Annotated in this window: 47 protein-coding genes and 1 pseudogene; 13 read left to right on the forward strand and 35 right to left on the reverse strand. The window is 64.7% G+C overall.

Annotation, left to right across the window (positions count from 1 at the left end):
- Nucleotides 1-348 precede the first annotated feature (348 nt).
- The 4 genes from RM463_RS14695 to RM463_RS14710 form a co-directional block, all read right to left on the reverse strand.
- The gene (locus RM463_RS14695; protein WP_195688112.1) at nucleotides 349-951 is read right to left on the reverse strand and encodes a helix-turn-helix domain-containing protein; all 603 of its coding nucleotides are present in this window, start codon (nucleotides 949-951) and stop codon (nucleotides 349-351) included.
- A gap of 148 nt (nucleotides 952-1,099) precedes the next feature.
- Nucleotides 1,100-1,486, reverse strand: coding sequence for a nuclear transport factor 2 family protein (locus tag RM463_RS14700; protein ID WP_195688113.1), 387 nt, complete (start codon nucleotides 1,484-1,486; stop codon nucleotides 1,100-1,102).
- Nucleotides 1,487-1,545: 59 nt separating this feature from the next.
- Nucleotides 1,546-2,922, reverse strand: coding sequence for an FAD-binding oxidoreductase (locus RM463_RS14705; RefSeq protein WP_195688114.1), 1,377 nt, complete (start codon nucleotides 2,920-2,922; stop codon nucleotides 1,546-1,548).
- A gap of 109 nt (nucleotides 2,923-3,031) precedes the next feature.
- Nucleotides 3,032-4,669, reverse strand: coding sequence for a BCCT family transporter (locus RM463_RS14710; RefSeq protein ID WP_311430422.1), 1,638 nt, complete (start codon nucleotides 4,667-4,669; stop codon nucleotides 3,032-3,034).
- Between the two features lie 625 nt (nucleotides 4,670-5,294).
- Between RM463_RS14710 and RM463_RS14715 the strand changes: the two are divergent.
- Nucleotides 5,295-5,477, forward strand: a pseudogene (locus RM463_RS14715) (IS630 family transposase); the annotation flags it as partial.
- 368 nt (nucleotides 5,478-5,845) lie between these two features.
- On the opposite strand, the gene RM463_RS14720 reads toward RM463_RS14715, so the two are convergent.
- The 3 genes from RM463_RS14720 to RM463_RS14730 form a co-directional block, all read right to left on the reverse strand.
- Nucleotides 5,846-6,424 carry a hypothetical protein gene (locus RM463_RS14720; RefSeq protein WP_195688116.1) on the reverse strand — a complete coding sequence of 193 codons (579 nt, stop codon included), beginning with the start codon at nucleotides 6,422-6,424 and terminating at the stop codon, nucleotides 5,846-5,848.
- 74 nt (nucleotides 6,425-6,498) lie between these two features.
- Nucleotides 6,499-6,825: a hypothetical protein gene (locus RM463_RS14725; RefSeq protein WP_195688117.1), complete on the reverse strand. Its 327-nt coding sequence runs from the start codon at nucleotides 6,823-6,825 to the stop codon at nucleotides 6,499-6,501.
- A 111-nt stretch (nucleotides 6,826-6,936) separates the two neighbouring features.
- On the reverse strand, nucleotides 6,937-9,288 hold the full coding sequence (locus RM463_RS14730) for a hypothetical protein (RefSeq protein ID WP_311430423.1): 2,352 nt from the start codon (nucleotides 9,286-9,288) through the stop codon (nucleotides 6,937-6,939).
- A gap of 255 nt (nucleotides 9,289-9,543) precedes the next feature.
- Here RM463_RS14730 and RM463_RS14735 point away from each other — a divergent pair, with 255 nt between their 5' ends.
- Complete coding sequence (locus RM463_RS14735; RefSeq protein WP_195688119.1) at nucleotides 9,544-10,500, forward strand: sulfurtransferase; 957 nt, start codon at nucleotides 9,544-9,546, stop codon at nucleotides 10,498-10,500.
- 83 nt (nucleotides 10,501-10,583) lie between these two features.
- On the opposite strand, the gene RM463_RS14740 is transcribed toward RM463_RS14735, so the two are convergent.
- From RM463_RS14740 to doeA, 10 genes are all read right to left on the reverse strand, one after another.
- Entirely contained in the window at nucleotides 10,584-11,267 is a 684-nt protein-coding gene (locus tag RM463_RS14740; protein WP_195688120.1) for a haloacid dehalogenase type II, read from the reverse strand.
- 159 nt (nucleotides 11,268-11,426) lie between these two features.
- A complete protein-coding gene (locus tag RM463_RS14745) occupies nucleotides 11,427-12,854 on the reverse strand; it encodes an aspartate aminotransferase family protein (RefSeq protein ID WP_195688121.1) in 1,428 nt (475 codons plus the stop codon).
- A gap of 274 nt (nucleotides 12,855-13,128) precedes the next feature.
- Nucleotides 13,129-14,628, reverse strand: coding sequence for an NAD-dependent succinate-semialdehyde dehydrogenase (locus tag RM463_RS14750; protein WP_195688122.1), 1,500 nt, complete (start codon nucleotides 14,626-14,628; stop codon nucleotides 13,129-13,131).
- A 297-nt stretch (nucleotides 14,629-14,925) separates the two neighbouring features.
- Nucleotides 14,926-17,709, reverse strand: coding sequence for an aminotransferase class I/II-fold pyridoxal phosphate-dependent enzyme (locus RM463_RS14755; protein ID WP_195688123.1), 2,784 nt, complete (start codon nucleotides 17,707-17,709; stop codon nucleotides 14,926-14,928).
- 72 nt (nucleotides 17,710-17,781) lie between these two features.
- Complete coding sequence (locus RM463_RS14760) at nucleotides 17,782-18,780, reverse strand: C45 family autoproteolytic acyltransferase/hydolase (protein WP_229332979.1); 999 nt, start codon at nucleotides 18,778-18,780, stop codon at nucleotides 17,782-17,784.
- Between the two features lie 47 nt (nucleotides 18,781-18,827).
- Nucleotides 18,828-20,300 carry a biotin carboxylase gene (locus tag RM463_RS14765; protein WP_195688124.1) on the reverse strand — a complete coding sequence of 491 codons (1,473 nt, stop codon included), beginning with the start codon at nucleotides 20,298-20,300 and terminating at the stop codon, nucleotides 18,828-18,830.
- A 37-nt stretch (nucleotides 20,301-20,337) separates the two neighbouring features.
- Complete coding sequence (locus RM463_RS14770; RefSeq protein WP_195688125.1) at nucleotides 20,338-21,207, reverse strand: carbon-nitrogen hydrolase family protein; 870 nt, start codon at nucleotides 21,205-21,207, stop codon at nucleotides 20,338-20,340.
- Nucleotides 21,208-21,378: 171 nt separating this feature from the next.
- The gene (locus RM463_RS14775; protein ID WP_195688126.1) at nucleotides 21,379-21,852 is read right to left on the reverse strand and encodes an Lrp/AsnC family transcriptional regulator; all 474 of its coding nucleotides are present in this window, start codon (nucleotides 21,850-21,852) and stop codon (nucleotides 21,379-21,381) included.
- Between the two features lie 16 nt (nucleotides 21,853-21,868).
- Complete coding sequence (gene doeB, locus RM463_RS14780) at nucleotides 21,869-22,882, reverse strand: N(2)-acetyl-L-2,4-diaminobutanoate deacetylase DoeB (protein ID WP_311430424.1); 1,014 nt, start codon at nucleotides 22,880-22,882, stop codon at nucleotides 21,869-21,871.
- A gap of 175 nt (nucleotides 22,883-23,057) precedes the next feature.
- A complete protein-coding gene (gene doeA, locus RM463_RS14785) occupies nucleotides 23,058-24,257 on the reverse strand; it encodes an ectoine hydrolase DoeA (RefSeq protein WP_195688128.1) in 1,200 nt (399 codons plus the stop codon).
- Between the two features lie 269 nt (nucleotides 24,258-24,526).
- Here doeA and RM463_RS14790 point away from each other — a divergent pair, with 269 nt between their 5' ends.
- The 7 genes from RM463_RS14790 to RM463_RS14820 all read left to right on the forward strand — a co-directional run bounded on the left by RM463_RS14790 (nucleotide 24,527) and on the right by RM463_RS14820 (nucleotide 31,255).
- Nucleotides 24,527-25,462, forward strand: coding sequence for a glyoxylate/hydroxypyruvate reductase A (locus RM463_RS14790; protein WP_195688129.1), 936 nt, complete (start codon nucleotides 24,527-24,529; stop codon nucleotides 25,460-25,462).
- Nucleotides 25,463-25,567: 105 nt separating this feature from the next.
- Nucleotides 25,568-26,317: a hypothetical protein gene (locus RM463_RS14795; protein WP_195688130.1), complete on the forward strand. Its 750-nt coding sequence runs from the start codon at nucleotides 25,568-25,570 to the stop codon at nucleotides 26,315-26,317.
- Between the two features lie 96 nt (nucleotides 26,318-26,413).
- Complete coding sequence (locus tag RM463_RS14800) at nucleotides 26,414-27,340, forward strand: lysine exporter LysO family protein (RefSeq protein ID WP_195688131.1); 927 nt, start codon at nucleotides 26,414-26,416, stop codon at nucleotides 27,338-27,340.
- A gap of 128 nt (nucleotides 27,341-27,468) precedes the next feature.
- Nucleotides 27,469-28,905, forward strand: coding sequence for an ATP-binding protein (locus RM463_RS14805; RefSeq protein ID WP_195688132.1), 1,437 nt, complete (start codon nucleotides 27,469-27,471; stop codon nucleotides 28,903-28,905).
- On the forward strand, nucleotides 28,902-29,615 hold the full coding sequence (locus tag RM463_RS14810) for a response regulator (protein ID WP_195688133.1): 714 nt from the start codon (nucleotides 28,902-28,904) through the stop codon (nucleotides 29,613-29,615). The genes RM463_RS14805 and RM463_RS14810 overlap by 4 nt, the downstream gene beginning before the upstream one ends.
- Nucleotides 29,616-29,707: 92 nt before the next feature.
- The gene (locus tag RM463_RS14815) at nucleotides 29,708-30,388 is read left to right on the forward strand and encodes a hypothetical protein (protein ID WP_195688134.1); all 681 of its coding nucleotides are present in this window, start codon (nucleotides 29,708-29,710) and stop codon (nucleotides 30,386-30,388) included.
- A 105-nt stretch (nucleotides 30,389-30,493) separates the two neighbouring features.
- Entirely contained in the window at nucleotides 30,494-31,255 is a 762-nt protein-coding gene (locus RM463_RS14820) for a DUF1499 domain-containing protein (protein WP_311430425.1), read from the forward strand.
- 59 nt (nucleotides 31,256-31,314) lie between these two features.
- Here RM463_RS14820 and RM463_RS14825 read toward each other — a convergent pair whose 3' ends face one another.
- On the reverse strand, nucleotides 31,315-31,767 hold the full coding sequence (locus RM463_RS14825; RefSeq protein WP_229332980.1) for a hypothetical protein: 453 nt from the start codon (nucleotides 31,765-31,767) through the stop codon (nucleotides 31,315-31,317).
- A gap of 249 nt (nucleotides 31,768-32,016) precedes the next feature.
- Between RM463_RS14825 and dauA the strand changes: the two genes are divergently transcribed.
- From dauA to RM463_RS14840, 3 genes are all read left to right on the forward strand, one after another.
- Entirely contained in the window at nucleotides 32,017-33,759 is a 1,743-nt protein-coding gene (gene dauA, locus RM463_RS14830; protein ID WP_195688136.1) for a C4-dicarboxylic acid transporter DauA, read from the forward strand.
- Between the two features lie 93 nt (nucleotides 33,760-33,852).
- Nucleotides 33,853-34,368, forward strand: a complete 516-nt coding sequence (locus tag RM463_RS14835; protein ID WP_195688137.1) for a TlpA disulfide reductase family protein — start codon at nucleotides 33,853-33,855, stop codon at nucleotides 34,366-34,368.
- Between the two features lie 51 nt (nucleotides 34,369-34,419).
- Nucleotides 34,420-34,908, forward strand: coding sequence for a CreA family protein (locus RM463_RS14840; protein WP_195688138.1), 489 nt, complete (start codon nucleotides 34,420-34,422; stop codon nucleotides 34,906-34,908).
- Between the two features lie 77 nt (nucleotides 34,909-34,985).
- On the opposite strand, the gene RM463_RS14845 is transcribed toward RM463_RS14840, so the two are convergent.
- From RM463_RS14845 to RM463_RS14880, 8 genes are all read right to left on the reverse strand, one after another.
- The gene (locus RM463_RS14845; protein ID WP_311430426.1) at nucleotides 34,986-36,506 is read right to left on the reverse strand and encodes an aldehyde dehydrogenase family protein; all 1,521 of its coding nucleotides are present in this window, start codon (nucleotides 36,504-36,506) and stop codon (nucleotides 34,986-34,988) included.
- A gap of 137 nt (nucleotides 36,507-36,643) precedes the next feature.
- Nucleotides 36,644-38,818: an ATP-binding protein gene (locus RM463_RS14850; RefSeq protein WP_195688563.1), complete on the reverse strand. Its 2,175-nt coding sequence runs from the start codon at nucleotides 38,816-38,818 to the stop codon at nucleotides 36,644-36,646.
- 42 nt (nucleotides 38,819-38,860) lie between these two features.
- Nucleotides 38,861-39,367, reverse strand: a complete 507-nt coding sequence (locus tag RM463_RS14855) for an oxidoreductase (RefSeq protein WP_311430427.1) — start codon at nucleotides 39,365-39,367, stop codon at nucleotides 38,861-38,863.
- 128 nt (nucleotides 39,368-39,495) lie between these two features.
- Nucleotides 39,496-40,323 (reverse strand): DUF2189 domain-containing protein, encoded by an 828-nt coding sequence (locus RM463_RS14860; protein WP_195688561.1) that lies wholly within the window; start codon nucleotides 40,321-40,323, stop codon nucleotides 39,496-39,498.
- A 259-nt stretch (nucleotides 40,324-40,582) separates the two neighbouring features.
- Nucleotides 40,583-41,011 (reverse strand): universal stress protein, encoded by a 429-nt coding sequence (locus RM463_RS14865; RefSeq protein ID WP_195688560.1) that lies wholly within the window; start codon nucleotides 41,009-41,011, stop codon nucleotides 40,583-40,585.
- 11 nt (nucleotides 41,012-41,022) lie between these two features.
- Nucleotides 41,023-43,617: a TRAP transporter permease gene (locus tag RM463_RS14870; RefSeq protein ID WP_195688559.1), complete on the reverse strand. Its 2,595-nt coding sequence runs from the start codon at nucleotides 43,615-43,617 to the stop codon at nucleotides 41,023-41,025.
- Nucleotides 43,618-43,750: 133 nt separating this feature from the next.
- On the reverse strand, nucleotides 43,751-44,731 hold the full coding sequence (locus RM463_RS14875; protein WP_195688558.1) for a TAXI family TRAP transporter solute-binding subunit: 981 nt from the start codon (nucleotides 44,729-44,731) through the stop codon (nucleotides 43,751-43,753).
- Between the two features lie 236 nt (nucleotides 44,732-44,967).
- Entirely contained in the window at nucleotides 44,968-45,207 is a 240-nt protein-coding gene (locus tag RM463_RS14880; RefSeq protein ID WP_195688557.1) for a DUF2798 domain-containing protein, read from the reverse strand.
- A gap of 96 nt (nucleotides 45,208-45,303) precedes the next feature.
- Between RM463_RS14880 and RM463_RS14885 the strand changes: the two genes are divergently transcribed.
- Nucleotides 45,304-45,828 carry a macro domain-containing protein gene (locus RM463_RS14885; protein WP_195688556.1) on the forward strand — a complete coding sequence of 175 codons (525 nt, stop codon included), beginning with the start codon at nucleotides 45,304-45,306 and terminating at the stop codon, nucleotides 45,826-45,828.
- Here RM463_RS14885 and RM463_RS14890 read toward each other — a convergent pair.
- The 9 genes from RM463_RS14890 to RM463_RS14930 all read right to left on the reverse strand — a co-directional run.
- Nucleotides 45,813-47,120: a TRAP transporter large permease gene (locus RM463_RS14890; protein WP_195688555.1), complete on the reverse strand. Its 1,308-nt coding sequence runs from the start codon at nucleotides 47,118-47,120 to the stop codon at nucleotides 45,813-45,815. The two genes, RM463_RS14885 and RM463_RS14890, sit on opposite strands and share 16 nt — an antisense overlap.
- Nucleotides 47,110-47,589: a TRAP transporter small permease gene (locus RM463_RS14895; protein ID WP_195688554.1), complete on the reverse strand. Its 480-nt coding sequence runs from the start codon at nucleotides 47,587-47,589 to the stop codon at nucleotides 47,110-47,112. Before RM463_RS14895 ends, RM463_RS14890 begins: the two co-directional genes overlap by 11 nt.
- A gap of 66 nt (nucleotides 47,590-47,655) precedes the next feature.
- Entirely contained in the window at nucleotides 47,656-48,666 is a 1,011-nt protein-coding gene (locus tag RM463_RS14900; protein WP_195688553.1) for a DctP family TRAP transporter solute-binding subunit, read from the reverse strand.
- A 164-nt stretch (nucleotides 48,667-48,830) separates the two neighbouring features.
- Entirely contained in the window at nucleotides 48,831-49,325 is a 495-nt protein-coding gene (locus RM463_RS14905) for a DUF192 domain-containing protein (RefSeq protein WP_195688552.1), read from the reverse strand.
- Nucleotides 49,322-50,467 carry an ABC transporter ATP-binding protein gene (locus tag RM463_RS14910; RefSeq protein WP_311430428.1) on the reverse strand — a complete coding sequence of 382 codons (1,146 nt, stop codon included), beginning with the start codon at nucleotides 50,465-50,467 and terminating at the stop codon, nucleotides 49,322-49,324. Before RM463_RS14910 ends, RM463_RS14905 begins: the two co-directional genes overlap by 4 nt.
- Nucleotides 50,460-51,128, reverse strand: a complete 669-nt coding sequence (gene modB, locus RM463_RS14915; protein WP_195688550.1) for a molybdate ABC transporter permease subunit — start codon at nucleotides 51,126-51,128, stop codon at nucleotides 50,460-50,462. Before modB ends, RM463_RS14910 begins: the two co-directional genes overlap by 8 nt.
- Complete coding sequence (modA, locus tag RM463_RS14920) at nucleotides 51,128-51,961, reverse strand: molybdate ABC transporter substrate-binding protein (protein ID WP_195688549.1); 834 nt, start codon at nucleotides 51,959-51,961, stop codon at nucleotides 51,128-51,130. The genes modB and modA overlap by 1 nt, the downstream gene beginning before the upstream one ends.
- 213 nt (nucleotides 51,962-52,174) lie before the next feature.
- On the reverse strand, nucleotides 52,175-52,906 hold the full coding sequence (locus tag RM463_RS14925; RefSeq protein WP_195688548.1) for a GntR family transcriptional regulator: 732 nt from the start codon (nucleotides 52,904-52,906) through the stop codon (nucleotides 52,175-52,177).
- Nucleotides 52,907-53,027: 121 nt separating this feature from the next.
- Nucleotides 53,028-53,920, reverse strand: an 893-nt coding sequence (locus RM463_RS14930; protein ID WP_311430429.1) for a pyruvate kinase, incomplete at its 5' end; no start/stop codon positions are given.

Below are 53,920 nucleotides of genomic sequence, written 5' to 3' on the forward strand. Positions count from 1 at the left end.
CCATTCCAGAGCCATGCTCGAAATAGGTAACGTATTGGGCAGTGTAACGCCGATCTTTGGTTTGTCCTTAGGCTCTGCCCGAAATCTTTCTGCGCTCGGCTATACGGCGTTAACAATCGAATCAAAGCGCTCACTTACCCTCCGTAAACTCGTGCGCGAGCCCGGTCCGTCTTTTCGCCGACTTTTCCTTGTCTAACCTTCGCTCGCCGACTTTTCAGACAAAGCCTGGATGCGGATTATCGTGAGACGGGTTCGGACTTATCGAGCGTAATAGTGCTGGCGTTAGATATTCTTTTCTCCACATAATAATATATAAGCCTGAGGAGTATCATCGTGCAGCCTAAAGCGTCAGTATTCGACACCTGTCATTATCCAAATCACCCGAGTTTCGGTGTCACCCGGATTATAAATCCAGTGAGGGGCGTCACCGGTCAGCGAAAAACTGTCGCCAGTCTCAAGCACGAACGTCTGCTCACCGATGGTCAATTCCAGGGTGCCAGCCTCGACGTACCCCGCCTCTTCCCCGTTGCGCTGCCGCGGGACTTCCCCACCACCGCCGCCTGGCTCGAGCCTCGTCATGATCAGCAACAGCTGGCCGCTCAGGCGCGGAGACAACAGCTCTTCCCGCGCACCGATGCCGGAAAATGCCATGGCACGCCGGTGGTCAGCACGCACGATATAGTCATGCTCGCCGTTCTCGGCTCCGCCCTCGGGCTGAAAGAACCAGCTGACCCGCACGCCCAGAGCATTGCTGATGGCTTGCAAGACGCCGATGGGCAATGACGACACACCCCGCTCGACCTGACTCAAGTAGCCGACAGACTTGTTGACCTCCTTGGCCAGACTGGCCAGCGTGATGCGCTTGGCCTTTCGCAGGTCACGAATCTGACGCCCGAGGCGCAGGTCATCGGGATCAGCATTGGCCGCCTTATTCACGCTTTCGTCAGGCATCTCGGGTACTCGGATGGCAAAGAATCACACCGAAAAAGAATAACAGAACGCGGGATACCGAAACACCGCCTGATGGCATCACCCCATCGGCCGCCTGTTGTGCCATGACAGGCGCCCCGGTCGAGCGACGCGTCCGGGGCGCATCGCATCAGGCGGGATCGAAGGGCGGGCGCTGCTTGCGAAACGCCTGCTTGCGCACGACCTTGCCATCGCGAACCGTGAACAGGTCTACGCTATCGGCTTCAATAAGCTTACCGTCGGGCTGTGTGGCGACAAAGGTCGATTCCGACACCACACGATTATCGGCAAAGTAATGGGTGCCATTTAGCCATTGAACATCCGGCTGGGTGCCCCAGGTGTTCTCGAACGCGGCCCGGACGGCATCACGACCCTCGATACGGGTGCCATGCGCCTCGGATCCCGAGACGGTATCGAACACGATGTCATCCGCGAAGTATGACATGACCGCATCAATGTCGTGACGGTTGAAGGCGTCGAACATGGCGTTCAGGGTGTCATTGCTCATGCCGTTCATAGTGCTACTCCTCTTGCCAATCGGGTTAGGTGATTGCCTGCCTGGCAGGCCACATGCCATCAACGCACGGTATCCAGCATCTGGAAATACTTGTACAGCGCCCTCTGCCCCATGCGTCGAATCGGCCTCAAGGGGTGCGCAGGAAGGGGCGAGCTGAAGATGGGAAGATCGGACTCAGGGATCTTGCCGCCGGCGATCAGCGTCGCCAGTTTCTTCGAGGCATAGGCAGAGAAAGCAACGCCATTGCCGCTGTATCCCTGGGCATAGAAGATCTGCTGAGACGCATCGGGCTGCACGATACGCGGCATCATGTCGTGGGAGATATCCATCCACCCATGGGAGAACCAGGGCGTCTCGATGCCTGCCAGGGCCGGGAACTTGCGCGCGATGGCCTCATGGACAACCTTCAGGTGCTTGGGATTCTGCGCATCGGCGCCGCTGATGGCGCTACGGGTGCCGATCTGAAGCCGTTTCTCGGGCAAGAAGCGGTAGTAGTACCGCAACTTCCGCGTATCGGTGACGATCATGGTGGAGCGGAAACCGCACGCCTCGATCTCCTCGTCCGTCAGGGTTCTCGTCCAGACCGAATTAGCCATGATGGGCATGTTGCGGTAGGCCGTGAGCTTGTGCAGGCTCGGACTGGTATAGCCGGCGGTGGCAATGCCAACTGCCCGCGTCCGCACCACGCCGCCCGGGGTCTGCAAGTGATGGATCCCCCCTTCCGTCGTCCAGTTCTGTACCGGGCTTGCCGTGTGAATCCTGGCCCCCAGCTTGCGGGCGAGTCGGGCATAGCCATAGGCAAGCTTCAACGGCTGGACGGCGATCCCCACCGGCTCCAGAAAGGCACCGAAACTCTCCTGGTCGCCGATATACTCATTCAGCACCGTGTCGCGATCCAGCACATGCGTCTTGTAGCCGAGCACGTCATGACAGAGCCGAGACTCTGCCTGCAACTCCTTCAGTGCCTGAGGACTGTGGGCGACGAGCAGGTTGCCGTGATTCTGGGGCTCGCAGTCGATTTCTGGATCCTCGGCCATGGACTGAAAGACCTCGAAGCCCTCCAGGGTGTTGGCGTGCAAGCGGCGCGCGGTATCCGCGCCCCATTTCTTGACCCACTGTCTCCGGCTCAGGCGCCCCCAGGCCAGGTGCCCCTGCCCTCCATTGCGACTGGTGCACCCCCAGCCAATCTGATTGGCCTCCAGAACGGTCGCCTTGATGCCGTACTCACGAGCGAGAAACAGCGCAGTGGCCAGGCCCGTAAAGCCCCCGCCAATCAAGACTACATCCACGTCCATATCGGCGCTGACGGCACCGTCATCCTCGGGTGGCTCTCCGGCATGGTGGCGCCAGTAGCTCGGCGCATAGTCCATCCCCTGCCCGGGAAGATCGCTATGCAGAGGATCATAGTGCGGATAGTAGGGCTGAAATGCAGACATAGGGTCGATTCACTCTATCTGGTGGCCGGGGTCTCATCCGATGGTTGGCGATGCCCCCGGGCGTTGGCTTTAGTGTGCTTCCGGTTTCGTCGGATCGTTATCAAGGCGACTAGCCGCTCGACTTGATATGCGATGCCAGACCTCTCGAGAAAGAGCCTATTTCAATATTCTTCACACCGCCCTTCTTCGCCGACTTGAGCATGCGATAGACCGAGAACATGTAGGCTATGCCCACGAAGAAGAAGGGTGCACCCACGACAATGGCAAGGCTCCTGATGGCATCGAAGCCGCTAGTAAGCTGAAACATGATCCCTGTAAAGCCTATGATCACCCCCCACAGGAGCCGCATGGACACCCGGGGATTTTCCTCGCCATTGGATACCTGCATGGCGGCGAAGAAGGATGCGGAGTCAGAGGTGGTCACGGCAAAGATAATGATGTTGAAGAGCACGATAAGGCTTAACCACCAGCCTCCCGGCATGCTCTCGAGCAGGGCATAGATGCCAGACTCGGGCTTTTCCTGAACGCTTTCCCACAAGGGGGCGATACCAGTCACCTCGACAAATCCCGCGGAGCCGCCCCAGATGCTGAACCAGCCAATCGCTAACAGCATGGGGACCAGGATGACACCGACGATGAACTCGCGAAGCGTGCGTCCCTTGGAGATACGAGCGATAAAGCCGCCGCAGAAAGGAATATAGGAGATGTACCACAGCCAGTAGAACACGACCCACCAGCCGAGCCAGTCGCGCTGCTCGAAGTTACCGGCATCGCTCCAGAACTGCAGGGCAAAGATGTCACCGAAATAGTCACCAATCTGCTGCGTCCCGAGGTTCAGGAGATACTGGGTCGGCGCATGACCAAAAAAGAGCAACACCAGAAGGACGGTACCAGCCATGACCATGTTGGCCTGACTGAGAAACTTGATGCCACGCTCGACCCCCGTGGCCGCAGAAATCACGTAAGCGATGATGACCACCAGCATGACCAACGCCTGGCCTATCGGGCCCAGATCGAGTCCGAACAGAGTGTTTAGGCCATAGCTGATGGAGGCCACGCCTAGCCCGATCATCGTGGCATTGCCGCCGATGGTGCCAATAATGCCCAGTGCGTTGGCCAGGCGTCCCCACAGGCTGCTGTTGCAGCGCTCCCCGAGAATGCCATAGAGACCGGTGGCCACGGTGAGAGGCAGTCCCAGTCGGTACGCCGGAAATGCGATGGCCCAGGCCGCAATGGCAAACACCGCCCAGCCGTGCATGCCCCAATCCAGCAGAGTGAGCTGGACCGCCTTGGCGACGCCGGCGGCCTCCCCCGTCGCGCCCATGTCGATCACATGGGATGACTGGTACAGATGCGTCAGCGGCTCGGCCACACTGAAGAACACGAACCCGATGCCGAAACCACAACTGAAGAGCATCGAGATCCAGGCACCGTAGGAGAACTCCGGCACTTCATCATCCGCACCCAGTTTCAGATCACCGAACGGACTGATGATCAGGTACAGGCAGAACAGCAGTGCTGCCCCCATGCCCAGCAGGAAACTCCAACCGAAGTTGAAGATCAGGAAATCTCGGGTAGAAGACAGCACTTCACCGATGAGTTCCGGGAAGAGCAGAGCGCATAGCATGATCGCGGTATAGATCGACAATACCGGCCAGAAAAGCGAGTGATCGTAGTCACCAAATAGACGAGTCGTCAGGCGACCCGATGGATATCGCTCGACTCTACTTATTAGTTGTTCGTTCATCGACTTATCCTTCACAAGATCTCTTGCCGCCCAACATCACGGGGCTGACCCCACGGATCGCCAACGGGTCGTCACCCGACCCACGGGGCGAGCCGACAAGTCACGTCATTGTTGCAGCGGATGGGTACGCATCGAGGCGGCAGGTGTTACCGCAGCGGAATCCCCTAACGGCTCACCGACATGCCACTGGCCGCGCCACCGAGGCGTGCCGATGGTTCGGCCATGCGATGGGCACCGGGGAGCCGATGCTTGGCCTGAGATGTACTGGCGTCAGGGGTTTCATCCTGGAGGGAGGTAGGAAAGGCATGGCGATGGTCCTCGATACAGCTAGTTATGGTTGTTTGGGCACATTGGCTCTGGGTGATGATCATCACACAAATGAATGTAGCAAAAAAAAATCCATTTTCAATGAAATTTTTTTTGTTTTTTTCACAATGGTGATCCGGATCGCCCAGCCTTCTTCATGCCATCACTAAAGGACACCTCGACCCTGGCCTCGGGAATTATCGCTGGAGAGGCTGTCTTCCGCCTATCGCCATGGTGAAAAGCGTGCCCTACACCGGCGTGTGCATGCCCTATTGCCGAGTGACCAAGGCCATGCCATCGGCTGTAGTGAACGCTGCGTCGCGTACGCCTGGTCTACCTATCGGTTTACTCGCCGGGGCTGAGACCGCTAGAAACTCTGTGGCGGAAGATGAAGTACGCATGACTGCCGTTGAGCGCCCATCTCTCGTTTGACCATCTCTGCAGTGAGGCCTTTCGCCTACTCGGCAGCTACGGGTCTGGGTGCGCGATTATTTTTGAATAGCCACGTGAGGCGGGCGATGCTAGCTCGCCATGGCCTTCATCCTGATAAAGATGGTTACACTCGGCATACGATCCGACGTGCAGGCAACCAATTGGGATGTCTTGAGATGCGTCTGTGGAGAGGGGCTTGTCCTACTTTACTGCACGGCCTCATGCTCCTCCTAGCGATGGCGGCAACCGGGTATCGAGCTCCTCGGCGATTGCCTTCGGCCTCGATGGCCTCCTTGAGGGCAGCCAGCAGCCCGGGGTAATCCATTTCGGTCTGGCGGACCTCCCAGCCCTGTTCCGGCCAGACTGGCTAGGCGGCCAGCGGGGCGTCAACCAGCACCGCCACACAACCAGGGGCAACCACGATAGGGGTAAGGCCTTTCATGCTCGCTGCCTCTGTTCGCTGATCGTCCCCAACGGTGTCTCCATGGTCTGTCGACGCCAATGGCGCAGCGTGGAGGGGTGTACACCGAAATCGGCGGACAGTCTCACCCCGAGCTGCTGCGCCAGCACCCGAAGCAGCGCCATATGGTGTACGGTATGGCTGGTCAGAAAGGCCAGCTCTCGGGCAAGGCTCGTGGTCAACGTGAGGGTGGCTCCCTCTTCATCGACCGGGTATTTCAACTGCAGTGGCACGCAGGCGTGCTCGACTAGCCTGGTCAGCCCCTCGTGGATCTGGCCCAACCGCTCTCGAGCCAGGGCCGGATCCCGCTCCAGGCCGGGCTCCCGGACACGCGCCTCGTAGTCGATGCAGGCGACACCGATGCCATCCAGCAGCGCCTGATAGTGATCCAGGATATGGCGCACATGACGCCCCAGGGTCTGGTGAGCCTCGGCATCGAAGCCGTGGCGATACGCTAGCGGAGTGATCTCCACCAGCAGCGTCTCCAGCTGATGGAGGCTACAGCGATTCTCCTCGATCAGGCTATCGACACAGGCTGGCAAGTGGGTCTCTTTCATACACCCTCCTCACGGCTGCCGAGGGATATCGATACCACGCCGGCCCGGAAGGCCGGCGCAGCGGTTGCTCGACATCAATAGGCGCCTTCCCCCTCGGCTTCTGCTTCTGCCTCTCCCTCTGCTTCGGCTTCCGCCTCTCCTTCCGCCTCTCCTTCGGCTTCGGCCTCGCCCTCTGCCTTATCCATGGCGTGTGTGTCAGCTTCTGCACCGCCTTCGGCATGGGCCTCGGCAAGCATCAGCGGAGCCTCCTGGCCGCTGGTATAGACGGCCTCCTCGGGCTCGGCGGCCACCGCCTGCATGGCGGCACCGCTGGCAACCAGTGCCAGGGCAGGTGCCGCATGGCCCAACCGACGGCCGAGCCGTGCGATCAGGGTCCGGCGTTGCTCTTCAATCTCAGTCATGACATGACCTCCATCGTGTATTGCAGTAGCAGGCCAGCGCTGCGCCTGCCATCGAGTGGCGAAGCGCCTTGCGACGCTCCGCCATGCTGGACCGTCAGGCGGCCCAACGACTCATGCCTCGACCGACGCCTTGCCGGCCGAGGAGAGATCTGACTGAACCAGCGTGTCGAAAAGGGCTGAACCATCCTCTGGAAGGCGCACTGTTTGCCGCGAGACCCCTTCCAGCCACGCATCGAGGCGCGCCATCAGGTCGGCCGAAGGCACGCCGCCCTCGCCGGTGTGGCAACGCGGCAGCAGCGCCGCCAGGGCATCGAGTCGAGCCTGCGGCAGAAGCCCAGCGGATGCTTCACCCTCGCTCGATTCCAGCGTTATCAGGCGAAGCGGCGTGGCGACCTGTTCAGCGCTTACGTCATCCACCATCTTGCTCCGCCTGGTGAAGGGAAGCCCCAGGGGCTCGACATGCACGATGTCGCCCTGCCACGTCAGCCTGGCACCACGGCTCAGCGATTCTCCCAGCGAAGACGCCAGGGCCTCGCGACAGGCCTCATCATCGACGGCCAGCAACGTCATCTCCCCAGTGCGTGACTGCCAACAGGCCACGTCCAGCACCGGCTCGCCGGGGCGAGCGGCCAGTCGCAGCAGCAGGGTGGAGAGCGCCGGCACCACCTCCGCCAGCGTCAGGCGACTCGACACCAGACGACTGCTCTCGGCCAACGCATAACCGGCGGGGGCCGCAAGCAGCGAAAGCCAAGGTAGCTGCCCTGCCTCCTCCGGCGGCAGGGGTTCGAGCCCTGCACCGAACGCCTCGACCAGGCGCTGTTCGATCGCGGCATCGGCGATCCGCAGCGCCCAGGCTCGGCCATCATGGCGAAGTTTCAAGGCAGCCGGCTCGGCATCAGCGGCAACCTCCGCCCGTGACTTCTCGCTTCGAACAAAGGCGGACTGAACAGCCGCTTGTGTCTGGCAGAGCAGACCATCACGACACCACTCCCCCAGGGTTTGCCACACCTGGCGACGCAGTGCCACGGGCTCGGGCGGCTCGGCACTGGCCGCCTGCAAGGTCTCGGCGATGGCATCGGGGTCCAGCCCCTCGGTCGCCAACAGCCAGATCAGCGCCGCGGCATCATTGGGACGATAGAGCCTTCCGGTGTCGGCGGCGTAGAGTGCCAGGCTGTCGGCCTCATGCAGCTCGGTGACCCGGCGTCGAGCCAGGCGCGGGCGAGGCAGAGCGTACCCGGCCAGCGCCTCGGCCAGCGTCATATCCGCCAGTGAAGGCAGCGAAAAGAAGGGCAGGTAGCGCTCGGGGCTCGCCGAGGGCAGCAGCCGCTTGAAACCTCCGGCGCGTGACGCCTCGGCACGGGCCTCGGCAAGCAAGGCCGCTGGTGACGCGTCCTCCGACTCCGGCGAAGACTCACCGGCAATATCCACCAGCCGCAGCATGTCGCGTACCAGCTCCCCCTTGATGCGCTCCTCGGCGATACCGCCATCCTCGGGCGCCGCGCAGGTGCCCAGCGACGGGCTCAGGTTGCACTCCAGTATCCACGGCTTGAGGTCATCATCGATCATGCAGTCGAGACCCAGCAGCTCGTAGCCGCCGCGCGGATCGGCCCCCGCCTCGGCGGTGCGGCGACGCAGGGCATCCACGCCGGAGATCGCGGTCAGTGCCACCAGATCCTCGATCCTCGCGAAGAGCGCCTCGTCGTCATGGCCCTGGTCACGCAGCCAGGCGCGATAACGGCCGAGATCGATAAACTCCACCGGCACCTCGACACGAGTGTTCAGGGCGTTGATATCGGGATTGGTGAGCTGGCTGTAAGGGTTGTCGGCGTCGTCGGGATCCCACGGCTCGGAGGCCAGCTTGGCAAACCCCTGATGGTAGAGATAGAGCCTCAGCGGGGTCAGTGAGCTGATCAGCACATAGAGACGCAGCACATACTTGTGCCCGCGGATGGTGTGAGGGCGATCCAGATACTCCTGGACCAGCCAGTTCGGGCTGGCGGGTGCCTCGGCGGCGTCACGCAGCACCCTCACCCCCTTGCCCTTGGAGGCGTTGGTGGGCTTAAGAATCCAGCGTCTTTGCGGCTCCGCCAGGGCCACCCGCTGCAGGGCATGATAGTCATGGGGCATCACCCAGGCGTGGGGGAAGAAGGTCAGGCGTGACAGCAGAGGGTGCCCCTCGCCCACGCCCTCACCGACTCTCGCCTTCATGCTGGAGAGGCTCTCATGCAGACGACTCTTGACCGTCAAGGCGGCGTTGCCGGGAAAGTGGTTGAGCTTGCGGTACGCCGACACCCGACGAAACTGACTCGGCGCCGGCATGCCGGTAACCCAACCCGCATCCCAGGTCGTCTCGTCGCCCTCCACCCATCCCTGGGCTTCCAGGGCTTCGCGAAAGAAGCGGTCCTGCTCGGCGGCCCGCTGGCCACTCAACCAGAAGTGCCGGGTCGTGGAGTGCTGGGGCATGCTCGGGTCTCCTCTGCACCAGTCGGGTATCCTGGATAGCTGCTGACTTGGTCGTGGCGTATTCACACTCCTTACAGGAATAGCAACACGATCGCTGGCTGTCGCCTTCGAGGGTTGCGCCCTTCGCAAGAGAGTCACCGTGCATCGGGTCGATATATCCATTGGGAATAGTAGTGTCGGCAAGCATTCTTGGCGAAGGAACGCCGGATCGTTGCAGCATGGAGGCGCCCCCTTCCCGACGACGAGGTACCCTCCATGCGGACTCGACTCCTGATCGCCGCCGGCACGCTGGCCATGGCCGGTAACGCCCATGCCCAACACCCCTCTCCCCTGGTCGATGCCGAATGGCTGAGCGACCAGCTGGATAACGATGACCTGGTGGTACTGGACGTCCGCTCCAGTATCGACAACGGCGGCGACCGCGCCTCCTTCGAGGAGGCCCGCATCCCGGGTAGCCGCTACTCCAACTACACCGACGCCGGCTGGCGCGAGAGTCGCGACGGCGTCGCGGGCCTGATGCCCGAGATCGAGGCGCTCGAGACCCTGATCGGCGAGCTGGGCATCGACAATGACGACACCGTGATAGTCGTCTCGGCCGGCACCGGGGCCACCGACTTCGGCAGTGCCGCCCGGGTCTACTGGACCTTCAAGGCACTGGGCCACGATGAGGTAGCGGTACTCAACGGCGGCTTCGCCGGCTGGCAGGCCCAGGACTTCGAGGTCGCCAGCGGCACCTATGACGCCCCCGAGGCCACTACCTTCGAGGCCAGCCTGCAGGAGGCGCTCCTGGCGACCACCGAGGAGGTGGAAGCGGCCATCGAGGCCGGCGAGGCGCTGGTGGATGCCCGCCCGGAGGACTTCTATACCGGCAGGACCCAGTCACCGGCGGCGCGTGCCCCCGGCACGATACCCGGCGCCGTCAACCTGCCTCACCACGCTGCCTTGGTCGAGCGTGATGGCGCCTACTACCTCGAGCCCGAGCGCCTCAAGGCCAACATCGAGGCACTCGGCCTGGACCCGGAGGCCCCTACCGTGGCCTTCTGCAACACCGGCCACTGGGCCGCCAGCGGCTGGTTTCAGCTCAGTGAGGTGGGCGGCCTGGAGAACGTCAGCATGTACGACGGCTCCATGGCCGAGTGGACTCAGGACGATGCACGCCCGCTGCAGCTGGCCGAGCGCGGTACCATCACCGTCGGCGAGGCGGTCGACTGACCCACCACGCTCGACAATAACGCGAGAGTCTCAACAGCTCTCGAGGCCCCGCGGCGATCCCCCACCGCGGGGCCTCGCCGCGCTCAGGTGAGGCGTTCGGCCAGGGTTTCCAGGTCTCCGACGGTAAGGTCCGGATCGATGCCCCAGGGATCGAACGGGGCCTCGGCGCTGCGCCTTACCCAGGCCGCATGCAGGCCGGCATGACGAGCACCGATCACATCGAAGGGATTGCTGGAGATCAGCCAGGTGTCCCCCGGCTCACTCTCGAGTCGATGACGGAGATGAGCATAGACCGCCGGGTCCGGCTTGAAACGCTTGACCTCATCCACGCTGATTACCGCCTCGAAGTGGTCGCGGATACCGGCCTGCGCCAGCAGCCCCTCCACCGCCTGAGTGGTGCCATTGGAGAAGGCCACGCAGGTAACGCCCGCCTCGCCGAGGCGACGCAGGGCGCCGGCGACATCGGCGAAGGCCGGAAGCTGGGCATAGACCTGCATCAGATGGTCACGATCCGCCTCGGAGAGCCCCACCTGCAGGGCGCGGTCGGTGAATACCAGGGCCTCCTCGGTGCACTGATTGAAGGGCACGTAGCCCCCCATCAGCCCGCGTCGAAAGCTGTACTCCAGCTGTTTCTCCCGCCAGCGGCGCGAAAACTCCGGGGCCAGCGCCGCCTTGCCAAGGGCGCCGAGGCGCTGCTCCAGCTCGGTGGCGACGCCGTGGGTGTCGATCAGGGTTCCGTAGACATCGAAGGCGAGGACCTGTGCCATGGAAAGCGCTCCTTCTGTACGAATCGGTCCTTCCGAGGGTGTGCCAGCACAGCGGGCAAGGCAAGCGCCATGTAACCCACTGCCATCAACGACGTCGCCGCGGGACGGGCCCGCGGCGACGAGGCGGCCCTCACGGGGCCGAGCAGTTCACGTGACCGATCAGGCAACCGGTGCCGTCAGTGTCTTGAGCGCGCCCTCGCGCACCAGCTCATCGGTAACGCGATCAACCGCCCGGCGGGTGCGCGCGACGATCTCGTCGACCTGACCACGGGTGGCGATCAGCGGCGGGGCAAAGCCGAGAATGTCACCCTGCGGCATGGCACGGGCGATCAGGTTCTCCTCGAGGGCGGCGGCGGAGATACGCGCCCCCACCTTCAAGGCCGGGTCGAAGTGCTCTCGCTTCTCCGGGTCAGCGGAGAACTCCAGCGCCGCCAGCATGCCGGCGCCACGCACATCGCCAACGATGGGGTGATCGCCGAAGGCATCTGCCATGGCCTGCTGCAGGTAGGCACCGGTCTCGGCGGCATTCTCGGTCAGCTTCTCGCGCGCGATGATCTCGAGATTGGCCAACGCCGCGGCACAGCCCAGGGCATGACCGGAGTAGGTCCAGCCATGGCCGATCGGGCCATACTCGCCGGTGCCCTGCTCGAGCACCTGCCATACACGATCACCGACGATCACTCCGGAGAGCGGCTGATAGGCGCTGGTCAGGCCCTTGGCCACGGTCATCAGGTCCGGCTTGATGGCGTAGTGGTGGCTGCCGAAGTCCGCACCGATGCGACCGAAGCCACACACCACCTCGTCGGCGATCAGCAGGATATCGTAGCGGTTCAGTACCGCCTGGATCGCCTCCCAGTAGCCTTCCGGCGGCGGCACGATGCCACCGGTCCCGAGTACCGGCTCGCCGATAAAGGCCGCCACGGTATCGGGGCCCTCGGCCAGGATCATCTCCTCGAGCCTGGCCGCGCAGTGGGCCGAGAACTCGCGCTCGCTCATGCCCTGCTGCTCGGCACCGCGATGATAGTAGTAAGGCGCCTCGGTATGCAGGATACCCTCGAGCGGCAGGTCGAACTGGTCGTGAAACGCCTTGAGGCCGGTCAGCGACCCCGTGGCCAGGCCCGACCCGTGATAGCCCCGCTGGCGCGAGATCACCTTCTTCTTCTGCGGACGCCCCAGCACATTGTTGTAGTAACGCACGATCTTGAGCTGGGTCTCGTTGGCGTCGCTGCCACCCAGGCCGTAATAGACCTTGGACATCCCGGGCCCGGCGAGCTCGATGATCTTTTCGGAGAGCGCGATCTGCGGCTCGTTCGAGTGCCCAACGTAGGTGTGATAGTAGGAGAGCTCCAGGGCCTGCTGGTAGATCGCCTCGGCCACCTCGGTGCGCCCATAGCCGATATTGACACAGTAGAGCCCGGCAAAGCCGTCGATGAACTCGCGTCCATCCTTGTCGCGGATGGTGATGCCCTGTCCGCCGGTGATCACACGGCCCGGCGCCTTGCCATGGGCGAAGTCACGCAGGTGAGAGGAGGCGTGGAAGGTCACCTTGCGGTCACGGTCGATCAGGTCCTGGTGCTGCTGGTTCATTGCATTCTCTCTCGTTGGAAGGCGCCCCGGCGTCCCGCCGGGGAGGATGTTTATCGATTTCACATACAGAAGGGTGTCGCCGTCATGCACCATCTCGCGATGCCCGAGGACGAAACCCTGAAGCTTCGCTTGCGGCCAGCGCGTCGGGTCGGATCAAGGTCCCTCTTGCCGACCCTCGATCGACATCCCTGTCGATCGCCGCGCGCCGCGGCGCTTGCCTCAGCGCCCTCGGGTAGATATCGCTCGCTGGTGCATCGCGGCTCTGTCTCGGAAACTAGCTCCCTGACACGGAGCCCAGGGCGCCGAGGCAGTAATACTTGGTATCGAGATACTCATCGATGCCGGTCACGCCGCCTTCGCGTCCCAGGCCCGACTGCTTGACGCCGCCGAAGGGCACCGGCGGGCCGGTCATCTTCACCGAGTTCACCGCGACCATGCCGTACTCCAGGGCGCGCATCAGCTTCCAGATACGGCGAATATCGTGGGTATAGAGATAAGCCGCCAGGCCATACTCGGTGTCGTTGGCCATCTCGATCACCTGGTCGTCATCTCCATAGGCGGTGATCCCGGCGACCGGCGCAAAGGTCTCTTCATTCCAGACCTTCATGTCGCGGGTCACCCCGGTCAGCAGCGTCGGCATGAAGTAGTTCTCCCCAGGCGCCTGTCTCTGGTCGCCGGCCACCAGGGTGGCACCCTTGGCCAGGGCATCATCGACGATGGCCGCGGCCTTCTCGACGGCCTGCCGATGGATCAGCGGCCCCAGGTCCACCTCACTCTCCAGGCCATTGCCCACGGTCAGTGCCGCCATGCGCTCGGCGAAGTGCTCGACGAACGCATCGTGGATCGACTCGTGGACCAGGATGCGGTCGGCGGCGAGGCAATCCTGGCCAGCGGTCTGGAACTTGGCCGACACCGCGGCGAGCGCCGCCTCCCGGGGGTCCATGTCGGGCCCGACAATAAAGGGCGCATTGCCCCCCAGCTCGAGGGACACCCGCTTGACGGTATTGGCGCTCTGTTCGAGCAGCAGCCGGCCGACTCGAGTGGAGCCGGTGAAGGAGACCGCCTTGACGCGCTCCTCGGCACACAGGATCTTCGAGACCTCAGCGGGCTCGCCCAGCACCACATTGAAGACACCGGCCGGGATGCCGGCGCGCTCGGCCAGCTCCGCCAGCGCCAGCGCCGAGTAGGGCGTTTCACCGGCGGGCTTGACGATTACCGTGCAACCGGCCGCCAGGGCGGCGGCGGCCTTGCGAGTGATCATCGCCAGCGGAAAGTTCCAGGGCGTGATCAGCGCGGCGATGCCCACCGGCTCCTTGATGGTGCCCAGCGCCGCGTTGGGGATATGGCTCGGAATCGTCTCGCCGAAGGTGCGCTTGCCCTCTTCGGCGAACCAGCGCACGAAGCTCGCTCCATACTCCACCTCGCCACGGGCGTCGGGCAACGGCTTGCCCTGCTCCATGGTCATGATGGTGGCCAGGTCCTCGCGATTGGCCTGCAGCAGGTCGTACCACGCCAGCAGGCGCTCGCAACGCTCGTCGGCGCGCAGCGCACGCCAGTGCGCAAACGCTACCTCGGCGGCATCCACCGCCAGACTCACCTGGTCCGCCTCGAGCCAGGGAATATGGCCGATGACCTCGCCGCTGGCGGGATTCTGCACGGCTTCCTCGCGGCCGCCATTGCCGTGGACCCACTTGCCATCGACATAGGCGTACTGCCGAAACAGACGTGGATCGTCGAGCATGGTGGTCAGCGTCTTGGATAGTTTCATGTTCATGCGGCACCTCCCCTGACACACCGACCAGGTTGATCTCGTATGGCCAGTGCTGATTTGGCGCGGCTTCGGGCGCCGAAAAAAGTACGGCGCGGCTTTGGGCGCCAAGAAACGATACGGCGCGGCTTCGGGCGCCGAAAATACGTTAAAACGGGCGAGCCGCCCGGTTGCGTCCGGCACGGCTCGATGGGTTCATGATAAGGGAGAAGGCGGGGCGGGAGTTTTCGTTAACCGATCAGAAAAACAAGGGATTTTTTGTCTTTGTCCGAGAAGATGCCCTTTTTTCTGTTAGCCCAGTAGTTAGCCCGACGATGGGTCGCTGAGGGCCTGCTCGGTGAGCACCAGCAACCCCAGCTCGGGCCGGTAGCCGTGAATTTCGGTGACATCCAGGGCCTGCAGGAAGCGGAGGATCTCCTCGCTGATCACCTGCCCCGGCACCAGCACCGGGAAGCCCGGTGGATAGGGAATCACGAAGCTAGCCGAGACCACATCGCGGCCGTCACGCATCTGAGCCTGCAACTCGCCATTGTCGAAGCGAAGGTACTCCGTGCTCTCCTCGTCGTAGCTCAGGAAATAGGCGCGACGAATATCCCCCTCCGGCGTATGGCTGCCGGCCGCCGGCCGAAAGGCATCGTGGAAGCGGCTGAAGTCCGGCAGGGGCGGCAGCTCACAGGTCAGCGAGTGGACACGGTTCTCGATGATCTTGCGCTCGGGGCGGCTACTCTCCTCCCAGCGGTACTCGAACTCCTTGGCCAGCTTGATCAGCACGTCGAGCAGATAGGCAATGGCGCCACGCGAGGTACCGATATTGGTCATGAACAGCACGGTATTGCGCGAGGTCTTGTTGATCTGGATGCCGTACTTGTTCATCAGGTATTCGTTCTTGAAGGTATCGCCGTCGATGCCGGTCGCGCCAATGGCGATGGTGATGCGGCTGGGGTCGACGACGAACTCGTCGTTGGCCCAGGCCTCCTCCATCTTGTTCCAGCCGGTGACCGGGTCGTAGAAGGTCTCGACGCCCGACTCGCGATACTCCAGCGGCACCATGTCGCGGTTGATCAGCACCCGGAAGTACTTCTGCAACAGCGGGTGGGTGTAGAGCTGCTCGCGCAGCGAAAGCGCGGCCTCGACCTGGGAGTGCACCAGCTCGAAGCCCTCCATCTCGGCCTGCATGCGCCCCACGTCCAGCGAAGCGATGATCTGGTAGTTCGGCGAGGTCGAGGTATGGGTCATGTAGGCCTCGTGAAACGGCGCCTCGACCTTCTGGCGATAGTCCTGATCCCAGATATGGATCATCGAGCCCTGGCGCAGTGAGGTCAGGGTCTTGTGGGTGGAGTGGGTGGCATAGGCACGGATGCGCACCGTGTCGGGGTCGGGCATCAGGCGCCGCTCGAGCCAGGAGGCATCGTCGTCGGGATCGAGGGTGTCGAACTCGGCCTTCCAGGCCTCGTACTCCTCGCGGTAGGCGGCGCTGCGGTATCGATCACGCAGGGTGCGGGCGGCATGCATGGCGGTGCGCGGCCGATAGGTCGGGTTGAAGCCGGCGAAGGCGAACCAGGCCTCGTCCCACAAAAAGACCAGGTCGGGCTTGATCGCCAGGCACTCCTCCATCACCCGACGCACGTTGTAGACAACGCCGTCGAAGGTGCAGTTGGTCAGCAGCAGCATCTTGACCTTGTCGAGCTGGCCCGAGCGCTTGTAGCCCAGTAGCGTCTTCTTGATCTCGTGTAGCGGCACGGCTCCGTACATCGAGTAGTCGTTGAGCGGGTAGGAGTCGAGGTAGCTGACATGGGCACCGGCCAGCACCATGCCGTAATGATGCGACTTGTGGCAGTCGCGATCGATCAGCACGATATCCCGAGGCTTGACCAGCGCCTGCACCACGATCTTGTTGGCCGTGGAGGTGCCGTTGGTCACGAAGAAGGTCTGGCGGGCGCCGAAGGCACGAGCGGCATGCTCCTGGGCCTTCTTGATCGGCCCGTAGGGCTGGAGCAGGGAGTCGAGCCCACCGGAGGTGGCCGAGGTCTCGGCGAGGAAGATGTTGATGCCGTAGAAGTCGATCATATGCCCGGCCCAGTGGGAGCGGGTAATCGACTTGCCCCGGGAGATGGGCATGGCATGGAAGACACCGGTCGGCTTCTTGCTGTATTCGCGCAGGGCATCGAAGAAGGGCGTGCGGTAGCGGTTATCGATGGCCCGCAGGATGGTGTGATGCTGCTCGATATAGTCCGTCTCGCGGTAGAAGATGCGATTGAAGTGGCGGATGTCACGACTGGCCGTGGCCTCCACGTCGCCGCTGGTGACCAGGAACTGGTCGATCTCGGGACGCAGCTCGTGGATCATCGAACTCAGCAGAATGCTACGCTCGGCCTCCGAGTGATACTGAAGGGACTGCTCGGAGAGGCCTTCTAGATAGCTGCGCAGGGCGCTGAGGTTGTATTTCGACTTGTAGGGAAACTCGTAACGGATCAGGCAGGCCTGGATATTGGGGTTGACCAGCACCGCGATCAGCGCATCCTCGAAGCTGCGCACCGTGACCACGTCATAGACGAAGCGATCTTCCGGACGGCGCATGCTGTGAAAGGCCTCGCGGACCACCACCTCTTCCGCGGATGAGAGGTTGTCGACGATCAGCAATTCAAAGTAGGGCTGGGCCGAGCTGTTGGAGGCAGGATGACCGCGCCGCAATTGCGCCAGGGCATCGAGGGACTCGAGTTCCTCGGCGTCGGCATCGGTCTCGGAAAGATCAACGTGGCGGCGCCGGTAGGATTCGCTGATCAACGCCCGCACCAGGCGCTTGACCACCTTCTCCAACAGCCCGTACTCCTCGCGATCGAAGAGCGCCCAGAGGTGGCGAAAATCCTCCTTGGAGGGGAAGGCGTGGTAGTCCTCGATGATCTCGAGCCGCGTCAGCTTGACGTCGATCGCCTTGATCAGGTTCTTGGCTTGGCTCTCATCGCTCTGGCGTACCAGCAAGCCAAGGTCACGCTTCAGCGCATTCCAGGTATCGGCACGTAGCTGGGAAATCTTGTGGTAGAAGCCCAGCGCCGTGTAGGGCGTATCGGTTTGCGTCGAATCCTGCATGGCAACACCCCCATCCAGACTTGTTGTTATTGAACACACCGCCGCGACGTAGCGGCGGCGAGCGGGCCGCAATCAGCCGGCATACAGGCCCCGCGCGCCATAGCGCACGGTGATTCGTTCCTCGGGAAAGTGGTCGAAACCCAGATCGAGGACCAGGCCGGGCCAGTGAAACTGTGCGTGCCCCGTCGCGGGGCGATAGACCGCGGTATAGACCGTTCCCAACCCGCGGCGATAGTCGTGGCGAAACAGCGGCGGCGATGCGAAGGCGGAGATCAGCCGCTCCTCGGTGGTGGCCTCGTCGCCCACCAGGATCGACAGCTGGCGCTCGCGGATCAGCGTCTCCGAGGCCAGGGCGTGGGCATACCACTCGATCTTCTTCTGATGGTTGGTCGCCACCGGCACACGCCGAATGCTGGCGGGGCGGTCAGGGCCGATCATCGCTGTGACGTAGCGCCCGGCGGCGTCGGCCACGGTGATGTTGTAGGCCATGTGAGTGGGAATGCGCGCCAGGGCATCGGCCGCCTCGGCCACGCTGTCACAGAACTCCAGCAGGTAGCGCAGGATGATCGGCGCACCGAAGCCCTGCCCCACGGCCTTGCTGCCACCGAAGGCCAGCGACACGGCGAGCCCTCGGTCGTTCATGCCGTCGAGCACGCCCCACAGGCAGTCGGTCATGGCGATTACCCGCCGCTCGTTCCAGCGGGTGTAGAGGATGGTCCCCTCGCAGAGCTCCGGAGGGTAGTCGTAGTTGCGTACCAGCAGCGTGGAGGCGGGGTTCGCCAGCACCGCCTGGGAGCAGCCGGTGATATAGGGGGGCGGCTGATAGAGGCTCAAGAAACGCGCGGCGAGATCCCCCCCCCCGGCCAGCTCGCAGAGCGTGCGATAGGTATCGGTAAGCTCCGGCATGTGCTTTCGCAGCGCGTTGTAGCAGGTGAGATACCCCGGCCGCTCCCGCTCCCCCTCGCTCAAGTACCACTGCTCGTAGGCCGGCCAGTGGTATTGGAACAGCGCTTGCCAACGGGCTCCCGCAACCTCTTCGTGCACGGTCCGAAAGTCGAGCATCTTGTTCATGTCGCTCGGTGGTACCTCCCGCGACGAAGAGTAGCCGGTCCCGGTATTCACAGGATCTTGAAGTTGCCGCCGCCGACGGCATGGCTGACGGCCACCTCCTCCACCACCGGATCCTGGAGCGACTGACCTTCGTACTGGCCGCGGATGCCCTGGATCCAGGCCTGGGCGCGCTCAGTAAGCTGGAAGTCGTCATCCATCAGGCGGCCACGGGTGATCAGGATGCCGAGGTCGGCGCCCTCGTAGCGGAAGTCTCCCGCCCCGCTGATGCGCAGGAAGAAGCCCTCGCTCTCGTCTTCTGCCGCGTGGGGGTGATAGTTGTAGTGGTCGTAGTTAATGCTGCCGTCATCGGCCATCTTCCAGACCCCGGTGCGCGGCGCCTGGGTCAGCAGATCGACACTTTCGTCGGTGTGCTTGATCACCAGCTGACACCAGCTGTCGACGCTCTCGGGATGCGCCCAGCGCTCGTTGATCTCGCTGATGTCGAGATCGAAATCGACGTCGGAAAACTCCAGCAGATGGAACAGAAACAGCGGGATGTCGGAGTGGGCGAAGGCCGCCACGTTGGTCAGCGAGCTGGCGCCGGTGACCCTTGGGTTGAGCTCGCCGAGATAGACCTCACCGCTGTCCATGTCGATCAGGAAATCGAGCTCGAAATAGCCACGATACCCCTCCTCGCGAAGCGCCTCGCCGAACTTGAAGGTGTACTCCCGGGCCTTGTCACGGATCGACTGGTCGAAGGCGCCGGCGAACATCTCGTTGCCACACCATCCACCCTTGTAGGGCGTCAGCGCCTTGAAGCCAACCAGCTCGGTCATCAGCGGGCCTACCACGGTACCGCAACGGGTAGCACAGGCCTCGATGGCCGAACCACGGCAGTTGATACGCTTCATGATCTTGACCTCGGGCTCGGCCTCGATCTCCTCGGCGTGCTTGTAATAACTCTCTTCACTGGAGATGAAGAAGGTGGTGTGGCCGGAGTCGCCGAAGGCGGTCTGCACCACCAGGTCGGTGCCGAGCTCCTTGCTCACCTCACACAGCTCCTGATAGCTGCCCACCCGGGCCAGCACGTTGGGCACGCTGGGCACACCGGCCTTGTTGCCGATGCGTACCGTCTCGACCTTGTTGTCCATGCGCGAGCGCAGCTTGGCCGGAGGGAACGCCACCTTGAGGCCGAGCTGCTCGCAGATCTCCTCGGTGTGCTCGTCGAACATCAGGAAGGCGGCCGTGCCCGCATTGTCGCCGTTGGCACGCGACTGGATAAAGTCGATGACCTCCTTGTGCTCGAGGAGGTAGTTGTTGATGTCCTCGATGCTCTCGAAGTCGCGTGGAAACTTCTCCTTGGGCACGAAAACATTGCGCTGCTGACCCTCGAAGCAGTCGATGAAGTTGATATGACGAAAGTTGCCCACCCAGTCGCCGATGCCCAGCAGATTGAAGTTGGTGGCCGAGATGAAGTAGACCGGCTCCTTGTTATTGAGGAAGTGGCGGCGTACGTCGGCAATGGTTGTTATTTTGCTCATCGTGGTCGCTCCATCGGTGTGTGGGGAAGGCGTGGGATTAATACTCCTCGATGTCGGCTCGGACCGGCTTGGCCAGCGGGCCCAGGGTATCGAGGTAAGGGCTCGAGCCTGTCTCGCTGCGATACAGCGAGAAGTCGACCGTACGGTCGCGGAAACTCTTCAGCGGTTGGCCCAGGCCACGCAGTCCGGTTTCACGCTCGCGGCGCACTCGGCCGATGTCGACCTCGACGGGCATGACTTCCTCACCGGTACCCGCCTGGTGAATGACGTCGCCGGAAGGCCCCACCACGATGGAGCGCCCGTTGCCTAGGGCGCCGGCACCATTGATATCGAAGAAGTAGCACTGGTTGACTGCCGCATTGGTGCGAGCGATGGACAGCTCGATGTCTCGATCGATGGTATCGGTCATGGTCGGGTGCAGGATCACCTCGGCCCCCATGGCCGCCAGGGTGCGGGTGGTCTCGGGGAACCACATGTCGTAGCAGATCGAGACCCCGAAGCGAGCCACGTTGGGCACATCGAAGGTCACGAACTCGGCGCCGCTCTCCACCCCCGCCTCGTAGGGACGGAAGGGGAACATCTTGCGAAAGCGAGCCACCACCTGACCATGGGGGTTGATCACCGAGAGCGTATTGAAGATACCGCCTTCGGTCTGCTCGAACATCGAGCCGGGAATCAGCCAGATGCGATGCTGCTCAGCGATCTGGCAGAACATCGCTTCGGCGTCGCTGGGCAGCGGCTGCGCATGGTGAGGCGACGCCCCCAAGGGCATCAGCTCGCTGAACAGGACCATCTGCACCTGGGGGAAGCGGCTCATCAGCACGTCAATCCGGTGGCGCATGGCCTGGGTATTGTCACCGTGGTGCAGGGCGTGCATCTGCACCCCGGCTATCGTGAAATAGGACATTGTGGTCTCTCTGCGTCAGGTGAGCTTGAACCCTTCCGGGGCACGTTCCAACACGAGCCGGGACCGACGGTATCATGCCGGTATGAATGCCCGGCCGAATGAGCATCGCTCACCCTTCTGACAGCAGCTTAAGACACATGCATCGATGAGACTTCAACGGTAACATCGCGCTCAGCCGAGATCCTCGATGCAGACCCCAGGGGTGGGACGCTTCACCGCCTTGGTGACGATATAGGTGAAGTAGCGCTCGATGCCGGCATCACCGGTCAGCCAGTCATCGATCAGACGCTGATAGGCATCGATGGAGGCGGCCTCGACCTTGATCAGGTAGTCGACGCCACCGCCCACCGCCACGCACTCGGTGACCTCGGGCGTGGCATGTACCAGCGCCTCGAACCGCGCGAAGCTCTCGGCATTGTGCGCCTTGAGCTCCACCTGCACCCACACCGGCGTGCGTCTCACCAGTGCCTCGGCATTGATGCGAGCGCTGTACCCCTCGATGATGCCGGCCCTCTCCAGCCGACGTACCCGCTCCCAGCAGGGGCTGACCGACAGGTTGATCGCCTCGGCCAGCCGGGACTTGGTGATGCGCCCATCTCGGGAGAGGATCTCGAGGATCTTCAGGTCATAACGGTCAAGTTTCATCGTGATGCTGGTCGCCTCAATCCAGGGAGTCGACGATATCGGCGATCACCGCAATGGTATCGCCCATGTTGACCAGCGCCGGGTGGCGCCGCGCCGCCAGCACACCGCTGCGATTGGCGTAATACGCCACCGGTGCGGTGCCGCTGCGCGTCATGTCATAGACACGCGCCACCACCTCGCCCTTCTCGACCCGTTCGCCCAGGGCAAAGCAGAGCTCCAGCACACCGCTGTGTTCGCTCTGCACGTAGCAGCTGGCATCGGGCATATCGAGATAGACCTGAGGCTCGGCGGGCATCTCCACTTCCCCTTCCAGCAGGCCATAGTGGATCAGGAAGTTGCGCACGCCGCGCTCGGTGATGGCCAGGCTCTCCGGGGTGGAGGTGCCGCCGCCGCCCAGTTCGGTGGCCACGAAGATCTTGCCCTGGCTCTCCACCGCGGTATCGAAAAGCGCGGCGGCATCGAGCTCGAACATGATCATGGCGTAGGGCGCACCGAAGGCCTTGGCACCCTCCAGGGCCTTGCGCTGCTGTTCGGGGTCATCCAGCACATGGGAGGCGCCGAAGGGGATGATGTCCAGGGTGCGCCCACCGGAGTGCAGGTCGAGTACCACATCGCTCATCGGCACCATTACCCGGGTGAAGTAGTCGGCGATCCTCTCGGTCACGCTGCCATCGGGGTCGCCGGGGAAGCTGCGATTGAGGTTGCCGCCATCGAGGCCGGAAGTTCGCTTGCCGGCCATCACCGCCGGCTGGTTCATGCATGGCACGATGATTACCCGGCCGTTGACCTCCTCGGCCTCGAGCGCGCTCGACAGCTTGAGCAGCGAGGTGATGCCCTCGTACTCGTCACCGTGGTTGCCGCCGGTCAGCAGGGCCGTGGGACCCTCGCCGTTCTTGATCACGGTAACCGGGATCATCACCGCCCCCCAGGCGGAGTCGTCCACCGAGATGGGCAGCTTGAGAAAGCCGTGCTGGACGCCGTCGGCGTCGAAGTCGACGGTGGCGCTGATGGGGCTGGGACGCTTGGTCATGGTGTGAAACTCCTTGTTCTGTGTTAGCAGGCAGCCGCTCGGGGCTTAACCGGCGACAGGCCTGCGGGGAGGCGCTGTGAACCCGTCCCTGGGCGCTACCTCGGCCATCCCTGGTCCTCGGACCTCCCCTTTGGCCTACCCCCGGCGCCCCTCACCTGGCGGTTATCGCATTCTTTCAGCGTACAAAGAGCTGGCGCGGAAAGTTGGCCAGGGTCTCGCAGCCGCTCTCGGTGATCAGGATGCTCTCGGTGATCTCCAGGCCCCAGTCGTCCTCCCACAGGCCGGGCATGAAGTGGAAGGTCATGCCCGGCTGCAGGATGGTCTCGTCGGAGGGGCGCAGACTCATGGTGCGCTCGCCCCAGTCCGGCGGGTAGCTGATGCCGATGGGGTAGCCACAGCGCGCGCCCCCCCGGTCGAAGCCGTACTTGTCCATGGCCGCGCCCAGCGCCATGGCGATGTCGGCTGTGCGGTTGCCGGGCCTGGCCACCTCGAGTCCACTCTCGATGCCCTCGAGCAGGGCCGACTCGGCACGCACGAACTCCGTCGGGGGCTTGCCCAGAAAGACAGTCCGCGACATCGGCGCATGGTAGCGCTTGTAGACCCCGGCGATCTCGAAGAAGGTACCCTCGCCCTTGCGAAAGGGCGTATCGTCCCAGGTCAGGTGGGGCGCGGCGGCGTCCTGGCCGGTCGGCAGCATCGGCACGATGGCCGGATAGTCACCGCCGAATACCTGGCCATGCTCATCCCGGTACCCTTCGATGGCCACCCGGTAGATCTCCGAGACCAGCTTGCTCTTGGGCAACCCCGGCTCGATCACCTCGAGGATACGCGAATGCATGCCCTCGACGATCTTCGCCGCCACCCGCATGTACTCGACCTCCTGGGGCGACTTGATGGCACGGCACCAGTTGACCAGGCCATTGGCATCCATGAAACGCGCGTGGGGCAGCTCACGCAGCAGGCTCTGATAGGCCTTGGCGGAGAAGTAGTAGTTATCCATCTCCATGCCCACCACCCCCTCGTGCCAGCCACGATCGGGCATGATCGACTGGGCCAGATACTCCATGGGGTGCATGTCCGGATTCTGAACATAGTAGTCCGGATAGTAGGTAATGTTGTCCGCATCGATCCAGCAGGTGCGCAGGGCCCCATTGGCATCCATGCGACGGCCATACCATACCGGTTCGCCCTCGAGTCCGACCAGTACGCACTGATGCACATAGAATGACCAGCCGTCATAGCCCGTCAGCCAGGCCATGTTGGAGGGGTCACTGACGATCAGCACATCGATGCCACGACCGGCCATCTCGGCACGTACCTTCCACAGTCGGGTGGCATATTCCTCTCGAGTGAAGGGCAGGTTTACCTGGGTCATTGGGCCACTCGCCAAAGCAACATCAAGAAAATCGGCCCTCTCGACGAGGAGAAGGCCGGGCCAGGGTCATGATCACTGACGAGATGCCTGAACGGTTTCGGGCCGCTCAGTCGCACCAGGCAGTGGGGGGTGCCCCATAGCATGAAGGTTACTGCCTACCCATGGTAGAGGGTCAAGCACTTCCTTATGTTGAGAGCCCCGGGGTAACGGGCTTGTTCATGGTCACCGCTCCGTAGATGATGGAGGCATCACGTCACCCGGGAGGAAACATGAAGGTACTGGTCCACAACGACGAGCCCAGGCGCTGGCAGGAAGCGCTGGCGGCCCGACTCCCCGAGGCCGAGGTCTTCACCAGCGCAGCACCGGCCGCCAAGCGCCGCGAAGCCGACTACCTGGCGGCGTGGAAGCCCCCGGAGTCGCTGCTGAGCGAGCTCGGATCGCTCAAGGGCATCGTCAACCTGGGCGCCGGGGTGGATGCCCTGCTGAACAACCCCCGGCTCCCGACCGGAGTGCCCATCGTCAAGCTACGCGACGCCGGCATGGCCGAGCCGATCGGCGATTATGTGCGCTATGGCCTGCTGCACTTCCAGCGCGACTTCGACCGCTACCATCGCCAGCAACATGCACGAGAGTGGCGGGAGCACACCATGTGCGACAAGGCCGACTGGCCGGTAGGCGTGCTGGGGCTCGGGGCCATCGGGGCCAAGGTGGCGGCCATGGTGGCCGCCGACGGCTTCCCGGTCCATGGCTGGAGCCGTTCGCCCAAGCATCTCGATGGCATCGCCTGCCACCACGGCGATAGCGGCCTGGAGGCGCTGCTGAGTCAGGTGAAGAGCCTGGTGCTGCTGCTGCCCGACACTGCCGCCACCCGGCACATCATCAATGCGCGAACCCTCGCCCTGCTGCCCGAGGGCGCCAGCCTGATCAACCCGGGGCGAGGCACCCTGATCGATGAGGCGGCCCTGCTCGACGCCCTCGGCGACGGCACTGTCGAGGGACGGCTGCGCGGCGCCCTCCTCGATGCCTTTCCCGAGGAGCCCCTGCCCGAGACGAGCCCGCTCTGGTCCCATCCGCGGGTGTGGGTGACCCCGCACATGGCCGGGCCGACACCACTGGAGGTGGCTCTGGATCAGGTGGTCTCGGCGCTGCGGGCCTTCGAAGCCGGCGAGCCCCTGGAGACGGTGGACCCCGGGGCCGGCTACTGAAGGCCCGGCCGGCACCCTCCGGCAAAGGGGAACTTCAGGCTGGGCCAGGCCTCTTAGGCAACAGGCCTCTGCCGGCCTGTTCTTTTCCCATGACGGAGAGCGACCATGTCCCAGCGTGCCATACGGTGGTCCCGGCGCGGCGGCCAGCTGGCCTGCCTGGCGCCCTGGCTGCTCGCCTGCCTGCCGCTGATGGCCCTGGCCAATGCACCGGCACCGTCGCCCTCACCCCAGCATAGCGCCCCCCTTCAGGCTGCCTCTGCCCACTCGATAGCCCCGCGGCCCTTCAGCGCGCGCTACCGCCTCGAGGTCGAGGGCTGGCCGGCCGCCTATGTCGACCACCGTCTCAGCCGGGAGGGGGACTACTGGGAAAGCCTGATGGAGACCAATATCCAGGTCGCCCGCGGCAGTGAGCGCGGCCGATTCATGCTCCAGGACGAGGGGGTTCAGTCGCTCTATTACGCCAGTGGCTACGCACTGCTGGGCGTCGGTGACAGCTATCAACTCGATGCCGAGCCTCTCGAGGCGCTGCCGGATCGTCAGACGGCTCTCTTCGCGTTTTCCCGCCGTATCATCAGTGGCGATTGTGCCGACAGCCCCTGCGATATCCGCTACCTGGATCACAAGGGGCGCGAAGAGCGCCTCAGGGTCCACACTCAGGGCCGCTCACGGATCACGCTGCCCGCGGGCAGCTTCGAGGCGATCACGGCCGAAGCCTGGGAGGTCGACGAACCGGATCGCAGGCTGCTGTTCCGCTTCCACCCCGAGGTTCCCGGGCTGCTGCTGTCGGTCGACTATCATCGTGATGGCAAGCGCCGCAGCCAGCTGAGACTGAGCAGGCTGACCCTCCCTGACTAATGTCACTTCAGCGGTTGGGCGCCTCGAGTGCGCCTGCTAGAGTAGCCGCTTTCGAGGCGCCGCCACGGGGCGGCCAATATAGGGAAGGGAGTCTCCATGCTGAGCGGCCTGCTGATCGTGCTGCTGCCCCTGGTAGCGGGTTACCTGATACCGGTCCGTCACCCCACCGTGCTGACGGCGATCAACCAGGGGGTCAATGCCTCGGTCTATGGCATCCTGCTGCTGATGGGCTTCAGCCTCGCCGGCCTCGATAATCTCGCCGGGCAGCTGTCACGCATGGGCGGCCAGGCGTTGACGCTGTTCGTGGTGACATCGGCCTGCAACCTGGCCGGGCTCTGGTGGCTGTCGCGGCGCCTGGGGCTCACCGCCGACCCCGCCCGCGTGGTGCCCGGCGCCCCGACCAGCAAGCTCGCTGCCATGGCCGGCTCGCTGGCCCTGGTCGGTGTGGTAGTCCTCGGCGTGGCGCTGGGATTGGCCGCCGACCGACTGACCAACCTGCCGCTCCACGCCATGGCCGAGACCCTGGCCGAGTGGGTTCTCTATCTCCTGCTGGCCCTGATCGGCTGCCAGCTGCGCAACTCCGGCATGCCGCTACGCCAGATCCTGCTCAATCACCACGGCCTGGCCATTGCCCTCACCCTTGCCGCCACCTCGCTCGTCGGCGGCCTGCTCGCCGCCCCACTGCTGGACCTGCGCTGGAACGAGGGGCTGGCCATGGCCGCCGGTTTTGGCTGGTACTCGTTGTCAGGCATTCTGGTGGGCGATGCCCTGGGGCCGGCACTGGGCGGTGTCGCCTTCTTCAACGACCTGACCCGCGAGCTCGTCGCCTTCGTGCTGATCCCGCTGGTGATCCGCCGACACGCCGCCCTGGCCATCGGCTACGGCGGCGCCACCTCCATGGACTTCACCCTGCCGGTGATTCAGCAGCATGGCGGTGTCGGCTGCGTGCCGGTCGCGGTGGTCTCCGGCTTTCTGCTCTCCCTGCTGTCGCCGCCACTGATCCTGTTCCTGCTGACGCTGTGAGCCTCCTTGCACGGCGCTTTCACCGTTTACAGGGTTTGCTCCTTGCATGGGGTTTGCACATTGCATGACGATTGGCTGCGCCGCTCGAGGTTATGCTGTTGGCCCACTCTGTCCCCGGTGAGGCAATCATGCGCCTGACTCTGCCACGCCCCGCCATCTCCCGGCTGGGCATCAAGCTGTTCGTGGTCATCCTGTCGGTGAATGTGGCCATCTCGGGCCTGGTGTTCCTGGCGGTGTCACGAAGCCTCGACCAGGGCTTCCTCGAGTATCTGGACAAGACCCAGACCCAGCGCGCCGAGACCATCGTCAAGGGTCTCGCCGATGAGTGGTCACGCCGCGGCGACTGGCAGTGGCTACGCGCCTCGCCCCGAGCCTGGTACCGTCTGGTGCGTCACCAGCTATGGCCAGGTGCCGGTCCTCCGCCGATGGGGCTGGAGCGGCGACTGGGCGACCCCAAGGACTTCGTGCTTCACGATGCCGAGGGATTGCCGGTAATCGGCCTGCCCCCCAACAACGACGAGGAAGCCGCCACCCTGCACTGGCTGCCCATCGAGCACGAGGGTCAACGGGTCGGGACCCTCGGTTACCGCCCGCCGGAGCAGCTGATGGCCCGCATGGAGCACGTCTTCCTGACCCGCCAGCAGCGTAACCTGGGCATCATTACCGGCGCTCTCGGCCTGGCCTCGCTGCTGCTGGCCGGCGGTCTCTCCTGGTGGCTGGGGCGCCGTACCCGCGGCATGGCCCAGGCCACCCTGCGCCTGACCGAAGGGGATTACAGCATCCGCCTGCCAGAGCGCGGCCGTGATGAACTGTCTCGCCTCTCGCGTGACTTCAATATCCTCGCCGCCACCCTGGAAGCCAGTCGTGAGGCGCGCAGCCGCTGGGTCTCGGATATTGCCCACGAGCTGCGTACACCGCTGGCGGTGCTGCGCGGAGAGATCGAGGCGATGCAGGACGGCATCCGGCCCCTGGAGCACGAAAGCCTGCACTCGCTCTCCCAGGAGGTGAAGCAGCTCGAGCGCCTGGTCGCCGACCTGCGGCTGCTCTCGCAAAGTGATGCCGGCGCCCTGGAGGTTCAGCTGGCACCACTCAATATCGCCGACAGCTTGCGCCAGCGTCTCGACGAAGGCAGCGGCTGGCTCGACGACAACGGCCTTATCCTGGCGCAAGACATCCCCGAGTCGGCCTGGATACGTGGTGATGCCAGCCGGCTGCGGCAGCTATGGAGCAACCTGCTGGATAACACCTGCGCCTACACGCACTCCCCCGGGCAACTGCACATCAGCCTCGAAAGCGGCCCCCGTGGCGTCCGAATCCTGTGGGATGACAGCGCACCGGGGGTCCCGGACTCCCAGCTGTCGCGGCTCTCCGAACGCCTCTACCGGGTCGAGGGGTCGCGCAGCCGGGCTAGCGGTGGCAGTGGTCTGGGACTCTCCATTGCCACCGCCCTGGTGAAGGCCCACGGCGGCCGGATGACCGCTGCCCCTTCGCCACTGGGTGGGTTACGCTGGATCCTGAGCTTCCCGCCTCTCGATGACGCCACGCTCGAGGAGAAGAGAGCATGACCCAAGCCGAGCATCCTCAACGCATCCTGATCGTCGAGGATGAACCCAAGATCGCCCGTCTGGTGGCCGACTACCTGGCCGGCAGTGGCTTCGAGCCCCATCACCTGGACCATGGCAACAGCGTGTTACCGTGGCTGGAGGAGGCGCGCCAGGCCGCCGAGGGACCGGCGCTGGTGCTCCTCGACCTGATGCTGCCCGGCACCGACGGCCTAACCCTGTGTCGCGAGATCCGTCAGCGCTGGCCTGCCCTGCCGGTGATCATGCTTACCGCCCGGGTCGAGGAGGTCGACCGCCTGCTGGGACTCGAACTGGGCGCCGATGACTACATCTGCAAGCCGTTCAGTCCGCGAGAGGTCGTCGCCAGGGTCAAGGCGGTGCTGCGCCGCACCCAGCTGGCCAATGAGCCTGACACCCTGGGCAGTGACCTGATACTCGATGAGGAGGGCTGGCGTGCCCTGGCGGATGGGCACGACCTCTCGCTTACCGCCGTGGAGTACCAGCTGCTCAAGGTGATGATGCATGCCCCGGGGCGTATCTTTTCCCGTGACCAGCTGATGGATCATATGTACCGGGACCACCGCATCGTCTCCGAGCGCACCGTCGACAGCCACGTCAAGAAACTGCGCAGAAAGATTGCCGATATATGGCCCGAGCGCGAGGTGATCCGCTCCGTCTACGGGGTCGGCTACAAGTATCAGCCCGAGGAGTGACCTGCACCACCTTTGCACCTTCGCTGCATGACCCTTGCACAGGACCGGTGCAGAGTAGTCCTTGTCAACCTAGGAGAAACAGGAGTCTTCCCATGCAGACCAGACGCTACCGCAAGATGCTTGCCCCCGCCCTCCTCGCCATGGCGATCGCCCCGCTGGCACTCCAGGCAAGCGCTGCGCCCGGCGCCGGCGAGCATGCCGAGAGCCGCCAGCAGTGGCAGGAAGCCCGCGCCGAACGCCACGCCGAGAAACGCGCTGAACTCTTCGAGCGTGCCGGACTCGATGCGGAGACTCGCGAAGCCCTCGAGAGTGCCCACCGCGAACATCGCGAAGCGATGGCCGAGCTGCGCGAGGAGCATCGTGAGCGTATCGACGAGTTGCTCAGTGACGAGCAGCGGAGCGCTCTCGACGAGGCACGCCGCGAGATGCACGAGGAGCACCATGCCAACAGGCACCAGCCCTCGGCCGAGGATCTGCAGCACCGCATGCGTGCGATGGTCGACGGCTGGGACCTCTCCGACGAGGAGCGTGACGAGCTGCGCGAACTGCGCCAGGCTCACTATGCCGAGATGGCCGAGTTGCGCGATCGTGACTTCGACTCCCGTGAAGAGCGTCGCGAGGCTTACCAGGAGCTGCGCGACGAGCATCGAGCCGCACTGGCCGAGCTGCTGACCGATGAACAGCTCGAGGAGATGCAGCAGGCCGCCCGCATGGCCCACGGCAAGGGGCACGGTCAAGGTCACGGTCACCATGCTGGCAATGGCAACGACTGATACGCTACGCTGAACCAGTATCATAAAGGGCCGGGACACACCCGGCCCCCTTTCATGCTGGCTGATGACTGCTGGCTGATGACCGATAGCTACCGGATCCTGCCAATGACGACTGACCGCAGACACCAGGGACCGGCCTTCAAGATGGCCCTGACCGGAGGCATCCTCGCCACCCTGGCGGCCCTGGCGATGGCCCTCTCCGGCCCGGCCTACCGCATGGATCTGCTTACCCTGGGGAATGCCTTCGGCCTGCTGCGCTACGCGGCCTTTACCGCCCTCGGTGCTGCGGGACTGGGTCTGGTGGCTCTGCTGATTGCCCTCGTCACTCGTCGCGCCATGCCCGCCCTGCTCGGCAGCCTGGTGATACTGGCCGGTGGAGCACTGGTCGCCATGCCCTGGCTGCAGCTTCAGCAGGCCCAGGCGGTGCCGCCGATCCATGACATCACCACCGATATGCAGGACCCGCCCGCCTTCGTGGCTCTGATCGAGGCACGCAGGGCCGCGCCCAATGCGGTGGAGTATCCCGGCCAAACGACCGCACAGCAGCAGCGCGACGCCTATCCGGCGATCCAGCCACTGATACTCGATGCGCCTCTAGAGGCGGTACTAGAGGCCGCCGAAGCCGGGGTAGCCAGTGCCGGGTGGGAGATTGCCGCGGTCAGTGACACAAGAATCGAGGCCACGGCAACCACGACCTGGTTCGGTTTCAAGGATGATGTGGTGATCCGACTGAACGAGACGGATGACGGCACTCGAGTAGACATGCGCTCCGCCTCCCGTCTGGGGGTCAGCGACCTCGGCACCAACGCGGCGCGCATCCTGACCTTTATGGACGACCTGGTGCGACGCCTGGAGTCGACTGACTAACTAATCTTTCGGGGCTCGCAGGTAGGCCGGCTGACATCCGTCAGGCCGGCCCGAACACATTATTCGAAGGTGGCGCAGACATCAGCCTGCTCTGCTGGCCGATGAGTGTCTTCATGGGTCAGTGCTTCGCTGGTGGCGTCCAGCGATACGTTCCACTGATGGTCGGTGTCCTTGGGATCGCAGGTTCCTTCGCTGCCGCCACCGAAGTTGGAGTCGATCCAGTAGTGCACCTCGTAGTTGCCGTCCTCCTTCAGCACGCCGGGAAAGTCAAACGAGAAGGCCGGGGCCTCGTCGGCGGAGACGGTACCGGATTTCGTGGCTACCACCTCGCCGGAACCGGCGTCGACGACGGCGGCATGGATCTCCTGGCCGCCATGCGGGCCATTGAAGGTATCATCACCCTCGAAGGTCAGGTCATGGCCATCGTTGGCCATCGCCAAGGGAGCGACGAACAGCAGTGAGAGCAGCATATACCGAAGCGGAGTCTTGCCGGATAGCGCTGAAGTTGTCATCTCACACCTCTTTTAACATATTCAGATAAGCGATCGGGTCCGATGGACCTAAGCCCAGCGTAGACCATTCTCGGTACCACTTCGCTCCATCCTGGCCATGCCCCGGCGGAATCAAAAGAATAACAACGGGCTATCATTCAGGAAGGCCCCGGTCCGGTTCACCAGTTAAGCGAACCAGGCAACCTTGCGGCATCGCAACATAAAGGCGTAACGTAACGGCTCCGCTATTTAGCAAGCAAAGGAGTTGCCATGGCTCGCTCCTCCGATAACAACGGTTACCGGGTTCCGCTTCCTGGCAGCGCCCTTGTTGCTGCCTGGCGCCGAGGCTACGGCCTCGCCGAGCTGCGTCGCGACCTGCTCGCCGGGCTGACCATCGGCATCGTCGCCGTACCGCTATCCATGGCCCTGGCCATCGCCACCGGCGTTCCCCCCCAGCACGGCCTCTATACCGCCATCGTCGCCGGCGCGATCATCGCCCTCACCGGCGGCTCGCGCTTCAACGTCTCCGGCCCCACCGCCGCCTTCGTGGTGATCCTGTTCCCCATCGTCGCCAACCACGGCATCGGTGGACTGCTGATCGCCACCCTGATGGCCGGGCTGATCCTGATGGCCCTGGGCCTGGCGCGACTGGGTAGCCTGATACAGTTCGTCCCCTACCCGGTGGTACTGGGCTTTACCGCCGGTATCGCCGTGGTCATCGCCCTGCTGCAGCTGCCGGACTTCCTGGGGCTCTCGCTCGAGCTTGGCGAAAGCACGCCGGACAATGCGCTGCGCATCCTGAAGGCACTGCCCGAGCTGGCCCCCGCCGAGCTGAGCATCGGCCTGGTCACGCTCGCCACCCTGGTGCTGTGGCCGCGACTCAAGCTGCCGGTTCCTGCTCCGCTGGTAGGGCTCGCGGTAGGTACCCTGGCGGCCCTGGCCGCGGGAGCCGCCGGCATCGAGATCGACACCATCGCCTCGCGCTTCAGCTGGACCCTTCACGGCGAGAGCGGCAGCGGCATTCCACCTTTCGCTCCAGGCCTGGTGCTGCCCTGGCAGCTTCCCGGTCCGGACGGCACTCCGCTGGTGGTTGACTTTGATCTGATTCGCGAACTGCTGGGCCCGGCTCTCGCCATCGCCATGCTGGGCGCCATCGAGTCGCTGCTGTGCGCCGTGGTGGCCGATGGCCTTACCCGCTCCCGCCATGACCCCAATGCCGAGCTGTTGGGCCAGGGGCTGGGCAATATGATCACGCCCTTCTTCGGTGGCATCACCGCCACCGCGGCACTGGCACGCACCGCTACCAATATCCGCAGTGGCGCCTTCTCCCCGCTGGCCGCCGTCATTCATGCCCTGGTGGTACTGCTGGCGGTGGTACTGCTCTCCGGAGTGCTGGCCCTGGTGCCCATGGCGGCACTGGCTGCCCTGCTGTTTATCATCGCCTGGAACATGAGCGAGGCACGGCACTTCGCCCACACCCTGAAGAGTGCCCCGGCCAGCGATGTGGCCATTCTGGTGATCTGCTTCGCACTGACGGTGGTATTCGATATGGTGCTGGCGGTGGCGGTGGGCATGGGACTGGCGGCGGCGCTGTTCATCCGCCGCATGGCCGAAGTGACCCAGACTCGTCGGCTCGACGAGGGTGATCATGACGGCAGCATGGATCTGCCACCGGAAGTGGCCCTCTACGATATCGACGGCCCGCTGTTCTTCGGCGCCGCCGAGAAGGCGATCTCGTCGCTGCAGGTCGTCGATAGGGAGATCCGCGTGATGCTGCTCGACATGCACGACGTGCCCAGCCTCGATGCCACCGCCATCGTCGCCCTGCAGACCCTCGCCGAGGAACTGCATGAGCGTGGCATCGGCCTGGTATTCGTGGGGCTGCCGGCACCGCTGATCCTCAAGTTGCGCCGCGCCGGCCTGCGCCGTGAAGCGGGCCGATTGGCGATGGTGACCAACCAGGGCCAGGCACTACGCCTCGCCGAACGCTGGATGTCGGGCTCATCGGGCTAGGCTGCCCGGCTGCGTAGGCTCCAGAGGCGACTGGCCGTCAGGGCATCTTCTCGACCATAGTAAGAGGACCCACGGCCGCTCGATGAGGTCCCCATGGCCGCACTACCCGACTGGCGGGTGAGCCGCTGGCTCAACTGCGACACGCCCTTGACGCTCGGTATGCTGCGCGGGCGCGTGGTACTGGTCCATGTCTTCCAGATGCTCTGTCCCGGCTGTGTCCTCCACGGACTGCCGCAGACCCAGCGGATTGCCCGCCAGCTGGTCGATGTTCCGCTGAGCGTGGTGGGGCTTCACAGCGTCTTCGAGCACCATGACGTGATGACACCCCTTGCGCTGGCGGCCTTTCTGGCCGAGAACCGCTACACCTTCCCGGTCGGCATCGATTCCGCCAGCCGCGATGACGATCCTCGTCCATGCACGATGCGCGCCTGGGCACTGGAGGGCACTCCCACCACGCTGTTGATCGATATCCGCGGCCGGCTCCGCTACCGTCACTTCGGCATCGAGGAGGATCTGGCGCTGGGCGTGCATCTGGGCCAGTTGCTGCAGGAGGCCGAAAGGCTCGGCGCGAACGGACCTTGGGGGGCGGCGGACGACGCGAGGAGGTAGAATCACGCTGCCGCCAAGAGAAGACTCTCCTCGATACCGACAGGAACCCCGATGCCTCGAGTTCGCTCCCGCCCTACCCCTCTACTTACCCTGGCCGCACTCTCGCTGTTGCTTGCCGGCTGTGGCAACGACAACGAGGTAGGCGATGTCTCGCTGGGCCTGTTCACCACCAAGGACATCAAGATCGAGAGCCTCACCGACCCCAAGGTTACCGGGGTGACCTGCCACCTCAGCAATATCGAGGCCGACCTCGACTTCGCCGACCCTTCCGACAGCAGCCTAGCCTGCCGTCAGACCGGTCCCATCACCCCCGCCATGCTGGCAGATATCGACACCTCGGCGAGTGGCGAGCTGCTCTACCGCCGATCCAAGAGCGTGCTGTTCAAGAGCCTCAAGGTGCGCCGCATCTTCGACGCCGACAACCAGACGCTGCTGTATCTGGTCTACAGCACCAAGGAGACCAGCGGCAGCTTCAAGCATGCCCTGAGCAGCGTGCCACTCTGGAACACCCAGGCCTGGCAGGCGCCCGTCGGCGAGTAGGAGGGGTGTGGGCCACGCCGGATGGCGCGGCCGACAGGATCGAAGCCATTCGGAGCAGTGCCCCGAATGGCACGGGGCTAGAAGAAGCCCATCGGATTGATGTCGTAGCTGACCAGCAGGTTCTTGGTCTGCTGGTAGTGCTCGAGGGCCACCTTGTGGGTCTCGCGCCCGACGCCGGACTTCTTGTAGCCGCCGAAGGCCGCATGCGCCGGATACTGGTGGTAGCAGTTGGTCCATACGCGACCGGCCTGGATGCCACGGCCCATGCGGAAGGCCACATTGATATCGCGACTCCAGACGCCGGCGCCGAGGCCAAACTCGGTATCGTTGGCGATCGCCAGCGCCTCCTCCTCGTCCTTGAAGGTGGTCACCGCCACCACCGGCCCGAAGATCTCCTCCTGGAAGACGCGCATCTTGTTGTGGCCCTTGAGCAGCGTCGGCTCGATATAGAAGCCCTTGTCATAGGCCGGATCGAAGCTCGCCTTGTCACCGCCGGTGAGCACCTCCGCCCCCTCCTCCCGGGCGATATCCATATAGGACATGATCTTGTCGAACTGCTCCTGGGAGGCCTGGGCCCCCACCTGGACATCGGTATCCAGCGGGTTGCCGCGTTTGATCTGCACGACCTTCTCCATCACCTTGGCCATGAAGGCGTCGTACATGGACTCCTGGATCAAGGCGCGGGAGGGGCAGGTGCACACCTCACCCTGGTTGAAGAAGGCCAGCACCAGCCCCTCGGCGGCCTTGTCAATGAACGCCGGCTCGGCGTTCATGATGTCGGCGAAATAGATGTTCGGCGACTTGCCGCCCAGCTCCACGGTGGAGGGAATGATGTTTTCCGCGGCACACTTGAGGATATGCGCGCCTACCGGGGTCGAGCCGGTGAAGGCGATCTTGGCGATGCGCGGGCTTCCGGCAAGCGCCTGGCCCGCCTCGGCGCCATAACCGTTGACGATATTGACCACGCCCGGGGGCAGCAGGTCACCGATCACCTCCATCAGCTTGAGAATCGAGGCGGGCGTCTGCTCGGCGGGCTTGAGCACCACGCAGTTGCCCGCGGCCAGGGCCGGCGCCAGCTTCCAGACGGCCATCAGCAGCGGGAAGTTCCAGGGAATGATCTGCCCCACCACGCCCAGCGGCTCATGGAAGTGATAGGCCACGGTATTGGCGTCGATATCGGCGGCGCTGCCCTCCTGGGCACGGATGCAGCCGGCGAAGTAGCGGAAGTGATCGACGGCCAGCGGCAGGTCGGCGTTGAGGGTCTCGCGGACCGCCTTGCCGTTGTCCCAGGTCTCGGCGACCGCCAGCATCTCGATATTCTGCTCGATGCGATCGGCGATCCTGAGCAGTACATTGGAACGCTCCGCGGCCGAGGTCTTGCCCCAGGCAGGGGCCGCGGCATGCGCCGCATCCAGCGCCTTGTCGATATCCTCGGCGCCGGAGCGGGGAATCTCGCAGAACACCTCGCCGTTGACCGGGCTGACGTTGTCGAAGTACTGCCCCTTGACCGGCGAAACGAACTCGCCCCCGATATAGTTGCCGTAGCGCGACTCGAAGGCGACGACCGCACCGGACTGGCCCGGGTTGGCATAGATCATGGCATGCTCCTGAGTATTGTCGTTGTACGGACACTGCCCTGCCATTCTTGGTCGTGACAGCATCCGACGACATACTCCGTTGGTCGAAGCCACTCTCCTTGACAGCCATTCCCCTGGGCTGACTCTTCCACTGAGCCTCAGGCCTGAGACGTTTCGGCCCAGTGATCCAGGGAGACCAGTGTGGTGGTGAGACAGGCTTGCAGCGCTTCGAGAACCGGGGGGATCGACGCCGGCTCTCCTTCGGCAGCCAGGCGTTCGATCCGCGCCGCAAACTCCGCTACCGTTACCGCCCCCAGGCTCGAGGACTCCCCCTTCAGCTGGTGCGCGGCATGGCGCAATCGGTCGGCATCACTCGACGCGAGCGCCGAGCTAACCTGAGCGAGATGCGCCCCGCTCTGGTCGCGGTAAAGCGCCACCAGCCGCGTAAGCCCCGATTTTCCGAGAGAGCCGAGCAGCGAGTTCAGGACCCGAGGATCCAGCACCGCCTGCTGGTTCATGGCCAGCGGCTCCCCCAGCTCTCCCTCGCCGCTCCCCAGGTGGCGCTTCAATACCTCCAGCAGGGGCTCCGGGAGCAGAGGCTTGGCAAGATAGCCACTCATCCCCGCGGCCAGACAGCTCGATGGCTCGCCTCCCGGGCCGCCGGCGGTCATCGCCACGATGGGCACCTCGGTCAGCCAGCCCTGGCGCCGGCGAAGGCGGCGGGTCACCTCCAGCCCATCAATATCCGGCATCTGCACGTCCATGAAGATCAGGTCAAACTGCCGTTGCCGGGTCAGGGTCAACGCCTCGCCTCCCGAGTCGGCCAGGCTTACCCGGCAGCCCAGCCGCTCGAGCATCGCACGGGCGACCCGCTGGTTGACGGGGTTATCCTCCACTACCAGTAACTCGGCCCCCGGCAGGTGCTTTCTCGATGGCTGCCTGCTCGCGCTGTGCCGCGCAGCGGCGTCCCGCACCGGCTCGGTGGCGGGCACCAGCGGCAGCAGGCACCAGAAGCGGCTACCGATCCCGGGCTCGCTCTGCATGTCGAGGCGCCCCCCCATGGCCTCGATCAGACGGCGCGAGATCGCCAGGCCCAGGCCGGTGCCACCGAAGCGTCGCGCGATGGAAGCATCGCCCTGCCGGAATGGCTCGAAGAGGTGCTCATGTTGCTCGACTGGGATGCCGCACCCCGAATCACGCACCTCGAGGCGCAGGGTATCGGCACCCTCTGGCGTCGCCTCGACAATGACCTCTCCCTCAGCGGTGAACTTCACGGCGTTGGACACCAGATTGAGCAACACCTGGCGCAGTCGCGCCGGATCCCCCATCACCCAGGCCGGCAGTTTTTCGGAGATTCGCGCCTCGAGCCCGACCCCGCGAGACTCGGCGCGCGCCATGAACACCGTCACCGCCCCCTCCACCAGCGTGGCAAGCGATAATGGCTGGCACTCCAGATCGAGATGTCCGGACTCGATCTTGGAGAAGTCCAGCAGTTCATTGATCAGCCCCAGCAGCAGGTTGGCGCTGTCATGAAGGGTGGCCGCATACTGACGGGGCCGCTCCGCAAGAGGCTCTTCCAGCAGCAGGTCGCTCATGCCGATGACACCGTTGAGGGGCGTGCGGATCTCATGACTCACCATGGCCAGGAACTCCGACTTGGCCTGGCTCGCCGACTCGGCACGCCGCACGGCCGCCTGGAGCTGGTGGCTGAGTATTTCCAGATCACGGCGGGCAGTGGCATTGTCGCGGGCCTCGCGGAACAACATGACCGCAACCAGCAGCGCGGAAAAGCTCATGGCCAGGATCAACAGCAACAGCAGGCCATGGAGTCGCTGCTGTTGACGACGCTGAAGGGTCGCATGCTCGGCCAGGTAGCCATTGACGGCAATCACCAGACGCTCGGTGCGGTTACCCAGTGTCTCCAGACGCTCCTCGAGACTCTGCCGGCTTTCGGTAGTGAGCACCTCGAGCTCGCCGATCATGCCGTCCAGCTCCTCGATCCGGCGCGCGATATCCTCGAGCAGTTCGACTACCGCGGGCGCCTTCGCCAACAGCTCGGCGACGCCCCCCTGACCCAGCATATGCATGCGGCTGTAGAACAGCTCGAAGCGCAGCCGAAAGCCCGCGAGGGTGGCATCGGGCTGTACCAGATAGCTGCGCATCTGGACGGTTTCACGATCGAGCTGATAGGCGTGCCAACCAGCCCCCTCGGCGACTCTGCCCAACAGACTATCCTGGCGCCAGGCGACCAGGCTTACCACGATCAGGGCGGCGGCAAACAGCACCAGGGCGCTGATCGCCCCTAGCCTCAGCCGCAGGGGCAGCTTCAGCACCCGCCACCCCCTGTCGAATGCGCCCAATCACCGCATATGAAATCAGCGCACATGTATGCTGGCCACATGCCATACTGACCGAAAGCGCACCGCTTCGGTATGCAACTCCGGATGATCACCGAAGGGATAGAGCACGAAGAGCGGGCCGAGCTCGCGTATCGGCATCGGCTCACCATCACGGCTCATGGCCAGAATCACGTCATAGTCATGCAGCTCCTGAACGGAAATCTCTGCCCGAAACTTGTTCAGGGCCTGCACGACGATACTATCGCCCTGCGCGCCCACCGCCGCGAGCACCTCGCGCATCAGAGGGCCCCGAAAGCAGCTGGTCTCACGATGCCAGGGGGTTCGGGTACAGACCGTCAGTGGCGAGAGACTCTTCACCAGCTCGCGGTCGAAATGCGCCTGGCTGCCGGCATTGGTGTCGGCGATATTTCCGGTGACGGCCAGCAACACCTCGCCTTCCGGCGCAGGCAGCCCATCGCCGATAGCGGATGCAGGCAGGCTGGCCAGCAGGAAGATCAGGCAAATAGAGATCGTCTGGCGCATGACGGCCATCCCCTTAAGGCGAGTTTGGGGCGCCAGACTACGCGATCACGCCGGCATGGTCAGCTCGACGAAAGCCGGAGGCATGGGCGCCCCCGGCAGGATGCCTGATCGTAGGAGAGCAGCGTCGATCAGCCGTGGAGGTCGTGCTTCTCCTCCCGGGGCTTGATGACCACCAGCTCCTCGTAGGCATGCCAGCTGGCGAAGCCCAGCACCGGCAGGATAAGCGCCAGTCCAATATAGAAGGTCAACACCCCGACCAGCACACAGCCGGTGAGGATCGCCGCCCAGAGCAGCATCGGACGGAAGTTGCACGACACGGTACGCACGCTGGCCTCGATCCCCTCCATGAAGGTGAGGTCGCGATCCATCAAGGTGGGTATCGCCACCACGCTGATGGAGAAGGCGCCGAAGGCCAGAAATCCCCCCAGCACGGTACCGACGGCGATCATGCCGAGCCCCTGGGGAGTGGTCAGCAGCGCGGCATAGAGGTCCGTCGGGCTTGGCACCGCGTGGCCGAAGAAGATCGCGAACAGCAGGATGGCAATATTGAACCAGGCCAGCAGCACCAGCACCAGCATCACGCCCATCATCGCCAGCTGGCCGGCATGGGGACGCCAGGCGCCGAAGGCATCTCCAAGATGCGGGGCGCGATTGGCCTCCAGGGCACGACTGATGCCATAGGAGCCTACCGCCACCAGGGGGCCGATGAACATGAAGCCCGCCACCAGCGGTAGCAGCCAGTGCCACAGGCCCAGATAGATGGCGCCGACGGTCACGGCGATACTCAGCCCCACCCAGAACATGCCATAGGCGAGACTGACGGCGGCAGCCTGCCGAAAATCCTCGATGCCGGCGGCGAGCCAGGCCTTGGGGCGCCCCATGCCGACCGGCTGGATGGTGATCTTCACGCCGAGTCCTGCCGACGTGTCCCGTGATTTCGCAGTTTCCGCATTCATGAGTCACCTCTCTTCGCCGACGTGTGCCCGACCGGCTCGGGCGCTGCGTGGATGGCCTCGGAACACGACCGGGCCACCGAAACGCATTAACGAGGGGCCCCTCGTTAACTATGACTTAATCTAGTTGATCGGGATCAACTCTGCTGGATAATCCCGCCGGCCCCATTCCACGCTCAGGTCACAGCCCAAACGCAGAGGGCCTCGACACGGTGTCGAGGCCCTCTGCGAGGCCGAGTGATGCGGCAGGAGCCTGCCGTGCTTAACGCACGATCATTACCGACACCTTCGAGTGGTGCACCACATGCTCGGCATTGGGTCCCAGCACGTAATCGGCGAACTTGCGCTTGTTGTGGGAGGCCATCACGATCAGGTCCACCTCGAGCTTCTTCGCCGCCTTGACGATCGCCTCCCAGGGCGAGCCATCGACGATGACGCTCTGGACCGTGATATCGTCAGGCACGTGCTCGCGAATAAACTCGTGCTGCGCCTCGGTGATTGCCGCATGGGCCTTCTTGGCGAAATCCTTGGGAAAATAGGAGCCGACCAGCGGCATGCGGTAGTCCGGCAGCACCGTCACCACATGCAGCGACGCTCCAAAGCTGCGGCACAGCGCCACCGCCGTCGGTAGCGCCTTGGCCCAGGAGGCCTCCTCGTTGAGGTCCACCGTCAACATGATCTTCTGATACATGACACTCCCCCTCAGGCAGACGCCGCGGCGGCGTCACGACCACGCCGCCGACGCTGCATCATTACGATCAGACCGAAGACCAGGAAGGCCGGAATCCACATCAGCTCCTTGGTCCAGCGATCCACCGGCGCGAGCACCTGGATGATCTCCTGATCGAAGTCGAAGCCCAGGTCCGACGCCTGGCTGCCGAAGGCCACCATGTCGACCACGGCCCTGTCCTCTTCGATGATCAGCTCCAGGCCCAGGTTCTCCAGCCGCTCCTCGCCGGTCTCGCCACTCGGCACCGGCAGCTGCATATAGGTGGTCAACGGATCACCGAAGTCATCCTCGCCAAGGACCTGCAGCCGCAATGTGCTCTGCTCGCCGACGTTACCCAGCGCCTCGACGAACTGTGCGGGCGGAATCTCCTGATAGGGGTCATGGAGCTGATCCATCCAGAAGCCCGGCCGAAACAGGGTAAAGGCCACCAGCAGCAGCACGATGGACTCGTACCAGCGGTTACGGGCAATCATGAACCCCTGGGTGGCCGCGGCGAAGATCAGCATGGCGATCGTCGATACCACGAAGATCAGCACCCCCTGCAGGGCGGTGACATCGATCAGCAGCAGATCGGTATTGAAGATGAACAGGAACGGCAGCGCGGCGGTGCGCAGGCTGTAGTAGAAGGCCTGGAAGCCGGTACGTATCGGGTCACCGCCAGAGACCGCCGCCGCGGCAAAGGAGGCGAGTCCCACCGGCGGCGTCACATCCGCCATGATGCCGAAGTAGAACACGAACAGGTGAACGGCGATCAACGGCACCAGCAGGCCGTTCTGCTCACCCAGCTGAACGATTACCGGCGCCAGTAGCGCCGACACCACGATGTAGTTGGCCGTGGTGGGCAGCCCCATGCCGAGAATCAGGCTGAGCACCGCGGTGAAGATCAGGATCAGCATCAGGTTGCCCATGGAGAGGATCTCCACCACATCGGCAAGCACCAGGCCGACGCCGGTCTGGGACACCGCACCGACGATGATACCGGCGGTGGCGGTGGCGATGCCGATGCCGATCATGTTGCGGGCACCGGAGACCAGGCCGCCCCACAGATCCATAACCCCCTCACGCAGGTCCGCCGCCATGTCACTGCGACCACGGAAGATCGATGTGATGGGACGCTGGGTGAGGATGATGAAGACCATGAACACCGTGGCCCAGAAGGCCGACAGCCCCGGCGAGAGGCGCTCCACCATCAGACACCAGATCAGCACGATCACCGGCAGGATGAACTGCAGGCCGACCATCACCGTGGGGCGGGTCTGGGGCAGCTTGTAGATGGGCGCATCGGGATCATCGAGCTCCAGCTCGGGGTAGTGGGAGGCAACCTTGAGCAGCCCCACATAGATCACCGCCAGGCCGGCGGCCACCACCCAGGGAGTCGCACCACCCAGCACCGGCTTCAACCAGCCCAGGCCGTAGTAGACCACGAGAGCCGTGATCATCATCAGGAGCAGGCCACCGAGGAAGCCGATCGCCTTGCGCACCAGAGGCTTGGGCGGGTTGCTGCTCTCCAGGCCCTGAAGGCCGGCCTTGAGTGCCTCGAGATGAACGATATAGATCAACGCGATATAGGAGATCAGTGCCGGCAGGAAGGCGTGCTTGATCACCTCCACGTAGGAGATGCCCACATACTCGACCATCAGGAAGGCCGCGGCCCCCATGACCGGCGGCATGATCTGACCATTGACCGAGGAGGAGACCTCCACCGCACCGGCCTTCTCCGCCGAGAAGCCGACACGCTTCATCATCGGTACCGTGAAGGTGCCGGTGGTCACCACGTTGGCGATGGAGGAGCCGGAGATCAGGCCGGTCATGCCCGAGGCCACCACGGCGGCCTTGGCCGGGCCGCCCTTGTAGTGGCCCAGCAGCGAGAAGGCGACCTTGATGAAATAGTTGCCGGCGCCGGCCTTGTCGAGCAGCGCACCAAACAACACAAACAGGAACACGAAGCTGGTCGAGACCCCCAGCGCAATGCCGAAGACCCCCTGGGTCGTCAACCACTGATGGTTGACCAGACCGTAGAGACTGACCCCGCGGTGGGACAGAATGCCCGGCATGTAGGGCCCGGCCAGCGAGTAGATGATAAAGATCGAGGCGATGATCATCAGCGGCGGACCGAGCGCCCGTCGCGTGGCCTCGAGCAGCAGCAGGATACCCGCCACACCGATGATCACATCCTGCAGTATCGGCGCACCAGGACGCTGGGCCAGCTGTTCGTAGAACATGAACATGTAGGCACCACAGAAGGCCGCCGCCGCCGCCAGGACCCAGTCCTGAACGGGGATACGATCACGGGGCGAACGCTTGAGCGCCGGGTAGGCCATATAGGCCAGGAAGAGCGCGAAGGCCAGGTGAATGGAGCGGGACTCGGTGGCATTGAAGACCCCGAAGCCCAGCATGAACGGCAGCGGAGACGCGATCCACAGCTGGAAGAGCGACCAGGCGGCGGCAATGCTGACCAGCAGCTTGCCAGGCGTTCCGGACGGCTTGCGGGCCCCGGAATCGCTCGAGGCGACCATATCCTCGAGATCGACCTCTTGCCCCGCGGCCCTCTTGTTGTCCTCAGTCATAAGCGTGCCCTGCTCTGTAACGTTTCCCTGGGAGCGCCCGGGATGGCCTCCCACGGCATCTCAAACAGAATGCGCGGCCCCCTCGGGTGACCGCGCATTCTTCACCGAGGTGAAAACACCTCAGGCCGTTGTATCACTCGATCCAGCCCTGCTCACGATAGTAGCGTGCAGCCCCATCATGCAGCGGTGCGGAGAGGCCCGAAGAGACCATCTCTTCCGGCTTGAGATTCGCAAAGGCCGGATGCAGCTTCTTGAAGCGATCGAAGTTGTCGAAGATCGCCTTGACGGTCTGATAGACGATCTCCTCGTCGGTTTCGGCGGTGGTCACGAAGGTCGCCGCGACACCGAAGGTCTCGACCTCCTCGTCGTTGCCCTTGTAGAGGCCGCCGGGGATGGTCGACATGGAGTAGTAGGGGTACTCGTCGACGATCCCCTGGATCGCTTCATCGTTGAGCGGGATCAGTCGGGAGTCGACGGTGGTGGTCGCTTCCTGGATGGAGCCGTTGGGGTGGCCCACCACATAGGCCATGGCGTCGATGTTGTTGTCGGCCAGGGCCGAGGCCATCTCGGCGGCGTCGAGCTGAGAGGCCAGCGAGAAGGTGTCCTCGGTCCAGCCCTTGGCCTCCATCACCACTTCCATGGTGTTGCGCTGGCCGGAGCCCGGGTTGCCGATATTGACACGCTTGCCCTCCAGGTCATCGAGGGTCTCGATGCCGGAGTCGGCCCGCGCCAGAATGGTCAGGGGCTCGCCGTGGGCACGGAATACCGCGCGCAGGTCTTCAAAGGCCTCGCCTTCGAAGTTGCCGGTACCGTTGTAGGCCTGGTACTGGACATCGGACTGCACCACACCCATATCGAGCTGACCGGACTTGATGCCGTTGACGTTGGCCACCGAGCCACCGGTGGAGGGCGCGTTGCACTTGATGTTGGCGTCGTCCAGACGGTTCACCAGGCGGCAGACGGACTGGCCGACCACATAGTAGACGCCGGTCTGGCCACCGGTACCGATGGTGATGAACTTCTCTTCGTCCTGGGCCATGGCCGGCGAGGCGAACATCGCGGCCCCCAGGATCGCGCCGGAGAAGGCAGCAGCAGAGAATGCATGGCGTTTCATGAACACACCTCTTTGACGTTGTCGGCAAGAGAGCGGAGCGTCGTGACCGCAGTGGCCCCGAATCTACCACCCTCCTCTACTTTAGCGAAAAAATCATTCCGGGGATAATGACCGGAGGCAAGGCCGCCGGATCATGGCCGGCGGGGCATTCATCCATCAGTCTAGTCTTGCCGAGCGTTTATGAAGCGTTAATCTTATGCTGCAACACAGCATTAGCGGCCGCATGGGGCGGTCGGTTACCGATGCGAAGGCTTGCGGACGAGCCTGGCGACGACGCGCTGTAGCCGCGGCGCTCCCACCAGGGTCAGTACGAGGGCGATCGGCCAGGCAATATAGAGCGCCTGCCACCAGCGACCGAGGAAACCTTCTCCCAGGCCGGTGTTGGCCCAGGTGATCACGAAGGTCATCAGGGTCACCATATAGAGCGACATCAGCACGGCAAACACGTACGGCGCGAAGCGTGGCGGGAACAACATCGAAACTCCTGATAGCCTGACAGGGTAGGAATGGCGTGCATTCTACGCCACCCGGCCCTCGGGCGCGCCCGAGGGCCGCATATCTCAGGAGACACCATGATCGAGTGCATCCAGGGGGATATCGCCCATCAACCCGATATCGAGGCGGTGGCCAATGCCGCCAACGCCCAGCTGCGCCCCGGCGGCGGCGTGGCCGGGGCCCTGCATCGCGCCGCCGGTCCCGAGCTCGACCGCGCCTGCCGGCCGCTGGCGCCGATCCGCCCGGGGGAGGCGGTGATCACCGAGGCCTTCGCCCTGCCCAATCGCCATGTCATTCACTGCCTGGGGCCGGTCTACGGCGTCGACGAGCCCGCCGAGGCGCTGCTCGCCGACTGCTACCGAAACGCCCTGGCGCTGGCCGAACGCGAGGACCTGGGCTCCATCGCCTTCCCGGCACTCTCCGCCGGCGCCTTCGGCTATCCACTGGAAGAGGCGGCTCGGGTAGCGCTCGAGACGGTGATCGCCACCCTGCCCGACTGCCCGCATATCGAGCGGGTGCGCTTCGTGCTCTTCGATGCCGAGAGTACCACCTGCTTCCAGCGTCTGCTCGATACGCTTCAGGGCAATCAGCCGACGTTGTAGCCCAGGGTCCTCGGCAACCACAGCGCGATCTCCGGGAACACGGCAACAAGCGCCAGGGCGGCGGCCATCGCCACCACGAACAGCAGGGCCCAGCCCACGGTCTGTTCGAGGCGAATCCTGGCCACCTCGGTGGTCACCATCAGATTGACCGCCACCGGCGGGGTGAACTGGCCGATGGCGATATTCATCGCCAGCAGGATGCCGAACCACACCGGGTTCCAGCCGAAGTGCTGCATCACCGGGATCAGGATCGGCATCATGATCAGGTAGATGGAGATGGCGTCGAGCAGCATGCCGGCGGCCAGCACCGCCAGCATGATCAGCACCAGCAGCACGACACCATTGTCGGAGAGCGAGATGATCCACTCCGCCAGATGGCGGAAGGTACCGAGCATGGTGCCGGCCCAGGCGAAGATGCCGGCAAGCGCGATGATCAGCATCACCACCCCCGAGATCACCGCCGCCTCGCCGAACAGCGACCAGAGATCACGCAGGCTGAGCTCGCGGGTCACGAAGAGCCCCACCAGCACCCCATAGGCCACAGCCACCACCGCCGCCTCGGTGGGGGTGAAGAGCCCCGAGCGCAGCCCGCCGAGGATCAGCACCGGCGCGAACAGTGCCGGCAACGCCTGCCTGAAGGTCTCCCCCACCCGCAGTTGTTCGGCGCCCGCTACCGGTGCACCGCCCTCCCAACCATGGCGACGTGAGACCAGCAGAGCCGGGACCAGCAGCGCCAGGCCGGCGAGTACACCGGGGAAGAGCCCGGCGGCGAACAGTGCCCGCAGATCGACTCCCGGCACCACGATGGAGTAGAGGATCAGCGCTACCGAAGGGGGGATCAGGATCGCCGTGGAGGCCGAGGCGGCGATCAGGGTGGCCGAGAACGGCTTCGGGTAGCCCGCCCGGGTCATGCTCGGCAGCATCACCATGGCCACCGCGGCGGCATCCGCCGGCCCCGACCCGCTCATGCCACCCATGATCATGCACACCAGCACCGCCACCAGCGCCAGCCCGCCGTGACGCGGGCCGATCAGCGCCTGGGCAAAGCGCACCAGGCGCAGCGCCACCCCGGAGCGCTCGAAGATCAGCCCGGTGAGGATAAACAGCGGAATGGCAATCAGCGGATACTTGGCGATGCTGTTGTAGGTATTGGTGCCAAGGGTGGCGAGCATCGCCGGCGACAACCCCGTCAGGATCCCCGCGGCACCCGCCAGCCCCAGGGAGAAGGCCACCGGGACACCGGCGATCAGCAGCCCGGCGAAGGCCAGCAGCATCCAGAGATCAGGACTCATCGTCGAGCCCTCCGCGCAGCCGGTCCCGGGTCTGCTGCAGCTGACGCACCAGCATCACCGCCGCCAGCAGCGGCAGCCAGACGATATACCACCACTGGGGCAGACCAAGCCCGGGCGAGAGGGTCTCCCAGCGGTACTCCTGCCAGGCCAGCCTGGCGCCGAACCAGGCGATCAGTCCCAGCACCGCCACCCCGCAAAGCCCCTGGAAGAGCACCAGGAACCGGCGTGCACCCGCCGGCAGGGCACGCTCCAGCATGCCGATACGGATATGACCGTTACGCCGCAGCGCCACGGCGGCGCCGGCGAAGGTCAGCACCACCAGCAGGAATACCGAGAGCTCTTCGGTAAAGGCCAGCGAGCCACCGGTGATATAACGAGTCACCACGTTGCCGAGACTGATCAGCGCGATGATCACCAGGGCCAGGCTGGCCAGCCAGCGCTCCAGCCTGGCATCCGGGGAAGGCGTCATGGGTTACCTCACAAGGCAGCGGCCGGCCTCGAGGGCCGGCCGGTCAAGGGGAAGGAAGAGCGGGAATCAGCGTGACTCGATGTCGGCACGGGCGGCCTCGACGATCTCCTCGCCGATCTTCGGTACCCACTCATCGTGAACGCTGGCGGTGGCCTCGACGAAGGCCTGGTACTGGGCGTCCGAGAGCTCCGTTACGGTAACGCCACGCTCCTGGATGGCGGCCAGGCGCTCGCCCTCCTCCTCGCGGGTCATGGACGTCTCCCACTCGCCCGCCTCCACCGCGGCCTCACGCAGGATCGCCTGGTCGCTCTCGTCCAGCGACTCCCACACCCGGCGATTCACGGCGAAGATCAGCGGATCGTTCATGTAGTTCCACAGGGTCAGGTGCTCCTGTCCCACCTGGTCGATACGCGCCACGTCGAACACCGAGAGCGGATTCTCCTGGCCATCCACCGCGCCGGTGGTCAGGGCCGGCTTGGCATCGGCCCAGCTCATCTGGGTGGGGTCGGCCCCCAGGGCGGTGAAGGTGTCCTGGAACAACGGCGAGCCCACCACGCGGATCTTCAGGCCCTCCAGATCCTGAGGCTCATCGATCGCGCCCTGGGAGTTGGAGAGCTGGCGGAAACCGTTCTCGCCCCAGCCCAGCGGGATAACATCCCGGGACTCGATGGCCGCAAAGATCTTCTCGCCCGCCTCGCCACCGGTCACGGCGTCCACCGCCGCCTCGTCGGGCAGGAAGAAGGGCAGCGAGAAGAGATTGAGCTCCGGCACCTGGGGGGACCAGTTGATGGTGGAGCCCACGGCGGCGTCGATCAGCCCGGAGCGCATGGCGGAGAATTCGCGAGTCTGGTCACCGTTGACCAGCTGGGAGTTGGGGTAGACGCGCATGGTGATGCGCCCCTCGGTGCGCTCCTCCACCAGCTCGGCCCACTTCTCGGCGGCCTGGCCCCAGGGAAAGGCATCGGAAAGCACGGTGGAGACGGCAATCTCGCGCGCCTGAACGGAGAGCGAGGCGGAGAGCACGGCGGCACCGGCCAGGGCGGCGGCCAGCTTGGCAAGCGGTCGATACGTTGTCATGGCGTGTCCTTGCAGCGACGCCTCGTCATCTGCGAGGCGCGGTTATGGTTATGAGTGGCACGATGTGCCGGCGCGGTGAGCCGGCGGCGGTGGACGAGCCCCTCCAGGGCCCGGTGCCACCTCGCGAAATATTCTAAGGCTCCCAGCGTTGAATATCAGCTCCGTCACTCCGGTTTGCAACGGGAGTCGTGACCCGGCCAGGCGACACAGTCCCCCACGCCGATCCCCAGCGCCTGGAAGGTACCCGCCCTGACCTCCAGCGCGGCTCGATAGGGCACTCCCGGCCGCGTCACCGGACAGTCGGCCGGCGCATCCGAACCACAGGGCACCATGGTGTGGGTCGAGACGATACGTCCCATCCCGTCGATAAAGGCGATATCCAGCGGAATCAGGGTGTTGTACATCCAGAAACCACTGCGGCCCGGCTGCTCGCCGGCATAGAGGAAGAGCATGCCGCCCTCCTCGGCGAGTCGCTCGCGTCCCATCAGGCCACGGCTGCGTTCGGCCGATGTCTGCGCCACCTCGGCATGGAACTCATGCTCCCCCGAGCCGGTGGCAATGGTGAGTGGCCAGCGCTTTGCGGGCACCTCGGCGGCGCTTGCCGAGAGGAGCGTAAAGGGAGCGACGGCGAGGATGGCGGCGATCAGGAAGCGTTTCATGGCAGACTCATGGCGTCATCGCCGGAGGCGCAAGCCTCCGGCATCAGGTGGATGCCCGCGGCGAGCAGCGAGACCTGTACCGCCTCCCCGCGGGCCAGACCGTTACGACGGGCGGCATGGGTGGCGATCTCGAAGCCGAGGCGCCCGGGGGTGTGATCGAAGGCCAGGGTGACCGAGGTCATGCCGCCCAGCACGACCAGCTCCTCGACGCGAGCGCTCACCGGGTTCTCGCGCTCCCCCAGCGAGGGGCGCCCTCGGCGATGCAGCACCACATCCGAGGCCGGCAGATACCAGGCCACGCGGGTACCCGGCGCCAGCGACGCAAGCCCCTCGGCCACCTCCAGACGCCAGGGCCCCCAGGCCAGGCGACGCTCGTCGCCCTCCATCACCACCTCACCGCTGAAGACGTTGTGGCGATCGAGCAGCCGCGCCACCTGTGGGGATGAGGGCCGGCGGAAAAGCGACTGAGGAGGACCTGTCTGGAGGGTGTGCCCGGCATGCAGCACGCAGAGGCGGTCGGCCAATGCCGCCGCCTCGTCGAGGTCGTGGGTGACCAGCACGATGGGGATGGCGATCTCCTCGCGCAGCATCGCCAGTTCACGCTGCAGGCGCCGTCGCGTCACCTGATCCACCGCCGAGAAGGGCTCGTCGAGCAGCAGCACCCGCGGCTCGCGGGCCAGTGCCCTGGCCAGCGCCACTCGCTGCCGCTGGCCGCCGGAGAGCTCGGCGGGGTGGCGCCCGGCCAACCCCTCCAGGCGTACCCGGATCAACCACTCCTCGGCCCGGCGGCGGCGCTCGGCGGCCGGCAGATGGTGCAGTGCCACCATGACGTTGCCCAGCGCCGTGAGGTGCGGGAACAGCGCATAGTCCTGGAACACCAGCCCCAGGCGTCGGCGCTGGGGAGGGAGCGCGAGTCGCCTGTCGGCATCGAACCAGACCTCCTCGCCACAGGCGATACGCCCCCCTTGTGGGCGGTAGAGGCCGGCGATGCTGCGCAGCAGGGTGGTCTTGCCGCTGCCCGAGGGACCCACCAGGGCCAGCAGCTCACCGGCCGCGCAGCGAAAGTCCGCCGCCAGGGGGATGGGGCCCGACTGATGCAGGCTCACCTCGAGGGGGGCGGGGCTGGCAGCGACATCAGACACGGCGCCACCTCCGCCGCCCCGCGAGGCCATAGACCACACCGATGGTGACGAAGGAGACCAGCAGCAGCATCGCCGACATGGTGGCCGCCCCGCTCTCGTCGAAGGCCTGCACGCGATCGTAGATGGCGATGGCCAGGGTGCGCGTCTCGCCATCGATGGCCCCGCCCACCATCAGGATGACCCCGAACTCCCCCAGGGTATGGGCGAAGGTCAGCGCCATGGCCGAGACGATGCCCGGCCACACCAGGGGCAGCTCGATGCGCCACAGGGTATGCAGCGGCGACAGGCCGCTGCACCAGGCCGCCTCGCGCAGGTTGGCCGGTACCGCCTCGAAGGCACGCTGCACGGGCTGCACCGCGAAGGGCAGGTTGGCCACCAGGGAGGCGAGCAGGATGCCCTCGAAGGTGAAGTTGAGCCCCTCACCGAACAGCCGCACCCAGAGCCCGCCGAAGGGAGCCTCCAGCCCGAAGGCCTGCATCAGGTAGAACCCCAGCACCGTGGGCGGCATCACCAGTGGCAGGGCGATCAGGGCCTCACCCAGGGGCTTGGCGCGCGAACGACTGCCGGCCAGGGCGCGGCCCAGCCACAACCCTGCCGGCAACAGCAACAGTGCCGTGAGGGCAGCCAGATGCAACGAGACCGAGAGCGCCGTCCAGTCCATCAGCGGGGCTCATCCTCGGCAAGGCGGAAACCATCGCCGGGAGCGCGAAAACCATAGTCGGCGAGGATGGCACGCGCCTCCTCCCGCTGCAGCCAGGCGTAGAAGGCCCGCGCGGTATCACCGGCTCCCTTCACCAGCGCCATGCGCTGCACCAGGGGCTGGTGCCAGTCGGCCGGCACCATCACGAACTCGCTCTGGGCGGCCACCGGTGGCGCCAGCGCCTGGGACCAGGCCACCAGCCCGCCACGGGCATCCGCGGAGAGCGCGAAGCGGGTCGCCTGGGCGACGCTCTCCCCCAGCACCCGCAGCGGCGCACTGGGCTCCCATAACCCGGCTTGCACCAGGGCCTGGCGTGCCGCGACCCCATAGGGGGCATGCTCGGGGTTCGCCAGGGCGATACGCGATCGCCCCTCCCCGGCGGCATGCGCTGCCACCGCCTCCCGAACCGCCGTCAGCGGAGCCTCCTCACTGGGCAGCCGGCCCTGCTCCTCCTTTCTCTGCAGCCATACCAGTCGTCCTACCGCATAGACTTCCCCCGCATCCTCGAGGTGGCCGGCCTCGTGCAGCGCCAGCACATAGGCCTCATCGGCGGAGAGGAAGAGCTCGAAGGGCGCGCCCTGCTCGATCTGGCGACGGAAATTACCCGACGAGCCGAAGTTGATCCGCAAGGATTCTCCCGTCTCGGCCCGGAAGGCCTCGGCAAGATGGGGGAAGACCGCCTGCAGGGAGGAGGCAGCCGCCACGATGGGCGGCCGGGCCAGTGCCACCGTGGAGAACAGCAGCGTCAATCCCAGCAGCAGGGCGCGACACCCCGCTCGGGTAAGGGACCGCATGGCGTGACTCCGCAAGAGATGAATGGAGGTATTGTCCGACACCCCACCGGTGCCCTCAACCCGCCGGGGCGTTGCCATCGCGAGCGCCGCCGGGGACAGGTCTGCAGGGGGTCCGGAGACCATGGACGGCGGAGGTAGCGTACAGGGAAGTATTCAAAGCGCCCCCGAAAAGGCCTGTCGCCGGATTCAGGCGCAAGCGACTCCCGGTGCTGTTCAGCTCTTGGCGACGCCGGCGAAAATGCTATGCAGATCGGCCTGCTCCTCGCGGGGGCCGAGGTCGAGCAGGGCCTCGAGGCTCGTCAGATGCGCCTCGATGGCGTCTCTCGCCCCGCCGGCATCCCCCCGGTCAAGCGCCTCCAGCAGCCGGAAGTGATCTCCCTCCAGGTAGCAGGAACCGAGCGAGGGTCGCTTGTAGAGGGCGATGACGATGGAGGTCCGCAACACCAGGTCGGTGAGCATGGCACCCAGCACACGATTGGGCGAGCGTGCGGCCAGTCGATGATGAATGGCCAGGGAGTGGGCGATGCGAGCCGGCTCGTCGCCACGCCCATGGGCCTCGACCTCTGCCCGTGCCTCGCTCTCGAGGGCAGCCAGCAGCTCGGGGTCGAGGCCCCGTGCCGCCAGCAGTGCGGCCACCTCGCCCTCCACCAGGCGGCGGGCGGAGAAGGTCTCGCGGGTCTCCTCCACGCTGGGGGCTCGCACCCGGGCGACCTGATTGGGGCGCTGGTCGATGACGTGGTCGGCGGCCAGGCGCGTCAGCGCCCGACGCACGATGGAGCGGCTGACACCGAACACTTCGCCCAGTGCCACCTCCGGCAGACGCGTGCCGGGCGCCAGGCGCTGGCTCAGCACCGCCTGGCGCACCTGCTCGACGATATGGCGATCGCCGACACGCTCCCCCCCGCGCACGGCGGCTTCGACCTCTTCCCTCCAGGACTGGCTCATGGGCGTCTCGCTGGTAATGATCCTGGCAGAACCTTCTCACTTTTCGAGCCTGATCACCACACCCGCCAGCGGTTCTGTATACAAAACCCTTCCGCGTTGCGCCCTTGTTACCCCCTCGCCATTACCCCTTGTGTAGATGGCTGGCGTTGACGTCGAGAATCTTCAGCGTATTGGTGCCGCCATGGGCGTTCATCTCGTCGCCCCGCGTGAGCATCACATGATCCCCCGGCTCGGCGATGCCCTTCTCCACCAGCAGCGCCAGGGCGCGGTCGTTGAGCTCCTCGGCCGTCATCTCGCTGGTGTCGAAGGGCAGCGAGACCACGCCGCGATAGAGCGCCATGCGTCGCTGGGCGATGGCGCTGTGGGCCAGGCCGATGATCGGCAGCCCGGAACGGATGCGCGAGGCGATCAGCGGCGTATAGCCGGTCGAGGTCATGCAGGCGATGGCGGCCACCCCGGAGAGGTGGTTGGCGGCGTACATGGCGGATAGGGCGATGGTCTCGTCGACCCGGGAGAAGCCCTCGTGGATGCGGTGGCCCGACTCCTGGGCGATCCGCTCGCGCTCGGCGCCCAGGCAGACCCGGTCCATCGCCTCGATGGTCTCCACCGGGAAGTCGCCGGCGGCGGTCTCGGCGGAGAGCATCACCGCATCGGTGCCGTCGAGCACGGCGTTGGCAACGTCGAACACCTCGGCGCGGGTGGGCAGGGGCGACTCGATCATCGACTCCATCATCTGGGTGGCGGTGATCACCGCCCGGTTCAGGCTGCGGGCTCGCTTGATGATGCGCTTCTGGGTGCCGATCAGCTTCTCGTCACCGATCTCCACGCCGAGATCGCCACGCGCCACCATCACCGCCTCGCAGGCCTGGATGATGCCGTCCAGCGTCGCCTCGTCGGTCACCGCCTCGGCGCGCTCGAGCTTGGCCACCAGGCCGATCTCCTCGCCGGCCTCGCCCAGCAGGTCGCGGGCCTCGGCCATGTCGGCGGCATGCCGCGGAAACGAGACCGCCAGAT

This window comes from Halomonas sp. LES1, assembly GCF_031846005.1.
GTDB lineage: Bacteria > Pseudomonadota > Gammaproteobacteria > Pseudomonadales > Halomonadaceae > Halomonas.

What these genes read in the sequence shown, in the direction of transcription:
- RM463_RS14695 (WP_195688112.1), bottom strand. Translation starts at nt 951, where the DNA reads ATGCCTGACGAAAGCGTGAATAAGGCGGCCAATGCTGATCCCGATGAC.
- RM463_RS14700 (WP_195688113.1), bottom strand. Translation starts at nt 1,486, where the DNA reads ATGAACGGCATGAGCAATGACACCCTGAACGCCATGTTCGACGCCTTC.
- RM463_RS14705 (WP_195688114.1), bottom strand. Translation starts at nt 2,922, where the DNA reads ATGTCTGCATTTCAGCCCTACTATCCGCACTATGATCCTCTGCATAGC.
- RM463_RS14710 (WP_311430422.1), bottom strand. Translation starts at nt 4,669, where the DNA reads ATGAACGAACAACTAATAAGTAGAGTCGAGCGATATCCATCGGGTCGC.
- RM463_RS14720 (WP_195688116.1), bottom strand. Translation starts at nt 6,424, where the DNA reads ATGAAAGAGACCCACTTGCCAGCCTGTGTCGATAGCCTGATCGAGGAG.
- RM463_RS14725 (WP_195688117.1), bottom strand. Translation starts at nt 6,825, where the DNA reads ATGACTGAGATTGAAGAGCAACGCCGGACCCTGATCGCACGGCTCGGC.
- RM463_RS14730 (WP_311430423.1), bottom strand. Translation starts at nt 9,288, where the DNA reads ATGCCCCAGCACTCCACGACCCGGCACTTCTGGTTGAGTGGCCAGCGG.
- RM463_RS14735 (WP_195688119.1), top strand. Translation starts at nt 9,544, where the DNA reads ATGCGGACTCGACTCCTGATCGCCGCCGGCACGCTGGCCATGGCCGGT.
- RM463_RS14740 (WP_195688120.1), bottom strand. Translation starts at nt 11,267, where the DNA reads ATGGCACAGGTCCTCGCCTTCGATGTCTACGGAACCCTGATCGACACC.
- RM463_RS14745 (WP_195688121.1), bottom strand. Translation starts at nt 12,854, where the DNA reads ATGAACCAGCAGCACCAGGACCTGATCGACCGTGACCGCAAGGTGACC.
- RM463_RS14750 (WP_195688122.1), bottom strand. Translation starts at nt 14,628, where the DNA reads ATGAACATGAAACTATCCAAGACGCTGACCACCATGCTCGACGATCCA.
- RM463_RS14755 (WP_195688123.1), bottom strand. Translation starts at nt 17,709, where the DNA reads ATGCAGGATTCGACGCAAACCGATACGCCCTACACGGCGCTGGGCTTC.
- RM463_RS14760 (WP_229332979.1), bottom strand. Translation starts at nt 18,780, where the DNA reads ATGAACAAGATGCTCGACTTTCGGACCGTGCACGAAGAGGTTGCGGGA.
- RM463_RS14765 (WP_195688124.1), bottom strand. Translation starts at nt 20,300, where the DNA reads ATGAGCAAAATAACAACCATTGCCGACGTACGCCGCCACTTCCTCAAT.
- RM463_RS14770 (WP_195688125.1), bottom strand. Translation starts at nt 21,207, where the DNA reads ATGTCCTATTTCACGATAGCCGGGGTGCAGATGCACGCCCTGCACCAC.
- RM463_RS14775 (WP_195688126.1), bottom strand. Translation starts at nt 21,852, where the DNA reads ATGAAACTTGACCGTTATGACCTGAAGATCCTCGAGATCCTCTCCCGA.
- doeB (WP_311430424.1), bottom strand. Translation starts at nt 22,882, where the DNA reads ATGACCAAGCGTCCCAGCCCCATCAGCGCCACCGTCGACTTCGACGCC.
- doeA (WP_195688128.1), bottom strand. Translation starts at nt 24,257, where the DNA reads ATGACCCAGGTAAACCTGCCCTTCACTCGAGAGGAATATGCCACCCGA.
- RM463_RS14790 (WP_195688129.1), top strand. Translation starts at nt 24,527, where the DNA reads ATGAAGGTACTGGTCCACAACGACGAGCCCAGGCGCTGGCAGGAAGCG.
- RM463_RS14795 (WP_195688130.1), top strand. Translation starts at nt 25,568, where the DNA reads ATGTCCCAGCGTGCCATACGGTGGTCCCGGCGCGGCGGCCAGCTGGCC.
- RM463_RS14800 (WP_195688131.1), top strand. Translation starts at nt 26,414, where the DNA reads ATGCTGAGCGGCCTGCTGATCGTGCTGCTGCCCCTGGTAGCGGGTTAC.
- RM463_RS14805 (WP_195688132.1), top strand. Translation starts at nt 27,469, where the DNA reads ATGCGCCTGACTCTGCCACGCCCCGCCATCTCCCGGCTGGGCATCAAG.
- RM463_RS14810 (WP_195688133.1), top strand. Translation starts at nt 28,902, where the DNA reads ATGACCCAAGCCGAGCATCCTCAACGCATCCTGATCGTCGAGGATGAA.
- RM463_RS14815 (WP_195688134.1), top strand. Translation starts at nt 29,708, where the DNA reads ATGCAGACCAGACGCTACCGCAAGATGCTTGCCCCCGCCCTCCTCGCC.
- RM463_RS14820 (WP_311430425.1), top strand. Translation starts at nt 30,494, where the DNA reads ATGACGACTGACCGCAGACACCAGGGACCGGCCTTCAAGATGGCCCTG.
- RM463_RS14825 (WP_229332980.1), bottom strand. Translation starts at nt 31,767, where the DNA reads ATGACAACTTCAGCGCTATCCGGCAAGACTCCGCTTCGGTATATGCTG.
- dauA (WP_195688136.1), top strand. Translation starts at nt 32,017, where the DNA reads ATGGCTCGCTCCTCCGATAACAACGGTTACCGGGTTCCGCTTCCTGGC.
- RM463_RS14835 (WP_195688137.1), top strand. Translation starts at nt 33,853, where the DNA reads ATGGCCGCACTACCCGACTGGCGGGTGAGCCGCTGGCTCAACTGCGAC.
- RM463_RS14840 (WP_195688138.1), top strand. Translation starts at nt 34,420, where the DNA reads ATGCCTCGAGTTCGCTCCCGCCCTACCCCTCTACTTACCCTGGCCGCA.
- RM463_RS14845 (WP_311430426.1), bottom strand. Translation starts at nt 36,506, where the DNA reads ATGATCTATGCCAACCCGGGCCAGTCCGGTGCGGTCGTCGCCTTCGAG.
- RM463_RS14855 (WP_311430427.1), bottom strand. Translation starts at nt 39,367, where the DNA reads ATGCGCCAGACGATCTCTATTTGCCTGATCTTCCTGCTGGCCAGCCTG.
- RM463_RS14860 (WP_195688561.1), bottom strand. Translation starts at nt 40,323, where the DNA reads ATGAATGCGGAAACTGCGAAATCACGGGACACGTCGGCAGGACTCGGC.
- RM463_RS14865 (WP_195688560.1), bottom strand. Translation starts at nt 41,011, where the DNA reads ATGTATCAGAAGATCATGTTGACGGTGGACCTCAACGAGGAGGCCTCC.
- RM463_RS14870 (WP_195688559.1), bottom strand. Translation starts at nt 43,617, where the DNA reads ATGACTGAGGACAACAAGAGGGCCGCGGGGCAAGAGGTCGATCTCGAG.
- RM463_RS14875 (WP_195688558.1), bottom strand. Translation starts at nt 44,731, where the DNA reads ATGAAACGCCATGCATTCTCTGCTGCTGCCTTCTCCGGCGCGATCCTG.
- RM463_RS14880 (WP_195688557.1), bottom strand. Translation starts at nt 45,207, where the DNA reads ATGTTGTTCCCGCCACGCTTCGCGCCGTACGTGTTTGCCGTGCTGATG.
- RM463_RS14885 (WP_195688556.1), top strand. Translation starts at nt 45,304, where the DNA reads ATGATCGAGTGCATCCAGGGGGATATCGCCCATCAACCCGATATCGAG.
- RM463_RS14890 (WP_195688555.1), bottom strand. Translation starts at nt 47,120, where the DNA reads ATGAGTCCTGATCTCTGGATGCTGCTGGCCTTCGCCGGGCTGCTGATC.
- RM463_RS14895 (WP_195688554.1), bottom strand. Translation starts at nt 47,589, where the DNA reads ATGACGCCTTCCCCGGATGCCAGGCTGGAGCGCTGGCTGGCCAGCCTG.
- RM463_RS14900 (WP_195688553.1), bottom strand. Translation starts at nt 48,666, where the DNA reads ATGACAACGTATCGACCGCTTGCCAAGCTGGCCGCCGCCCTGGCCGGT.
- RM463_RS14905 (WP_195688552.1), bottom strand. Translation starts at nt 49,325, where the DNA reads ATGAAACGCTTCCTGATCGCCGCCATCCTCGCCGTCGCTCCCTTTACG.
- modB (WP_195688550.1), bottom strand. Translation starts at nt 51,128, where the DNA reads ATGGACTGGACGGCGCTCTCGGTCTCGTTGCATCTGGCTGCCCTCACG.
- modA (WP_195688549.1), bottom strand. Translation starts at nt 51,961, where the DNA reads ATGCGGTCCCTTACCCGAGCGGGGTGTCGCGCCCTGCTGCTGGGATTG.
- RM463_RS14925 (WP_195688548.1), bottom strand. Translation starts at nt 52,906, where the DNA reads ATGAGCCAGTCCTGGAGGGAAGAGGTCGAAGCCGCCGTGCGCGGGGGG.